The 54,968-nt window shown below is 67.8% G+C and carries 60 protein-coding genes (2 of these 60 running past the window's edge); 38 read left to right on the top strand and 22 right to left on the bottom strand.

From position 1 onward, the window contains the following. The 5 genes in view from ACKY0X_RS13765 to ACKY0X_RS13745 are tightly spaced (at most 50 nt apart) and all read left to right on the top strand, a layout consistent with a single transcriptional unit that may run on beyond the window. Positions 1-640, top strand: partial view of a PDR/VanB family oxidoreductase gene (locus ACKY0X_RS13765; protein ID WP_409426484.1) — the 3' portion only. It extends 437 nt beyond the left edge of the window; 640 of the gene's 1,077 nt are visible here — the last part of the coding sequence; its start codon lies off the left edge, out of view; the stop codon is at positions 638-640. A 33-nt stretch (positions 641-673) separates the two neighbouring features. Beyond that, a complete protein-coding gene (locus ACKY0X_RS13760; protein ID WP_409426483.1) occupies positions 674-1,678 on the top strand; it encodes an alpha/beta hydrolase in 1,005 nt (334 codons plus the stop codon). 14 nt (positions 1,679-1,692) lie between these two features. Next, positions 1,693-2,430: a 4-hydroxy-tetrahydrodipicolinate reductase gene (gene dapB, locus ACKY0X_RS13755; RefSeq protein ID WP_409426482.1), complete on the top strand. Its 738-nt coding sequence runs from the start codon at positions 1,693-1,695 to the stop codon at positions 2,428-2,430. A 5-nt stretch (positions 2,431-2,435) separates the two neighbouring features. After that, positions 2,436-2,897 carry a hypothetical protein gene (locus ACKY0X_RS13750; protein WP_409426481.1) on the top strand — a complete coding sequence of 154 codons (462 nt, stop codon included), beginning with the start codon at positions 2,436-2,438 and terminating at the stop codon, positions 2,895-2,897. 50 nt (positions 2,898-2,947) lie between these two features. Next, complete coding sequence (locus ACKY0X_RS13745; RefSeq protein WP_308487074.1) at positions 2,948-3,349, top strand: flavodoxin family protein; 402 nt, start codon at positions 2,948-2,950, stop codon at positions 3,347-3,349. A gap of 6 nt (positions 3,350-3,355) precedes the next feature. Here ACKY0X_RS13745 and ACKY0X_RS13740 read toward each other — a convergent pair whose 3' ends face one another. Next, complete coding sequence (locus ACKY0X_RS13740) at positions 3,356-3,661, bottom strand: hypothetical protein (protein ID WP_409426480.1); 306 nt, start codon at positions 3,659-3,661, stop codon at positions 3,356-3,358. A gap of 123 nt (positions 3,662-3,784) precedes the next feature. On the opposite strand from ACKY0X_RS13740, the gene ACKY0X_RS13735 reads away from it, so the two are divergent. Further along, on the top strand, positions 3,785-4,006 hold the full coding sequence (locus ACKY0X_RS13735; protein WP_409426479.1) for a hypothetical protein: 222 nt from the start codon (positions 3,785-3,787) through the stop codon (positions 4,004-4,006). A 13-nt stretch (positions 4,007-4,019) separates the two neighbouring features. Here ACKY0X_RS13735 and ACKY0X_RS13730 read toward each other — a convergent pair whose 3' ends face one another. After that, positions 4,020-5,507 (bottom strand): DUF222 domain-containing protein, encoded by a 1,488-nt coding sequence (locus ACKY0X_RS13730; protein ID WP_409426478.1) that lies wholly within the window; start codon positions 5,505-5,507, stop codon positions 4,020-4,022. A gap of 58 nt (positions 5,508-5,565) precedes the next feature. Here ACKY0X_RS13730 and ACKY0X_RS13725 point away from each other — a divergent pair, with 58 nt between their 5' ends. From ACKY0X_RS13725 to ACKY0X_RS13680, 10 genes are read left to right on the top strand one after another with little or no spacing between them, the layout of a single operon-like run. Then, positions 5,566-5,994 carry a VOC family protein gene (locus ACKY0X_RS13725; RefSeq protein WP_409426477.1) on the top strand — a complete coding sequence of 143 codons (429 nt, stop codon included), beginning with the start codon at positions 5,566-5,568 and terminating at the stop codon, positions 5,992-5,994. A 45-nt stretch (positions 5,995-6,039) separates the two neighbouring features. Next, positions 6,040-6,489 carry a hypothetical protein gene (locus ACKY0X_RS13720; protein ID WP_409426476.1) on the top strand — a complete coding sequence of 150 codons (450 nt, stop codon included), beginning with the start codon at positions 6,040-6,042 and terminating at the stop codon, positions 6,487-6,489. A gap of 10 nt (positions 6,490-6,499) precedes the next feature. Further along, the gene (locus tag ACKY0X_RS13715) at positions 6,500-8,032 is read left to right on the top strand and encodes a class I adenylate-forming enzyme family protein (RefSeq protein WP_409426475.1); all 1,533 of its coding nucleotides are present in this window, start codon (positions 6,500-6,502) and stop codon (positions 8,030-8,032) included. Positions 8,033-8,069: 37 nt separating this feature from the next. After that, positions 8,070-9,317 carry a DNA recombination protein RmuC gene (locus tag ACKY0X_RS13710; RefSeq protein ID WP_409426474.1) on the top strand — a complete coding sequence of 416 codons (1,248 nt, stop codon included), beginning with the start codon at positions 8,070-8,072 and terminating at the stop codon, positions 9,315-9,317. A gap of 9 nt (positions 9,318-9,326) precedes the next feature. After that, positions 9,327-9,983, top strand: a complete 657-nt coding sequence (locus ACKY0X_RS13705; protein ID WP_409426473.1) for a TetR/AcrR family transcriptional regulator — start codon at positions 9,327-9,329, stop codon at positions 9,981-9,983. Between the two features lie 50 nt (positions 9,984-10,033). Next, positions 10,034-10,855, top strand: coding sequence for an SDR family oxidoreductase (locus ACKY0X_RS13700; RefSeq protein ID WP_409426472.1), 822 nt, complete (start codon positions 10,034-10,036; stop codon positions 10,853-10,855). A gap of 13 nt (positions 10,856-10,868) precedes the next feature. Then, a complete protein-coding gene (locus ACKY0X_RS13695; RefSeq protein ID WP_409426471.1) occupies positions 10,869-12,089 on the top strand; it encodes an acyl-CoA dehydrogenase family protein in 1,221 nt (406 codons plus the stop codon). Further along, the gene (locus tag ACKY0X_RS13690) at positions 12,086-12,871 is read left to right on the top strand and encodes an SDR family oxidoreductase (protein WP_409426470.1); all 786 of its coding nucleotides are present in this window, start codon (positions 12,086-12,088) and stop codon (positions 12,869-12,871) included. The genes ACKY0X_RS13695 and ACKY0X_RS13690 overlap by 4 nt, the downstream gene beginning before the upstream one ends. Positions 12,872-12,884: 13 nt before the next feature. Continuing rightward, a complete protein-coding gene (locus ACKY0X_RS13685) occupies positions 12,885-13,892 on the top strand; it encodes a phosphotransferase family protein (RefSeq protein ID WP_409429630.1) in 1,008 nt (335 codons plus the stop codon). Position 13,893: 1 nt separating this feature from the next. Beyond that, on the top strand, positions 13,894-15,264 hold the full coding sequence (locus ACKY0X_RS13680; protein WP_409426469.1) for an MFS transporter: 1,371 nt from the start codon (positions 13,894-13,896) through the stop codon (positions 15,262-15,264). Here the strand turns inward: ACKY0X_RS13680 and ACKY0X_RS13675 are convergent. Further along, entirely contained in the window at positions 15,261-16,004 is a 744-nt protein-coding gene (locus tag ACKY0X_RS13675; protein WP_409426468.1) for a dienelactone hydrolase family protein, read from the bottom strand. The two genes, ACKY0X_RS13680 and ACKY0X_RS13675, sit on opposite strands and share 4 nt — an antisense overlap. 153 nt (positions 16,005-16,157) lie before the next feature. On the opposite strand from ACKY0X_RS13675, the gene ACKY0X_RS13670 reads away from it, so the two are divergent. The 3 genes from ACKY0X_RS13670 to ACKY0X_RS13660 are packed head-to-tail and all read left to right on the top strand — an operon-like array spanning position 16,158 to position 18,654. After that, entirely contained in the window at positions 16,158-16,958 is an 801-nt protein-coding gene (locus ACKY0X_RS13670) for a thymidylate synthase (protein WP_409426467.1), read from the top strand. Further along, positions 16,955-17,449, top strand: coding sequence for a dihydrofolate reductase (locus ACKY0X_RS13665; protein ID WP_409426466.1), 495 nt, complete (start codon positions 16,955-16,957; stop codon positions 17,447-17,449). The genes ACKY0X_RS13670 and ACKY0X_RS13665 overlap by 4 nt, the downstream gene beginning before the upstream one ends. Further along, positions 17,437-18,654 (top strand): winged helix-turn-helix domain-containing protein, encoded by a 1,218-nt coding sequence (locus ACKY0X_RS13660; protein ID WP_409426465.1) that lies wholly within the window; start codon positions 17,437-17,439, stop codon positions 18,652-18,654. Before ACKY0X_RS13665 ends, ACKY0X_RS13660 begins: the two co-directional genes overlap by 13 nt. Positions 18,655-18,658: 4 nt before the next feature. Here the strand turns inward: ACKY0X_RS13660 and ACKY0X_RS13655 are convergent, their stop codons facing one another. Further along, a complete protein-coding gene (locus tag ACKY0X_RS13655; RefSeq protein ID WP_409426464.1) occupies positions 18,659-19,384 on the bottom strand; it encodes a DoxX family protein in 726 nt (241 codons plus the stop codon). Between the two features lie 227 nt (positions 19,385-19,611). On the opposite strand from ACKY0X_RS13655, the gene ACKY0X_RS13650 reads away from it, so the two are divergent. Continuing rightward, positions 19,612-20,310, top strand: coding sequence for a sensor domain-containing protein (locus ACKY0X_RS13650; protein ID WP_409426463.1), 699 nt, complete (start codon positions 19,612-19,614; stop codon positions 20,308-20,310). A 3-nt stretch (positions 20,311-20,313) separates the two neighbouring features. Here the strand turns inward: ACKY0X_RS13650 and ACKY0X_RS13645 are convergent, their stop codons facing one another. The 4 genes from ACKY0X_RS13645 to ACKY0X_RS13630 are packed head-to-tail and all read right to left on the bottom strand — an operon-like array spanning position 20,314 to position 27,456. Continuing rightward, positions 20,314-22,392, bottom strand: a complete 2,079-nt coding sequence (locus ACKY0X_RS13645) for an FAD-dependent oxidoreductase (RefSeq protein WP_409426462.1) — start codon at positions 22,390-22,392, stop codon at positions 20,314-20,316. Next, positions 22,389-25,565, bottom strand: coding sequence for an ATP-binding protein (locus ACKY0X_RS13640; RefSeq protein ID WP_409426461.1), 3,177 nt, complete (start codon positions 25,563-25,565; stop codon positions 22,389-22,391). The genes ACKY0X_RS13645 and ACKY0X_RS13640 overlap by 4 nt, the downstream gene beginning before the upstream one ends. 2 nt (positions 25,566-25,567) lie before the next feature. Further along, the gene (locus ACKY0X_RS13635; protein WP_409426460.1) at positions 25,568-26,077 is read right to left on the bottom strand and encodes a hypothetical protein; all 510 of its coding nucleotides are present in this window, start codon (positions 26,075-26,077) and stop codon (positions 25,568-25,570) included. After that, a complete protein-coding gene (locus tag ACKY0X_RS13630; protein WP_409426459.1) occupies positions 26,074-27,456 on the bottom strand; it encodes a hypothetical protein in 1,383 nt (460 codons plus the stop codon). Before ACKY0X_RS13630 ends, ACKY0X_RS13635 begins: the two co-directional genes overlap by 4 nt. Positions 27,457-27,588: 132 nt before the next feature. Between ACKY0X_RS13630 and ACKY0X_RS13625 the strand changes: the two genes are divergently transcribed. From ACKY0X_RS13625 to ACKY0X_RS13605, 5 genes are read left to right on the top strand one after another with little or no spacing between them, the layout of a single operon-like run. Then, on the top strand, positions 27,589-28,254 hold the full coding sequence (locus tag ACKY0X_RS13625) for a hypothetical protein (RefSeq protein ID WP_409426458.1): 666 nt from the start codon (positions 27,589-27,591) through the stop codon (positions 28,252-28,254). Further along, complete coding sequence (locus tag ACKY0X_RS13620) at positions 28,251-29,300, top strand: polyprenyl synthetase family protein (RefSeq protein WP_409426457.1); 1,050 nt, start codon at positions 28,251-28,253, stop codon at positions 29,298-29,300. The genes ACKY0X_RS13625 and ACKY0X_RS13620 overlap by 4 nt, the downstream gene beginning before the upstream one ends. Before the next feature lie 31 nt (positions 29,301-29,331). Continuing rightward, a complete protein-coding gene (thyX, locus tag ACKY0X_RS13615) occupies positions 29,332-30,096 on the top strand; it encodes an FAD-dependent thymidylate synthase (protein WP_409426456.1) in 765 nt (254 codons plus the stop codon). Between the two features lie 32 nt (positions 30,097-30,128). Further along, positions 30,129-31,031, top strand: coding sequence for a 4-hydroxy-tetrahydrodipicolinate synthase (dapA, locus tag ACKY0X_RS13610; RefSeq protein ID WP_409426455.1), 903 nt, complete (start codon positions 30,129-30,131; stop codon positions 31,029-31,031). Between the two features lie 7 nt (positions 31,032-31,038). After that, positions 31,039-32,715 carry a ribonuclease J gene (locus ACKY0X_RS13605; protein ID WP_409426454.1) on the top strand — a complete coding sequence of 559 codons (1,677 nt, stop codon included), beginning with the start codon at positions 31,039-31,041 and terminating at the stop codon, positions 32,713-32,715. Positions 32,716-32,725: 10 nt separating this feature from the next. Here the strand turns inward: ACKY0X_RS13605 and ACKY0X_RS13600 are convergent, their stop codons facing one another. From ACKY0X_RS13600 to ACKY0X_RS13590, 3 genes are read right to left on the bottom strand one after another with little or no spacing between them, the layout of a single operon-like run. Further along, the gene (locus tag ACKY0X_RS13600) at positions 32,726-33,604 is read right to left on the bottom strand and encodes an SAM-dependent methyltransferase (RefSeq protein ID WP_409426453.1); all 879 of its coding nucleotides are present in this window, start codon (positions 33,602-33,604) and stop codon (positions 32,726-32,728) included. 4 nt (positions 33,605-33,608) lie between these two features. Then, positions 33,609-34,442: a mycofactocin-coupled SDR family oxidoreductase gene (locus ACKY0X_RS13595; protein WP_409426452.1), complete on the bottom strand. Its 834-nt coding sequence runs from the start codon at positions 34,440-34,442 to the stop codon at positions 33,609-33,611. Next, the gene (locus tag ACKY0X_RS13590) at positions 34,439-34,765 is read right to left on the bottom strand and encodes a putative quinol monooxygenase (RefSeq protein ID WP_409426451.1); all 327 of its coding nucleotides are present in this window, start codon (positions 34,763-34,765) and stop codon (positions 34,439-34,441) included. The genes ACKY0X_RS13595 and ACKY0X_RS13590 overlap by 4 nt, the downstream gene beginning before the upstream one ends. Before the next feature lie 133 nt (positions 34,766-34,898). Here ACKY0X_RS13590 and ACKY0X_RS13585 point away from each other — a divergent pair, with 133 nt between their 5' ends. After that, the gene (locus ACKY0X_RS13585; RefSeq protein ID WP_409426450.1) at positions 34,899-37,490 is read left to right on the top strand and encodes a DNA translocase FtsK; all 2,592 of its coding nucleotides are present in this window, start codon (positions 34,899-34,901) and stop codon (positions 37,488-37,490) included. A gap of 6 nt (positions 37,491-37,496) precedes the next feature. Here ACKY0X_RS13585 and ACKY0X_RS13580 read toward each other — a convergent pair whose 3' ends face one another. Then, complete coding sequence (locus ACKY0X_RS13580) at positions 37,497-38,846, bottom strand: wax ester/triacylglycerol synthase family O-acyltransferase (RefSeq protein WP_409426449.1); 1,350 nt, start codon at positions 38,844-38,846, stop codon at positions 37,497-37,499. Positions 38,847-39,027: 181 nt separating this feature from the next. Here ACKY0X_RS13580 and ACKY0X_RS13575 point away from each other — a divergent pair, with 181 nt between their 5' ends. Next, on the top strand, positions 39,028-39,537 hold the full coding sequence (locus ACKY0X_RS13575) for a DUF421 domain-containing protein (protein WP_409426448.1): 510 nt from the start codon (positions 39,028-39,030) through the stop codon (positions 39,535-39,537). A 15-nt stretch (positions 39,538-39,552) separates the two neighbouring features. Here ACKY0X_RS13575 and ACKY0X_RS13570 read toward each other — a convergent pair whose 3' ends face one another. Next, complete coding sequence (locus ACKY0X_RS13570; protein ID WP_409426447.1) at positions 39,553-40,101, bottom strand: amino-acid N-acetyltransferase; 549 nt, start codon at positions 40,099-40,101, stop codon at positions 39,553-39,555. Between the two features lie 31 nt (positions 40,102-40,132). On the opposite strand from ACKY0X_RS13570, the gene pgsA reads away from it, so the two are divergent. From pgsA to pspM, 4 genes are all read left to right on the top strand, one after another. Continuing rightward, entirely contained in the window at positions 40,133-40,729 is a 597-nt protein-coding gene (pgsA, locus tag ACKY0X_RS13565) for a CDP-diacylglycerol--glycerol-3-phosphate 3-phosphatidyltransferase (protein ID WP_409426446.1), read from the top strand. Positions 40,730-40,854: 125 nt separating this feature from the next. Next, positions 40,855-41,205: a transcriptional regulator ClgR gene (clgR, locus tag ACKY0X_RS13560; RefSeq protein ID WP_409426445.1), complete on the top strand. Its 351-nt coding sequence runs from the start codon at positions 40,855-40,857 to the stop codon at positions 41,203-41,205. Positions 41,206-41,311: 106 nt separating this feature from the next. Next, the gene (pspA, locus tag ACKY0X_RS13555; RefSeq protein WP_409426444.1) at positions 41,312-42,136 is read left to right on the top strand and encodes a phage shock protein PspA; all 825 of its coding nucleotides are present in this window, start codon (positions 41,312-41,314) and stop codon (positions 42,134-42,136) included. A gap of 4 nt (positions 42,137-42,140) precedes the next feature. Next, positions 42,141-42,977 (top strand): phage shock envelope stress response protein PspM, encoded by an 837-nt coding sequence (gene pspM / locus ACKY0X_RS13550; RefSeq protein WP_409426443.1) that lies wholly within the window; start codon positions 42,141-42,143, stop codon positions 42,975-42,977. Here the strand turns inward: pspM and ACKY0X_RS13545 are convergent. Together ACKY0X_RS13545 and ACKY0X_RS13540 are read right to left on the bottom strand one after the other, a co-directional pair. After that, entirely contained in the window at positions 42,974-43,396 is a 423-nt protein-coding gene (locus ACKY0X_RS13545) for a DUF5313 domain-containing protein (RefSeq protein WP_409426442.1), read from the bottom strand. The two genes, pspM and ACKY0X_RS13545, sit on opposite strands and share 4 nt — an antisense overlap. A gap of 10 nt (positions 43,397-43,406) precedes the next feature. Then, the gene (locus tag ACKY0X_RS13540) at positions 43,407-43,853 is read right to left on the bottom strand and encodes a limonene-1,2-epoxide hydrolase family protein (RefSeq protein WP_409426441.1); all 447 of its coding nucleotides are present in this window, start codon (positions 43,851-43,853) and stop codon (positions 43,407-43,409) included. A 42-nt stretch (positions 43,854-43,895) separates the two neighbouring features. On the opposite strand from ACKY0X_RS13540, the gene ACKY0X_RS13535 reads away from it, so the two are divergent. Further along, positions 43,896-45,068, top strand: a complete 1,173-nt coding sequence (locus ACKY0X_RS13535; protein ID WP_409426440.1) for a glycosyltransferase — start codon at positions 43,896-43,898, stop codon at positions 45,066-45,068. A gap of 9 nt (positions 45,069-45,077) precedes the next feature. After that, positions 45,078-45,272 (top strand): DUF3046 domain-containing protein, encoded by a 195-nt coding sequence (locus ACKY0X_RS13530; protein ID WP_024441206.1) that lies wholly within the window; start codon positions 45,078-45,080, stop codon positions 45,270-45,272. On the opposite strand, the gene ACKY0X_RS13525 is transcribed toward ACKY0X_RS13530, so the two are convergent. Next, complete coding sequence (locus ACKY0X_RS13525; protein ID WP_046283554.1) at positions 45,263-45,913, bottom strand: TetR/AcrR family transcriptional regulator; 651 nt, start codon at positions 45,911-45,913, stop codon at positions 45,263-45,265. The two genes, ACKY0X_RS13530 and ACKY0X_RS13525, sit on opposite strands and share 10 nt — an antisense overlap. Before the next feature lie 72 nt (positions 45,914-45,985). On the opposite strand from ACKY0X_RS13525, the gene ACKY0X_RS13520 reads away from it, so the two are divergent. The 3 genes from ACKY0X_RS13520 to recX all read left to right on the top strand — a co-directional run bounded on the left by ACKY0X_RS13520 (position 45,986) and on the right by recX (position 48,938). Continuing rightward, positions 45,986-47,206: an oxygenase MpaB family protein gene (locus ACKY0X_RS13520; protein WP_409426439.1), complete on the top strand. Its 1,221-nt coding sequence runs from the start codon at positions 45,986-45,988 to the stop codon at positions 47,204-47,206. A 174-nt stretch (positions 47,207-47,380) separates the two neighbouring features. After that, entirely contained in the window at positions 47,381-48,433 is a 1,053-nt protein-coding gene (recA, locus tag ACKY0X_RS13515; RefSeq protein ID WP_174549742.1) for a recombinase RecA, read from the top strand. Beyond that, the gene (gene recX, locus ACKY0X_RS13510; protein ID WP_409426438.1) at positions 48,402-48,938 is read left to right on the top strand and encodes a recombination regulator RecX; all 537 of its coding nucleotides are present in this window, start codon (positions 48,402-48,404) and stop codon (positions 48,936-48,938) included. Before recA ends, recX begins: the two co-directional genes overlap by 32 nt. 9 nt (positions 48,939-48,947) lie before the next feature. Here recX and ACKY0X_RS13505 read toward each other — a convergent pair whose 3' ends face one another. From ACKY0X_RS13505 to ACKY0X_RS13485, 5 genes are all read right to left on the bottom strand, one after another. Next, positions 48,948-49,178 carry a hypothetical protein gene (locus ACKY0X_RS13505; RefSeq protein WP_065038642.1) on the bottom strand — a complete coding sequence of 77 codons (231 nt, stop codon included), beginning with the start codon at positions 49,176-49,178 and terminating at the stop codon, positions 48,948-48,950. A gap of 63 nt (positions 49,179-49,241) precedes the next feature. Further along, positions 49,242-50,126 (bottom strand): amino acid ABC transporter permease, encoded by an 885-nt coding sequence (locus ACKY0X_RS13500; RefSeq protein ID WP_409426437.1) that lies wholly within the window; start codon positions 50,124-50,126, stop codon positions 49,242-49,244. After that, positions 50,123-50,800, bottom strand: a complete 678-nt coding sequence (locus ACKY0X_RS13495) for an amino acid ABC transporter permease (protein WP_409426436.1) — start codon at positions 50,798-50,800, stop codon at positions 50,123-50,125. Before ACKY0X_RS13495 ends, ACKY0X_RS13500 begins: the two co-directional genes overlap by 4 nt. Next, positions 50,797-51,618, bottom strand: coding sequence for a glutamate ABC transporter substrate-binding protein (locus tag ACKY0X_RS13490; RefSeq protein WP_409426435.1), 822 nt, complete (start codon positions 51,616-51,618; stop codon positions 50,797-50,799). Before ACKY0X_RS13490 ends, ACKY0X_RS13495 begins: the two co-directional genes overlap by 4 nt. Next, positions 51,618-52,376 carry an amino acid ABC transporter ATP-binding protein gene (locus ACKY0X_RS13485; protein WP_409426434.1) on the bottom strand — a complete coding sequence of 253 codons (759 nt, stop codon included), beginning with the start codon at positions 52,374-52,376 and terminating at the stop codon, positions 51,618-51,620. The genes ACKY0X_RS13490 and ACKY0X_RS13485 overlap by 1 nt, the downstream gene beginning before the upstream one ends. 116 nt (positions 52,377-52,492) lie before the next feature. Between ACKY0X_RS13485 and miaB the strand changes: the two genes are divergently transcribed. Continuing rightward, positions 52,493-53,932 (top strand): tRNA (N6-isopentenyl adenosine(37)-C2)-methylthiotransferase MiaB, encoded by a 1,440-nt coding sequence (gene miaB / locus ACKY0X_RS13480; RefSeq protein ID WP_409429629.1) that lies wholly within the window; start codon positions 52,493-52,495, stop codon positions 53,930-53,932. Continuing rightward, positions 53,929-54,525 carry a hypothetical protein gene (locus tag ACKY0X_RS13475; protein ID WP_409426433.1) on the top strand — a complete coding sequence of 199 codons (597 nt, stop codon included), beginning with the start codon at positions 53,929-53,931 and terminating at the stop codon, positions 54,523-54,525. Before miaB ends, ACKY0X_RS13475 begins: the two co-directional genes overlap by 4 nt. Positions 54,526-54,568: 43 nt before the next feature. Here the strand turns inward: ACKY0X_RS13475 and ACKY0X_RS13470 are convergent, their stop codons facing one another. Continuing rightward, on the bottom strand, positions 54,569-54,968 hold the 3' portion of the coding sequence (locus ACKY0X_RS13470) for an SRPBCC family protein (RefSeq protein ID WP_409426432.1). 56 nt of this gene lie beyond the right edge of the window; only the last 400 of its 456 coding nucleotides appear in the window; the start codon falls outside the window, past its right edge; its stop codon occupies positions 54,569-54,571.

Genomic DNA, 54,968 nt, shown 5'->3' with positions numbered 1-54,968 from the left:
GCGCAACGCGTTCTATCTGGGCACCGGTGAGAGCGAGGTGCTGTTCGTGATCGGCGGGATCGGCGTGACCCCGATGCTGCCGATGCTGCGTGAGGCCGCCCAGCGCGGAATCGATTGGCGCGCTGTGTATGCCGGCCGCAGCCGGGCTGACATGCCGTTGCTCGACGAGGTGCTGGCCACCGATCCCGAGCGGGTCACGGTGTGGGCCGACGACGAGCACGGGCGCTTCGCGGGCACCGAGGAGCTGTTGGCCGGTGCCGGACCGCAGACCGCGGTGTACGTATGCGGCCCCAGTGCGATGCTCGAAGCGGTCCGTGTCACCCGCGACCACCTCGCTGACGCTCCGCTGCACTATGAGCGGTTCAGCCCGCCGCCGGTGGTCGACGGGGCGCCGTTTGAGCTGGAGCTGGCCCGATCGCGTCGGGTATTGGCGATTCCCGCGGACCGCTCGGCGCTGGACGTGATGCTCGACGCCGATCCGACCACCGCATACTCGTGCCGGCAGGGATTCTGCGGCACCTGCAAGGTCAAGGTGGTCTCCGGGGACGTCGACCGGCGTGGACGCACCGCGGAGGGCAGCGACGAGATGCTGGTCTGCGTCTCGCGGGCCGACGGGGGACGGATCGTGGTCGACGCCTGACTCGAGCCGTATCGGTGCAGATAGGATGCTCGGATGTCTGGTGATGCTGAGATTCATCGTGGGAGTTTGCGGGCCAGAATCATCTACGCGGTCTTTGCGGCGGTAATGCCGCGGTTGGTGCGGTGGGTCAGCCGCCGCGGCGGCCCCGAGGCCATGCCCGGGTTGTTGGCGCAGTTGGGCCGCCGGACCAACACCGTCGCCCGCCTGCAGCGGCTGCGACCGTATTTCCGGATCCGCTTCGCCCGCGAGTTCGCCGCAACGGTTCCGGTCGAGATTGTGCGCCGAGCAGATTGCGTCGCCCCGCTGGGCGACGGCGCCATCTTGTACTTTCACGGCGGCGGGTTCTTCACCGGCGGTCTCGACACCCACCTGCACGTCGTGGCGACCTTGGCCCGGCGCACCCGGCTGCCGGTCGTGCACGTCGACTATCGGCAATTCCCCGACGTAAGCGTGGACGGCTCGGTGGAGGACTGTGTCGGCGCCTACCGCTGGCTGCTCGAGCAGGGGGCCGACCCGGCCAAGACGGTGATCGCCGGAGACTCCGCAGGGGGTTTTCTCACGTTCGCCACCGCGCTACGCGCCCAGCAGGAGGGGTTGCCGGCGCCCGCCGGAGTCATCGGGATTTCGGCGCTGCTGGAGCTCGACGGAACGGCCCGCAGCACTCACTCGAACATGGGCACCGACGCATTCGGCATCGCGGACGCGCTGCCGGACCTCGTCGAGCATGTGTGCCCGTCGGTGCCGATGCGTCACGACCTTTCGCCGATCAACGGCCGGCTGGAGACCATGCCGCCGGCGCTGCTGATCGCGGCCGACTCTGAGATCCTGCGCTGCGACAACGAACGGCTGCACGCGGCGCTGCTGGATCACGGCCGGTCCAGCCGGCTTGAGCTGTGGGACCACCAGGTGCACGCGTTCCCGGCACTGTTCCCATTCCTACCGGACAGCCGGGCGGCGTTTGACCTGATGACCCGCTTCGTGGCCGACCGACTGGCCGATGCCGACCGGCCCGACGAGACTCGCCGGGAAGTGTCGTAAGTAGGGTGGCAGCCATGCGGGTAGCAGTGCTGGGCGCCAAGGGCAAAGTCGGCGCGACGATGGTTGCGGCGGTGCAGGCCGCCGAAGATCTGACCCTGTCCGCCGAGGTCGACGCCGGTGACGAACTGAGCCTGTTGACCGACGGCGGCACCGAGGTGGTGATCGACTTCACCCACCCCGACGTCGTGATGGACAACCTGAAATTCTTGATCGACAACGGGATCCACGCGGTGGTGGGCACCACCGGGTTCACCGAGGAGCGCCTGGCCCAGGTGCGTTCGTGGATCGAGGCCAAGCCCGGTTCGGCGGTGCTGATCGCACCCAACTTCGCCATCGGCGCGGTGCTGTCGATGCATTTCGCGACCCAGGCCGCAAAGTACTTCGAATCGGTGGAGGTCATCGAGCTGCACCACCCGCACAAGGCCGATGCGCCGTCGGGTACCGCCACTCGCACCGCCGCGCTGATCGCCGAAGCGCGAAAGGGACTGCCGCCCAACCCGGACGCCACCAGCACCGGCCTGCCCGGAGCCCGCGGCGCGGACGTGGATGGTGTGCCGGTGCATTCGATCCGGCTGGCCGGCCTGGTCGCCCACCAAGAGGTGCTGTTCGGGACCATGGGGGAGACGCTGACCATCCGCCACGACAGCATCGACCGGACCTCATTCGTTCCCGGGGTCCTGCTGGCGGTGCGCCGGGTCGCCGAATACCCCGGGCTCACGATCGGCATCGAACCCCTCCTCGACCTGAAGTAGTCGTGATGAAGGTGTCGCCGGCCAACCGGGTGAAGGTGCTCATCGTCTTCATGTGCCTGGCGCTGCTGATGTATCTGGCGTTTCTGGGCCGGATCGCGGTGCTGCTGATCGCCTCCGGTTCGGTGGCGGCGATCGGGATGGGGCTGGCGCTGCTGATCATGCCGTTCCTCGGACTGTGGGCGATGGTCGCCACCCTGCGGGACGGGTTCGCCCACCAGCGGCTGTCGCGGCTGATCGCCGAGGACGGCATGGAACTCGACGCCGGCGCCCTGCCGCGGCGGCCGTCCGGGCGCATCGAACGCGACGCCGCCGACGCCCTGTTCCACACGGTTCGCGCCGAACTCGATGCCGACCCCGAGAACTGGCGGCGCTGGTACCGGCTGGCTCGGGCCTACGAGTTCGCCGGCGACCGCCGCCGCGCGCGGGAGGCGATGAAGACCGCGGTCGCGCTGCAGGCGCAGCAGTGAGCAAGACCCTGCTGGTGGTGCACCACACGCCCTCGCCGTTCTGCCAGGCCATGTTCGAGGCGGTGCTGTCCGGGGCGACGGACCCGCAGATCGAGGGTGTCGACGTGGTGCGCCGCGCCGCGCTCGAGGTGTCGCCGAGCGACATGCTGGCCGCCGACGGCTACCTGCTGGGCAGCCCGGCCAACCTGGGCTATATCAGCGGCGCGCTCAAGCACGCCTTCGACGTCTGCTACTACCCGATCCTGGATTCGACCCGCGGCAGGCCGTTCGGCCTCTACCTGCACGGCAACGAAGGAACCGAGGGCGCCGAACGGGCCGTCGACTCCATCACGACGGGCCTGGGATGGGTCAAAGCGGCCGACTACGTGGTGGTGTCGGGCAAGCCCGGCAAGCCCGAGCTGGAAGCGTGCTGGGAGCTTGGCGCGACGGTGGCCGCGCAGCTGATGGACTGAGCCCCGTTACGGGTCGATGTGGTTTTCCGGCATGTAGAACGAGTGCAGCGGGTAATCCCGGCCGGGCCCCATCGAGTGGCAATCCTGCTGCGACGGCGGTGATTTCGGCGGCTCGTAGTAGTAGATGACGCAGCGCTGCCAGCTGCCGTCGGGCTGAATCGGACCGTCGCACTTTTGGGCGGTGGAGAAGAACAGCAGCGGGTTGTCCTGACAGCCCGCCTGGGCCGCTGGCGCCGCGGCGATCAGCCACCCGGCCGCCAGCCCGGTGGCCACCAAAGCGGTGGTCAGGCCCCCGGTGAGGTAGCGCTTCACGGTCGACCCCTTCTCATTGCGTCGTGTTGTCGAGTGACTATGCCGGACGCGGCCGATGTTTGTCGCAGATTATGCCCGCGGTTCTCCCGCAGTTCCTATCGTGAGGCGATAGGCTGCGATGCCGTGACCCATGCAAACGACACTGCGACCACGACGGAGTCCACCACGGACCTGCTTGCGCGCACGCTGGAGTCTGCGCGCGTCGCCTACGAGAACATCGCGGAGCTGGCACAACAACAGGACGGCATCTACGCCGTGGCCCAGACCGCGAGGGGCACCGCGCTAATCCACGACCTGCGCAAGCAACTCGACCAGCTCAACAAGATCCTGCCGTTCAAGAGCTAGGTGCCCACCCTCGTCAGGGTGGCGCCTTGTTGAGAGCGCGTTCGCTGTTGATGCGGTGGGCGCGGTCTTGTATTCGGGTGTTCTTGCGCGTGGGCATCATCAGGGTGCGGTCGCCGGTTGATGTCGGTGGTGACGGTGATGACGGTGGTGCGGTGGTGGCTAGGCACAGGGCGGGGAATAGCAGCATGCTGCCGGGTTGTGTGGTGTAGGTGTGGCCGGTGGGGCTGGTCCATTCGATGGTGCCGTTGGGGTGCTGGCGGTCGCTCCAGCCGCCGCGGCCGGTCCAGAAGGTCTTGAGTAGGTGGTGTTTTCGGCAGAGGCAGCGCAGGTTGGCTGGGTGGGTGGCTCCCTGCGGGTGGGCCACGGCGTGGTCGATGTCGCAGTAGGTGGCGGGCTGGTCGCAGCCGGGGAATCGGCAGGTGAGGTCGCGGGCCCGGACGAAGGCGGCCAACGCTGTCGAGGGCCGGTAGTGCGGTTCGGCCGGCAGGTCGGCCGGCTGCCGCAGCGGTTTGACGGTGGCGCCGTTGTTGACGAGCTGGGCCAGCAGCGGTGCGGGCACCGTACCGCCGCCGATGATCTGCCCGGAGGGCGCCGGGCGTGTCGAGGGTTTGCCAGCGGGGATGGTTGACGGCTCTTGGCCATTCCCGAATCGCGGATCGGCTTCGGTGTTCAGTGTGGTTTGGTCGGCGAGGACGTAGACGGTGACGTTGGCCGCGCGGGCGTCGTCTGCCCCGGCGGCCGGGCAGTCGCTGTTGCCGCAGGCGCAGGCCAGGGACTCCGCTCCGGCGGCCAGGGCGCCGAGGGCATCGGCGCGGCGTTGGGCCAGGGTGCGGGGATCGTCGTCGCAGACGGTGCGGGCCAGTTGGGTCAGGCGCCGTTGGAGTGCGGTGGCATCGGTGGCAAACAGCCGGCCCCACAGGCCGGTGGTGCCGTTTTCGCTGTTGCGGGTGTCGACGACAATTTCGCGGCCGCGGGCGTCGCGCTCCTGGCGCCGGACGGCGTCGGGGTCATGCCGCTCGATCAGGGCGTCGATGGCCGCCGCGGTCTTGGCCGCCGACAGGGGCCCCAGGCCGGTGGCGATCGCGGCGAGTTCGGTGTCGACGGCGTTCAGTAGGTACGGGTTGGTGATCAACGTGGTGCGCCAGACGATCGTGGCCACCAGCCGGCTGTTGATCGCTCCGTCGAGAAACAGTGCGGCCACCTTCGGTAGCCGTTCCCGCAGCGCCGTGGCCAGATACATCTGCGAGGACGCCATCCCGTGGCTGATCTGCTCGGCAGCGCCGACCTCGCAGGCCGCGGCGTCCCAGTAATCGCAGGACCAGCGCGACCGGTTCACCGCATCGGACCCGCGGGTACGCCGAGCCACCAACTCGCCGATCGCAGCCAGCCGGCGCGCAGCGGCCGCGGCCTCCATCCGGGCCCACTCCGAGATGGCCGCCACCAGGGCCTTGTCGTCGGCCCCCGCCAACGACCCCGGCCCCAACCCGTCCATATCGAACATAGGTGCGATTCTAGTGAGGGGGTCTGACACAATGCTGCGCCGTTCTAGGCTCGGCCGCATGGAGCAACAGGTGCACTTCGTCACCGTCGCGGCCACCGATCTGGACGCGACCCGGAACTTCTACGGGGCGCTGGGCTGGCAGTCCCTGCTAGACGTCGAGGGCGAGATCGTCTTCTATCAGGCGGCGCCGGGCCAGGTGCTGGGCTTCTTCGATGCCGACAAGTTCAACCAAGACCTGGCGCTGCTCGGCGATCATTCCCGGGTCTCCGGGGTCACCGTGGCGCACAACGTCGACAGCCCCGACGCCGTCATCGCGCTGGCCGACGCCATGGCCGCCGCGGGTGGCATCGTGATCAAGCCTCCGCAACCCGGCCAGTTCGGTGGCGTGTTCCACGCCCACGTCCAAGATCCCAACGGGCTGATCTGGGAGATCGCCCACAACCCGGGTTGGCGGATCGCGCCCGATGGCACGGTAAGTCTCGGTTGAGGTCGTAGGGTGGCCGAGAAGTAACGGGAAAGGAACGGCACGACGATGCCCTCACTGCTGAGTGCGGCGCTGGGCGCGGCACCGATCTTCGGTGGAGCCCTGCTGACGGCGGCGGCCGGGCAGCTCAAAGGTCCGGATGTTCGCGCGCTGATCAAACAGGACCTTGACCTGCTCGATCGGCTGCCCGCCGAGCAGACGCAGCGGCGAGCGGATTTGCAGCGCACCATCGACGAGCGCATCGACGACTTGGTCGCGGCCTCCGATCGCACCCGAGCGCTACGCGAGGCGGCGCTGTCCTACAAGGGCAACTGGCGCGACGTGGTTTTCTTCGTCTCCTCGGTGCTGTTCACCTACGTCTGGTGGCACATCAACCATGACCGCGGCAATTGGCTGCCGATGTTCGTCGTGCTGATCCTCGCGTGCATCGTGTCCGCGGCCTACGCGCTGCGCGGGACGGTCCGGGTGGTGACGCACAGCCTGCACCGTAGGCGATGACGGACTGCTCATGACGCACGTCGTCGAAATAGCGCGGCACCACAACCCTTTTCCAGCATCCGGGGTGATCCGCGACCGTGATGGTGTCCCGCACTACGACCAGCTTCCGGCGACCCTGCTCGAGGTGTTGGCCGAGCAGGCGGAGCAGCGGCCCGACGGTGAAGCCGTGGTGGAGCTCGGGGGCGACCGGCTGACCTACCGGCAGCTGTGGCGGCGGGCCGCGCGGGTGGCCGGCGGGCTGCGGGCCGACGGTCTGGCCCGCGGTGACAGGGTCGCGCTGCGCTACCCGGCGGGACTGGACTGGGTGCTGGGATTCTGGGGAACTCTGATGGCCGGTGGCATACCGGTTGCCGTCAATACCCGTTCGGCCGCACCGGAAGTCGACTTCGTGCTCACCGATGCCGGCGTGCGGGCGGACCTGGCGCCCGGTACCGCCCTGCCCGATGGCCAACCGTATGTGGTGGACGGGCTTGAAGCAGGCGACACCGCCGCGCTGTTCTACACCTCCGGCACCACCGGCAGCCCCAAGGGAGTGCCCACCACCCACGAGGCGTTTGTGACCAACGCCGAGAACATGATGCGCACCTTGGGTCGGACCCGGGACTTGGGCGAGGACTACCGAACGCTGATCTCGGTCCCGCTGTTTCATGTGACCGGCTGCAACTCCCAACTGCTGGTCGCCACCTACACCGGCGGCACAGCGATCATCATGCCGTCGCTGAATCTTCCCGATTTGATCGCAACGCTTCCCGCGCAACGTATCTCATCGATGGTGACGGTGCCGGCCATCTATTCGCTGCTGCTGCGGGACCCAGCCTTCGCCGCGGTCGACGTGAGCGGGGTGCGGTGGGTCGGCTACGGCGGTGCGCCGACGGCACCTGCGCTGGTGCGCTCACTGCGCGAGGCATTCGGTGCGGCAACGGTGTTCAACGGCTACGGCATGACCGAGACCGCCTCGCTCATGACGGTGCTGCCGGACTCCGACGCGGTGGCGCACGCGGACTCTGTCGGCTATGCCGTGCCGTCGGGAGACATCGGTGTGGTTCCACTCGGTGACGATCCGGGCACCGGCGAACTGGTGGTGCGAGGCGCGAATGTCATGCGGGGCTACTGGAACCGGCCCGAGGCGACCGCCGCCACCATCATCGACGGCTGGCTGCACACCGGCGATGTGGTGCGCGTCGACGACGCCGGCCGGGTCCACATCATCGACCGGCTCAAGGACATCATCAACCGCGGCGGCGAGAACGTCTCCAGCGTCGAGGTGGAAGCCGCCCTGCTGTCGGCCCCCGGCGTGGCCGACGCGTGTGTGCTCGCAGTGCCCGACGAGGTGATGGGGGAGAAGGTCGGCGCGGTGCTGCTCGGCGACCAGCAGGAGGTCGACGTGGCCGCGGTTCTGGAGTACTGCCGAGGCCAGTTGGCGGACTTCAAGGTGCCGCAGTACATCACCGTGGTGAGCGAGCCGCTGCCACGCACCGCCAGCGGCAAACTGCTCAAGGCACAGCTGCGCGATCGGGTGCGGTGGGGCTCGCCGCTGCGGTAACTCCGGAGTTGTCGGTGGGTCGCGTTACCTTGCCGGCATGGACACGGCACTGCTGATCCTCCTCACCTCACTGGCGCTGCTGGCGGTGATCCTCCAAGTGGTGGTGCTTGTGCGCCCCGCCGGCGGGGCGATCTCGCCCGCGCAGCTCGCCGCGTTGCGCGGCGACAGTGAACGGGTGGAGCGGACCCTGCGTGAAGAGCAGCATGCCGGGCGGGCCGAACTCGCCCAGGCGTTTCACCAGTGGCAGCTGACCCTGCACCGCTTCGGATCGACCCTGCAGGGAACCCAGGACAAACTGGGTGCCACGCTGGATCGGCAGCTGCGGAGCCTACAAACCGAGAACACCGCGCAACTGGAGAAGATGCGCGCCACGGTGGACGAGAAGCTGCAGGCCACCTTGGAAACCCGCCTGGCGCAATCGTTCACCCAGATCTCCGAGCGCCTGGAGGCGGTGCAGAGGGGTTTGGGGGAGATGCAGACGCTGGCTACCGGGGTGGGTGATCTCAAGCGGGTGCTGACCAACGTCAAAACCCGCGGCATCTTCGGCGAGACGCAGTTGGCCGCCTTGCTGGCCGAGACGCTGACGCCCGAGCAGTACGCCACCAACGTCATCACGGTGCCGGGTTCCAACGCCCGGGTGGAATTCGCGATCCGATTACCCGGCGCCACCGGTGCCCGCGAGGTGTTACTGCCGATCGACGCCAAGTTCCCGCGTGAGGACTTCGAGCGACTGCTCGACGCGCAGGAACACGCCGACAGCGTGGGGGAGGCGGCCGCGCGCCAGGCGCTGATCCGGCGGATCGAATCCGAGGCCTGCGATATCCACGACAAGTACCTCGAGCCGCCGCACACCACCGACTTCGCGATCCTGTTCCTGGCCACCGAGAGCCTTTACGCCGAGGTGCTGCGCCAGCCGGGGCTGTTCGAGCAGATTCAGGCCAAGTACAACGTCACCCTGGCCGGCCCGACCACGCTGGCTGCGCTGCTCAACAGCCTGCGCATGGGTTTTCGCACCCTGGCGATCGAACAGCGCAGCAGCGAGGTCTGGCAGGTACTGGGCGCGGTCAAGACCGAGTTCGGAAAGTTCGCCGCGGTACTGGAGAAGACCCGCAAGCAACTCGACACCGCCCGCAACACCATCGACACCGCCGGCGTCCGCACCCGCGCCATCGAACGCAAGCTGCGCGGGGTGGAATCGCTGCCCGAATCGGAGGCCGACGCCATGCTCGGCGAGCTCGGCGCCGGTGCCGAAGAAGTCAGTGAAGTTGACATCGAATTCAGTTAGGCTGCCCGGATGGATGCCGTCCCGGCCGCCCCGGCCCGCCAGTTGCCGGCGACGGTGCGCGGGGCGCGCACCCGGGCGGGCCTGGTCGCCGCGGCCCGCAAGGTCTTCGAACGCGACGGCTACCTCGACGCCAAGCTAACCGACATCACCAAGGCCGCCGGGTGTGCGACCGGGTCGTTCTACACCTACTTCGCGAACAAAGAGGAGATCTTCGCCGCGGTTCTCGAACAGGCCCAGCAGGACATGATGCACCCGGGCATGGGGCGGGTGAGCGACTCCGACGACCCGTATGCGGTGCTGGAGGCGAGCAATCGCGCCTATTTGGAGGCGTATCGGCGCAACGCCCAGTTGATGGGGCTGCTCGAACAGGTGGCCCAGATCGATCCGAAATTCCGTGCTTTCCGCACACGACGAGCCGACGCGTTCGTGCAACGCAATGCCGCCGGCATCGCCGATCTGCAGGCGCGGGGCATCGCCGGCGCCGACGTCGATCCGCTGCTGGCGTCGCGGGCGCTGTCGGGGATGGTCAGCAGGCTCGCCTACGGCACCTTCGTCGGCGAGGAGGCGGCGCACGGCTCGGGTGCCGACTTCGAGACTCTGGTCGCCACGGTCACCCGGTTGTGGGCCAACGCCTTGCAATTCCGCACCGTCAGCAATCGAATATGAGATCGGATTCAACTAATGTCACTGCGCACTGAAGAACGGGGACGTTGCTTATGAAGGTTGCCGAGCGGGTCGCGATCGTCACCGGTGGCGGTGGCGGCATCGGTGGAGCACTGGCCGCGGCGCTGGTCGAGGCGGGAGCCAAAGTGGTGGTGGCCGACCTCGACGCGGACGCCGCGGCGGCGGTAGCCGATCAGATCAACACCGCGCATCCCGGCGCCGCGGTCGGTCGCGGCGGCGATGTTTCGGACACCGAGACCATCCGGGAACTGATCGCGTTGGCTCAGGAGCGCTACGGCCCGGTCGACTTCTACTTCGCCAACGCCGGGATCACCGGCGCCCCCGGCTTGCCCAGCGAAGCCGACTGGGACCAGGCCATCGACGTCAATCTGCGCTCGCACATCCGCGCCGCGCAGCTGCTGATCCCCGACTGGGTGCGCCGCGGCGAAGGATATTTCGTCTCCACCGCATCCGCCGCCGGACTGCTCACTCAACTCGGCGCCGCCACCTACTCGGTGACCAAGCACGCGGCCGTCGGATTCGCCGAATGGCTCAACATCACCTACGGCGATCAGGGTGTACGGGTCAGCTGCCTGTGCCCGATGGGCGTCAACACCAAGTTGCTCTATGCCGGTGAACAATCCGGCGATCCGCTGGGCGATCTGGCCACCCGCGCGGTCACCACCGCCGGTGAGGTGCTGGAACCCGCCGACGTCGCCGCGGAGGTGCTGGCCGCCATCGACGACGAACGTTTCCTGATCCTGCCGCACCCGGCGGTGCTGGAGATGTACCGGCACAAGGCAGGCGATTACGACCGCTGGTTGCGCGGCATGCGCCGCTATCAGCGCGGCCTGCTCGACTCTGAAGTTTCCTAGGTGAGGAGCCTGTATGTCCCTGTTTGAAATATCCGATCGCGCAAAGAAATACCAGACCGATCTGCTGGCGTTCATGGACGAGTGCGTCTACCCGGCCGAGGCGGTCTACGAGACGCAGATGGTCGAATCCGGCAACCCGCACTTTCAGCCCCCGATCATCGAGGAGCTCAAGGCAGAGGCGCGTAAACGCGGCCTGTGGAACCTGTTTCATCCCCATCCGGAATGGGGGCCCGGCCTGACCAACCTCGAATACGCGCCGCTGGCCGAGATCATGGGCCGCAGCCCGCATCTGGCCCCGGAAGCGACCAACTGCAACGCCCCCGACACCGGCAACATGGAGGTGTTCACGCTGTTCGGCAGCGACGAACACAAGGAGAAATACCTCAAGCCGCTGCTGGAGGGCACCATCCGGTCGGCCTTCGCGATGACCGAGCCGCAGGTGGCCAGCTCGGACGCCACCAACGTCCAGCTCTCGATGGTGCGCGACGGCGACGGCTATGTACTCAACGGCCGCAAGTGGTTCGCCTCCAACGCCTTGCATCAGAACTGCACGGTGATGATCGTGATGGGCAAGACCGACCCCAACACCGCTACCCACCGCCAGCAGTCGATGATGGTGGTCCCCATCGACGCCCCGGGTGTCACCGTGATGCGCGGGCTGCCGGTCTTCGGCTACCAGGACCGCGAGGGCCACGCCGAGATCGACTTCAAAGACGTCCGCGTGCCCGCCAAGGACGTGCTCAAGGGCGAGGGTGAGGGGTTCGCGATCGCCCAGGCCCGGCTCGGCCCCGGCCGGATCCATCACTGCATGCGGGCCATCGGCATGGCCGAGCGGGCCCTGGAGCTGCTGTGCAAGCGGGCCCAGTCCCGGGTCGCCTTCGGCCGGCCGGTCTCGGACAACGCCAACATCCGCGACTGGATCGCTGAGGCGCGCATCGACATCGAGATGATCCGGTTGCTGACGCTCAAGACCGCGTACCTGATGGACACCGTCGGCAACAAGGCGGCGCAGGTCGAGATCGCAGCGATCAAGGTCGCAGCGCCCAACATCGCGCTCACGATCGTCGACCGGGCCATCCAGGTGCACGGCGCCGGCGGAGTCACCGAAGACTTCCCGCTGGCCGGCTTCTGGGCCCACCTGCGCACCCTGCGGCTCGCCGACGGACCCGACGAGGTGCACAAGCGTGCCATCGCCCGCCAGGAACTGCGTAAGTACCGCGAGGACGCCCGATGACGACACAGGATTTCACCGGGCGCACCGCGATCATCACCGGCGGGTCGCGGGGGATCGGGCTGGCGATCGGGCAACGGCTGGCTGAGGCGGGCGCCAATGTGGTCCTGACCTCACGCGATCAGGAGAGTGCCGACGCGGCGGCGGCCCAGGTCAATGGCAATGCGCTGGGCGTCGCCGCGCACGTCGCCGACGACGACGCCGCACAGCGCTGCATCGACGCCACCCTGGAACGGTTCGGCAGCATCGACATCCTCGTCAACAACGCCGGCACCAATCCGGCGTTCGGGCCCCTGATCGACCAGGACCACGCCCGGTTCGCCAAGATCTTCGATATCAACCTGTGGGGGCCGCTGCTGTGGACGTCCCGCGCGGTAAAGGCCGGGCTGGGGGAACGAGATGGGCACAGCGGGGTAGTGGTGAACACGGCGTCCATCGGCGGGATGAGTTTCGCGCCGATGATGGGCCTGTACAACGCCACCAAGGCGGCGCTGATCCATGTCACCAAACAGCTTGCGCTGGAACTGTCCCCGGGGATCCGGGTCAACGCCATCTGCCCGGGCGTGGTGCGCACCAAGCTGGCCGAGGTGCTGTGGAAGGAACACGAGCAGGGATTGTCGACCGGCATACCGCTGGGCCGGATCGGCGAGCCGGTCGACGTGGCCGACGCGGTGTTGTTCCTGGCGTCCGATGCGGCGAGCTGGATCACCGGGCAGACCCTGGTCATGGACGGCGGCCAGATCCTCGGCGACGCAACGGGATTCCGGGGAGGTCTCGGTGGCTGAGGAGCCACTGGGCATCGACCCGGCGGCCGCGACCGCGTGGATTACCGAACTGGGCCTGCCGGTGCAGGGGGCGCTGAACTTTGAGCGGATCGGGATCGGACAGTCCAACCTGACCTACCGGGTGTCCGACACCGCCGGTCATAGCTGGGTCCTGCGCCGGCCGCCGTTGGGAACATTGCTGGCCTCGGCCCACGATGTGGCCCGGGAAGCGCGGATCCTCGCGGCGCTGGGCGACACCGACGTCCCCACCCCGAAGGTGTACGGGCTGACCCGCGACGCGCATGGCGTCCCGTTGTTGCTGATGGAGTTCGTCGACGGCGTGGTCGCCGACCGGATGTCGGTGGCACAGGCGCTCTCTCCCGAGCGGCGCCGACAGATCGGGCTGTCGATGCCCAAGACCCTGGCCAAGATTCATGCTGTCGACATCACCTCGGTCGGCCTGGGTGATCTGGCCAGCCACAAGCCGTACGCCCAACGTCAGCTCAAACGCTGGGCCGGACAGTGGGAGAAGTCCAAGACGCGCGAGCTGCCGGCACTCGATGACCTGACTCGGCGTCTGGCCGCCGCCGTGCCGCCGCAGCAGGAGCTGACCCTGGTGCACGGGGACTTCCACCTGCGCAATGTGATCACCTCACCGGAGAGCGGCGCGGTGATCGCGGTGCTGGACTGGGAGTTGTCCACGCTTGGCGACCCGCTGGCCGACATGGGCAGCCTGCTGGCGTATTGGCCGCAGGTCGGCGAAGAGCACATCGCCGGGGAGTTCGTCATCAGCACCTTGGACGGTTTCCCGGACCGGGCGGAGCTGGCCCGGGTGTATCTGGAAGAGACCGGGCGCGACGCGGCGTCGCTGCAGTACTGGCATGCGCTCGGGCTGTGGAAGGTCGCGATCATCGCCGAGGGCATCGTGCGGCGGGTGCTGGACAACCCGGCGAACAAGGCCGCTGCCGGCACTCCGATCACCGCGTGGATCGACGCCTTGGTGGACAAGGCGCGTGAGGTCGCTGGCGAGGCGGGGATCTGAGATGAGCACGTCGTATCGCGCCGGCGCTGCCGTCGGCGGGGCCGACCTCGTCGACGGTGTCCCGCGCCGGAGGATCGCGGTGGCGGCGATGGTCGGCACCACGATCGAGTTCTACGACTTCTACGTCTATGCGGCCGCCGCGGTCACCGTGTTCCCGCACCTGTTCTTCCCGACGGGCAACCCCACTGCGGCGCTGTTGGCTTCGTTGGCGACGTTCGGCTTGGCGTTCGTGGCCAGGCCGGTGGGGTCGATCCTGTTCGGTCACTTCGGTGATCGGCTGGGCCGCAAATCCACCCTGGTCGCCTCCTTGCTACTCATGGGAGTCGCCACGTTCCTGATCGGCGTGCTGCCCACCTACCACCACATCGGCCTGCTCGCCCCCGTGCTGTTGGCCGCCCTGCGGTTCTGCCAGGGTTTGGCGCTCGGCGGCGAATGGAGCGGTGCTGCGCTGCTGGCTACCGAAACCGCCAAACCGGGCCGCCGGGCGACGGCGGGAATCTGGCCGCAACTGGGTGCGCCCCTGGGTTATCTACTGGCCACCACGATCTTCCTGGTCCTGTTCACGTGGTTGGGACAGTCCACCGCCGGTGCGGACGGGACCGGGCCGTTTCTCACCTGGGGCTGGCGCATTCCGTTCCTGCTGAGTGCCGTCATGGTGGCCGTCGGCCTGTATGTCCGGCTGCGCCTGTCCGAAACCCCGGTGTTCGCGCAGGCGAAGGCCACCGGTGCACCGGTGAACGCTCCGATCGCAGCGCTGCTGCGGGGCAGCTGGCGCCGGCTGGTCATCGGCACGCTGGTGATGGTGGTGCCCTACACGCTCTTCTACACCGTGACGACCTGGAGCCTGAGTTACGGCACGGCGAAGCGTCCCCCCGAGGGCGTCGGGCTGGGTTATGGCTACGCCGAGTTCCTCGGCCTGCAGCTGATCGCCGTGCTGTTCTTCGTCGCGGTGCTACCGATCGTCGGCAGACTGGCCGACCATTTCGGCCGACGCCCGCTGCTGCTGTTCTTCACCGCCGGAATCATGGTGTACGGAACCACCTTCGGCGTATTTCTGAAGCCAACCACCTCCGTCGGCGTGACGCTGGCTTTCCTGATCATCGGGATGACGCTGATGGGCCTGGCGTTCGGGCCGATGAGTGCGGTGCTGCCCGAGTTGTTCCCGACCAATGTCCGCTACACCGGCTCGGGCGTCGCCTACAACGCGGCGAGCATTCTGGGGGCGGCGGTGGCGCCGTTCATCACCACCTGGCTGGCCACCAGCTACGGCGTGGCCTGGGTGGGCGGCTATCTGTCCATTGCGGCCGCGTGCTCCTTCATGGCGCTGCTGGCGATGCAGGAGACCCGCGACGCCGAGCTCGTGGACGTCTAACCGGCTGGGAGTGCGCCGCCGAACACGTCGCGCATCGCCGCCCAGTGCCGGGCCGCGGCGTCGGCGTCATAGGGCGCGTTGTCGGGCACCGCGAAGCCGTGTGCGGCCGGATAGAACTCGACGGTGTGTGTGACGCCCGCGGCGCTGAGCGCCTCGCCCAGGGTTGCGGCATGCGCCTTCGTGAACGACGCGTCGTTCTCGGCGCCGGCCACATAGACGGTGGCCGTCATCTGATTGGCCAGTAGGTGGGGGCTGTCCGCGGAGTCGGTGACCAGACCGCCGCCGTGGAATGACGCCGCCGCTGCCACCCGGCCGGGCACGCGTCCGGCGACGATCACCGAGGTACGTCCACCCATGCAGTACCCGCACACGCCGAACTTCTCTCCGCGGACTTCGGGCCGGCCGGCCAGATAGTCGAAGAACGCCTGCGCGTCGGTGGTCATCCGGTCCGGGGTCACGTCGCCGATCATCGAGAACAGCCGGCCGCGCTCCTTGGCGTCGGCGAACACGGTCGCCATGTCGAACGGTGCCCAGCCTGCGTGCCGGTAGTAGACATCGGGAAGCAGCACGGCGTAGCCGTAGCCGGCCAGTTCAGCGGCCATCTCGTCGAAGGTCGCCCGAACTCCGCCGGCGTCGGGATACATGACCACGCCGGGCCAGGGCCCGGAGCCCTCCGGAGTGAACAGGCGAACGGGGCAGTCCCCGTCGGGCGTGGTGATGGTGTCGGCGATCGTGGGCATGGCTTCCGTTGTACTCCGACCGATCGCGGCTGTGTTGATTGCGGCGACCCGCGGCGCGTGGCTTCGCCGCGCTTGCGATCGTCGCTGTGTTGATTGCGGCGACCCGCGGCGCGTGGCTTCGCCGCGCTTGCGATCGTCGCTAAGCTGGGCGGCGTGCCGATTCCCACGCCCTACGAGGACCTGTTGCGGCTGGTTCTGGCAGAGGGAACCCCGAAGGCGGACCGCACCGGCACCGGCACCCGCAGCCTGTTCGGCCATCAGTTGCGCTTTGACCTGGCCGCCGGATTCCCACTGATCACCACCAAGAAGGTGCACCTCAAGTCGGTGATCTACGAATTGCTGTGGTTTCTGCGCGGTGACTCCAACATCGCTTGGCTCAACGAACACGGTGTCACGATTTGGGATGAATGGGCCTCTGAGACAGGAGATCTCGGTCCTGTCTACGGAGTGCAGTGGCGGTCCTGGCCGACGCCGGCGGGCGAGCACGTAGACCAGATCTCTGCTGCGCTGCACCTGCTGCGAACCGACCCGGATTCGCGCCGGATCATCGTTTCGGCATGGAACGTCGGCGAGATCGGCGAGATGGCGCTGGCCCCCTGTCACGCGCTGTTCCAGTTCTACGTCGCCGACGGCAAGCTGTCCTGTCAGCTCTATCAGCGCAGCGCCGATCTGTTCCTCGGCGTGCCGTTCAACATCGCCAGCTATGCGCTGCTGACCCACATGATGGCCGCGCAGGCCGGGTTGGGCGTCGGGGATTTCATCTGGACTGGCGGCGACTGCCACATCTACGACAATCACGTCGATCAGGTCACCGAACAACTGAGTCGTGATCCGCGTCCGTATCCGCAATTGGTCCTGGCGCCGCGTGACTCGATCTTCGACTACACCTACGAGGACGTCGAGATCCGGGGCTACGATCCGCACCCGGCGATCAAGGCGCCTGTGGCGGTATGACGATCAGTCTGATCTGGGCTCAGTCGAAGTCCGGGGTGATCGGGCGCGCCGGCGGTATTCCCTGGCGGGTGCCCGAAGATCAGGCCCGCTACAAGCAGCTCACCATCGGCCACACCGTGGTGATGGGAAGGCTGACCTGGGAATCGCTGCCCGCCAGAGTCCGGCCGCTGCCGGACCGGCGCAATGTCGTGCTCACCCGGGACTCGGAGTATGTCGCCGACGGCGCCATCGTTGTGCCGACCCTGGATCAGGCGCTGGAGGGCGACGACATCTGGGTGGTCGGCGGCGCGGAGATCTACGCGCTGACGCTGCCGCTGGCCAGCCGCTGCGAAGTGACCGAGGTCGATATCGACCTGCCGGTGCAGGCCGGTGACGCCGTGGCGCCGGCGCTTGACCAGTCCTGGCAGGCCAGCACGGGGGATTGGCTGACCAGCCGAACCGGTCTGCGCTACCGCTATCTGACTTACCACCGGACTTCGTGCCAGTCCTGACCGTCGCGCAGGCGCGCAGGATCGCCGTTGCCGCACAGGGATTCACGGATTCCAAACCCTCTGCCGCGGTCACCAGGGCACACCTGAAACGGCTGATCTCCCGCATCCAAGTACTGCAGCTCGATTCGGTGTCGGTGGCGGTACGCGCCCACTATGCGCCGGTGTTCAGCCGGCTCGGGCCTTATGACCGGACCGTGCTGGATCGAGCCGCGTGGAGCCACAGCGCCCGCTCGCCGCGGTTGTTGGTCGAGTACTGGGCGCACGAGGCGGCGCTGATGGCCGTCGAGGACTGGCCGCTGTTGCGCTGGCGGATGCGGCAGTATTCCCACGGTCGGTGGGGCAACGTTGCACCCAATCCCCGGCTGGCCGACGACATCGCCGCCGCCGTCGCCGAGCTCGGGCCGGCCACCGCCGGGCAGATCGAGTCGTATCTGGCCGCCGGGCCCAAGCGCGGCAAGGGAACCTGGTGGAACCGCAGCGACACCAAGTGGGTGGCCGAGGCGTTGTTCGCCTCGGGGGTGCTGACCACCGCCACCCGGGTCGGGTTCGCCCGGCATTACGACCTGGTGGAGAACGTACTGCCACCGCAGGTGCTGGCTGTCGAGGTCGACGACGACGCCGCGATCCGCGAGCTGGTCCGCCGGGCCGCCGGCGCCGTGGGCATTGCTACCGAGGCCGACCTGCGTGACTACTTCCGGCTGTCGGCCGCCCAGGTCAAACCGGCGATCGCGAACTTGGTGGCAGCCGGCGAATTGGAACCGGTGGCCGTCGACGGCTGGGACGCCCCGGCCTATCTGCGTGCGGGGCAGTCGATTCCGCGAACCGATCGCGGCACCGCACTGCTGTGCCCGTTCGATCCACTGATCTTTTTCCGGCCGCGGGTGCAACGGTTGTTCGACTTCTTTTATCGCATCGAGATCTATACCCCAGCGCCCAAACGCCAGTACGGCTACTACGTGTGGCCGTTCCTGCTGGACGGGGAGCTGGTCGCCCGGGTGGACCTCAAGGCCGACCGGCAGGCCGACGTGCTGCATGTCGTCGGGGCGTTCGCCGAAGAGGGACAGGCGCGCGAACGGGTGGCCCGCGCACTGGCCACCGAACTGTGGTCGATGGCGTCCTGGCTCGGACTGAGTCAGGTCAGGGTGGGGCAGCGCGGGGATCTGGTGGCCGAGCTGCGCCGACGGGTGCTCTCCGGCCCCGCGTGATGGCCTACCAGTGGTGTTGACGAATACGGCGGCGGGCGCTGTCCGCGAGTGTGGTCGCGCCCTCGCGGGCCGCCTGCGCCAGTTCGGTTCCGCGGTCGGCGGCGACTTCCGCGAGCTGAGCTCCCCGTTCGCCGGCCGACTCCAGTAACGGTCCGGCCTTTTCACTCACCAGCTCGGCGAGTTCGCGGCCGTGCTCCACGCTGGCCTGCAAGCCCGCGCTGACCTTTTCGCCGACCGTCTCCAGCGCGGCATCACCGGACGCGGTGGGCAACGCGTCGGCAGCACGACGGTAGGCACGACGGGCCCGCCAGCCCAGTGAAGGTCTTCCCTCGGTATCGGCGGCCGCGATCATCAATCCACCGACCAGGCTGACGTCGGTCAAAAACGCTTTGCGTTGTTCAGCCCTGCGTTGCGGGTCGGGCTCTGTCCAGAACATGTGCGCCCCGGCGCTGCCTGGGATGACCGTGCACGCCAGTACCGCGGCCGCAAGGCGTGGCAGCTTGCCGGTTGCCAGCAAGACGCCACCGCCGATCTGCGCCAGCGCGTTGGCCTTGGCGAACGTTTCGACGTCGGACGGCACCTTGGCCGCGATCTCGCCGGGCAGCTGCTTGAGTCCGTCGAACGCCGGACGGGCCGCCTGCCCGGCTTGCTGCGGTCGGCGCAACGCCTCCACGCCTTGACCGATAAACGCCGCCGCGAGCAGTGGACGTGCGATCTTCCGTAGCAACACTGGGCCCCCTATCGCCGGTGGGATCACTAGTCGGCCCGCTCGCGTGCCTCCTGCGCAGCGGCCTTGACGCGGGATACCCGTCGGGGCTTACGACGTAAACGTCGAGAGCCGGCGGACGGCCGCCACCGGCGAAGCTTCCGGGACGGCGCTAGGGTGGCGACCGGGAGCTGATCGGCAGCGTTGATGACTGGCGTACCGATCCGGGTCGGGGATGTCGGGGTGATCGTATGCGGGTTTCTGCTGCATGGGCGCTTGTTGTCGCGGGCGCTGCGCTGGCTGCCGGTTGTGGGAGTCACGAGCTGAAGGTCCTGCCGAACCCCACATCGACGGTGCCCACCACCACCATGACGGCCGTGCCCATCGCCGAGGATGGCCTGCGCGCTCTGTTACTCACCCCCGAGCAGGTCAACGCGATCATGGAGGCGACCGATATGGCCGTCACCCGCACCCACACCGCCTTGTCGGACGACAGCGCCACCATGCAACCTCAAGAATGCCTGGCCATCGACGGCGCGGCTCAGGAGCCGGTATACGCCGGCAGCGGCTACTCCGGCGTGCGGGAGCAAGCGCTCAGCGAGGGCGACGATTTCGAGCATTTCGCCGAACAGGCGGTCGTCGCCTTCCCCTCGGCCAAGCAGGCCGCGGCGTTCTTCGCCGCGGCCGCCCGGCAATGGCCGGCCTGCCACGAGTACAGCCATCTGCAAAGCGGCACCATCTGGACCGCCGGTCCGATTGTCAACGCCGACGGCATGCTGAGTACCGTCGCGACCCAAGACAACGCGGGCAACGACGTGAGCTGGGCCTGCGGGCGGGCGCTGACGGTGGCCAACAACGTCGTGATCGACGTCAACACCTGCAGTGCGGATCCCAAGGACACCGCGGTGGTCATCGCTGGGCAGATCGCCGCGAAAGTGCCGAACGGCTGACAGTCAGGGCAGATACCAGCCGCCGATGCGATGGAATCGGTGGCGCCCCGCCACGGCGTTCGCGGCCTGCAGCCCTGACATGACGGCCGCCTCGATACACCCGGCGTTGATTCCTGAATCGATCCAATCGCCGGCCAAGACCAGGTTGTCGTAACCGCTTTCGTCGGCGCGCAGTCGGTAACGGTCGGTGCCGGGAATGGACTGCACGTACCGGTCGGAGGGATCGACGTTGACGCTGACGTGTTGGGTGCTCAGCGCCGCACCGCCGCGTTCGCCGTTGACTCCACTGAGCAGGTGCCAGTCGAACCCCGCTTCGCTGACGGCGTTGGGAAAGAACCGATACAGGTGATGGTCGAGGTGGTCGACGGCCTGCCGCCGGACCCGCTGCTGATGGCGGTGCAGATAACCGGGGCCGGACTCGTCGGTCGGCCATGCCGCGTCCAGGGTGCCGCAGAAGTAGGCCACTGTGCCGGGGCGGTCGTGTTCGGGCCAGTCCTCGGCCCACAGCGTCTGTGGCATGGAGGCCCACGTCTCGAATGGGGGGACGTAGGCACTGAGCGTCACGCCTGGATCGTGCCAGCCCAGCGCCGGTTCATCCGGGCGCAACCAGATCTGGAAGGCCTGGGTGGCGACGGTACACACCTGGGTGGTCATTCGCCGCCACTCCGGCCGGTCTTGGATCAGCTCTGCGGCCACCTCCGGCAGCATGCCCAGGGATACGGCCAGGATGACGTGTTCGAAGTCGGCACCGCGGCGCAGCACCCGGGTCTCGACGTCGGTGTGGTCAGACCAGTGCGTTTCCAGCGCATGCCAACCGCCGCTTGGGATCTGATCGGGTGCGGACATTTGGGCGGTCAGCGGGCTGCCGGGAAAAACCGGCAGTCCGCGCACCGTGGTCAGCGGCTCATAGTGGGTGCGGTCGTCTGTGAGGCGCACCTGTCGGGCAAGCGTGATCGCATCGACCGCGTGCCGCCGGTCATCGAGGTGCAGCGCATCGAGGCGGTGGAAGAACTCGAACTCGACACCGCGTTGCCGTAACGCCTGATACAGCGGCGCTATGACGACATCGCCCATCCCGGCGGTCATCTTCCAGAAGATCGCGCCTTGGTGACTGAAGAGTGCCGAACCGGTCATGAGGACGGCGAGACCCGCCCCGAACGCCGGCCGCTGCGGGTCCGCGTCCGCATAGCCGAAGACAAGGTCGTACAGGCCTCGGACCAGTGCGAAATCCCCGACGTCGGGATGTGCCCCGTGCCGCAGCAGCCAGGCGATGAAGTCTTCGTCGTTGATCGACCGGAAACCCCGCGGATCGGTGACCAGATTGTCGGCCAGGACGCCGCGGATCACGGCGGTCATCATCGACAGCAGGAGCCAGTAACGCCTGTGGTCGGGCCGATGGTCGTAGTCGAGTGCCGCTCGCACCGCCAGCAGGGCATCGTCGATCAGCTGGGGAACCGTGAGATGCGCCGCCCGAGGTTCGGCCAGTACGGCCACGACAGCGAGGGCCGCGTCAACGATCGTCTCGCTCAATCTTGCGTTCCGTGGCGGATCGGGCAAGGTGGACAACGTAAATCCGACCGATGCGGTGCCGCGCTGGGACTGGGCGAAGTCACACACCAGTTGCACTGCCCGGCGGGTGAACTCGATCACCGTCATCTCGCGCCCGGTACTGCCCGGTTCCCCGGGCAGCCCGTCATTGGCGGTGAAGGTGGCCAGCCAGGTCAGCCAGTCGTCGCCGAACTTATCGGCGACCCCGACGTTGTCCGCCGGAATCAACGCCTGATCCCAGGTGGCCAGCGGCGCCATCGGATCGGTTGTGGCCCGGTCGAGTTCGGTGTAGCACTCGCGAAGCAGCCGGAAGGCGTTGTGGTAGCAGCCCAGCCAAACATGCAGTCCGTGCTCCTCCACACGTCCGTGCGGGCCTCGGCTGGACGCGGCCTTGCCGCCGAGTCGCCAGCCGCGCTGGTAGACGGTGATGGAGTCGAAGCGGTCACGCCAACCGGGTTCACTGAGCCGCCACGCGGCGCTCAATCCGGCCATGCCGCCGCCCAGGATGGCGACGCCGCCTGCGGTTCGGCTCACCTGAGCAGCGCCCGCGCCCGGCTGAGCTCCGGCCAGGCGCTGTCTGCCGGAAACCGGTTGATCGCGTCTTGCAGCGTTCCCGTTGCGGTTTCGCCGTGCAGTTCGACGTTATCCACCGCGGCACGCAATTCGAAGATCGTCGCGCCCTGCGCACGCGCCGTCGAGGTCGCCTCGCGCAGGTCCGCCTCGCGCGCGTCGGTATCGTCGAGAGTCTGCGCCCGTAACCGAAACAGTTCTGCGCGGTAGAAGTTCACGCCGGTGTCGTCGGCCGCCTGCAGCGCCGCGGCGAGGCGTTCGCGCGCCGGTTGCATCCGGCCCGCGGCGATCAGCAGCCGTGCCAGGACCGCGTGGTAGAAGCTGGCGAAGATGTTCCACTCGGTTTCGCCGAATTTGTCGACGATCCTTGACATCGCGTCGATGTGAGGTTGCAACGCCCCCTGGTGGCCTCCGCAGGCAGATAGCGCCGACATGGCGCGGATGGTGGCCCGCTGGATGGCAACCAACATCGCCGCGTACTCGAAGCCATGGCGTTCTACCTGCACCGCGGATTCGTCGGCGATGTCGGTGGCGAGGTCCAGTTGCCCGGTCTCGATGGCCATCCAGATCTGGTAAAACCGTTGGTAGCCAAGGCTGAAAGGGCCCTGCGGGAAACCGAGACGGGCCACCCGACGCACCGTCGCAGCCAATTGGTCTTCGGCGCCCGCGAGATCACCCTGGACGAAGCGGGTCAGCGCCAGATGAGTGTGCACCGAGGTGATCGGGTCGCAGGGAATGTAATACACCGATTCGTAGTCGATCTTGGTAGCGGCGAGCACGCCCGCGACCAGTTCCAGGGCCGAGCGTGCGTTGTTGAAGTCTCCGCCGAACAATGCGGCGGTGCCGTACGCGGACCGAAACCAGCTCTGTCCGGCCAATCGGCTCGACTTGGCGAGTTGCAGGCATCGGCGGAGGTCGCCTCGCGTCAGGTAGTAGGCCCAGAGGGTGGCCAGGGTCGCCGAACGGTCCTCCTCGCGCAGGCTGGTGTTGGCAAGCTGCAGGCAACGTTCGAGATCTGCGGAGACCTCGGGATACAGGGGTCCGTTCACCGCCGTGGTGAGAAACGCGCGCTCCAGGCGAAGGTTGGTCTCGCATCCGTCACGGACCGGGGCGGGTGTCGCCCGTTCGATCTGGATGATGGCGCGGGTCAGGTTGGCGCGGGCCTCGTTGATGGCGCCTCGAAGCCGGGCATCGGATGCTGCCCGTCGGTGGGCGTCGGCAGCTGCGTCGAAGCGTTGCGCGTGTTCGTAGTGCAGCGCCACCAGGTGCCAGTCGGGGTTGTCCGACGTGGCGACGATCGCGTCGGCGGCCCGGCCGTGCAGGGCGCGGCGCACGCTGGGCGGTGGCAGCTCGTAGGCGACTTCACGGAGCAACTCGTGACGAAAGCGCCAGCGGTCCTTGGCCGCCGGGAGAAAGACCCGCGCGGCCGCCAGGGCCTGGATGGCTTCGTCGAGGCCGGTCTCGGTCATCTCGACGACACTGCCCAGGATGGCCCGGTCAAATTCGCGGCCGATGGTGGCGGCGGCTTCGACGACCTGAATGGTGGTGTCGCTGGCCCGAAGCCGTGAGAACAGCGGCTCGTAGAGCGCGTCGGGTGCCCGCGCCCACCCGGCCGCATCGGTGGGCTGCTCGTGGAATTTGGCGACCACCTCCTCGATGTAAAGGGGCACACCGTCGCAGCGGCGCTGCACCTCGGCCCGCTCGTCACCGGACAAAGCCGGATCCAACGCGGCGATCAGCTGGTCGGTCTCTTGCGGGGTCAACGGTGCGAGGTCGAACACCTCGAGGCGCCCCGCTATGTCGCGAAGCGGGCGCGTGTCGCGCGCGGTGAGCACCACGAGCAGTCTGCCGGTGTTGGCCCCGAGTAGTGCCGCGATGACGTCGAGTGTCGACGCATCGAACCACTGCAGGTCTTCGGCCAGCACCACGGCCGGACCGGAACCGGCACAGGCCTGCAGGTACCCAACGATGGCCTCAATGATCTGCTGGTAGAGCTTGGTGCCCTCGGCCTGCACTGGTTGGTAACCGTGCTCGGCCGCGATGCCCAACACCGGCGCCAATAGCGGGACGGCGGCAGCCGCCTCAAAACCCAGCGCCCGCAACTCGTCTTCGAGTAGCCGCATCCGGGCGGCAGGGGCGGTCGTCCGCTCGATCCCGCACCGCTGCTCCAGCAAAGCGCGGATCGGGTAGAGACCCGCATCGGCCTGAAAGGGGGATCCGATCAGTGCGAGGGCCGGTCTGCCGGCCTGCTCGGCCAGATCCCCTGCGGCGGTAGCCAACCGGCTCTTGCCCATACCGGCCTCACCACTGAAGCAGACACCGGGAGTAGTCAGCGTGCCGTGTTGGGCCTGATTCCAGGCATCCTGCAGGTGTGCCAGCTCGAGGCCGCGGCCGACCAGAGGCCATAGCGGGGGCCGCGTCCGGCCGATGCGCTCCTCGATAACGCGATAATGTTCGACCGGTTCGTCGATGCCTTTGACCGGTTGGGCTGCCTGAGCATCGAGCTTGAAGTGCCCGGTCACCAGCGGTGCGATCGCCGCGGACACCACGACGCAACCCGGCGAAGCCAATCCGGCGACCCGGGCCGCCAGATTGGCGCCCAGCCCGTACACGTCGTCTTGGGCGACGTCGAGATAGACCAGACCTCGGTGCACGCCCACCCGTACCGAGATATCGAAGCCGAACCGTGATCGCACGCGCTCGCTGAGCGCAGCCACGTCCCGGGTGATGTCCAGGCCGGCCTGGACCGCGCGTCGTACGTCGTTCTCGTGCGCTTTGGGATGTCCGAACACCGCGAGCAGCCCGTCGCCCTTGGTGGAGGACACGTGGCCCTCGTAGCGGTCGACAACAGCGTTGACCTGCTGGCGATAGCGACCGATCACCGTGCGGTAGGTTTCCGGCTCAATCCGGGTGGACAGCGCGGTCGAGTCCACGACGTCGGCGAAAAGTATTGTCATCCGCCGAAGTACGTCGCCGCCTACCGCCGGTGAGGCGAGCAGGTCTTCGGCGTCTTGGTTGTCCCCGTCGATGGTGAGCACCTGCTCGGCCAGCGCACTGGCGGTCATGCGGTCGCCGGTGTTGATTGCTTGCACTGCGTGATCAAGCAATTCGTCGATCGTGTTCGGGGGCTCGGACATGGTCACAGGTCGACGGTGACGTCCATCTCGTGGCGCCGCGAAACCCCGTCCCGCACACTGGTGAGCCGGACGCTGCCCCGATACGTGCCGCTGTAATAGTTCTGCCCTTTGACACCGACCCGGAAACGGGCCGCGTGGACACGCAGGATCCCCGGCACGAATACCAGTGACTGCGCGCCGATCACATCGGATTCAGCGCCGAGCCGACGGAAGGGTTTGGTGACCGACAGCACCCGCTCGCAGTCGCTGTCGGGTTCGACTTCGATGAACTCGGACAGTTCCACTGCGTCGGTTGTCGGCGGGCTCCAGAACGAGAACACCGCCTGGGTCCACTCAAGGCTTGTGGTTATCGCCAGATTGAGAAGCTGGTTGGCCGTCTTGGCGACGTCTTCGGAACCGTACGTGCCGTTGCGGATCTGGTGGTCGACCTGCTGCATGAGCTCACCCGTCTCGTTCACGAGGCGCTGTGAGGTAGTGGCGTACTGGGTGATCCAGCCGGCGGCATCGGTCATCGTCCGCCTCCTAGGTCGGCGCGCAGGCGATCCAGATAGCGCCAGGGATCGCAGGCAAGCCGGGCCGCCAGATCGGTGGCGAAGGTTAGCGATTCTTCGAGGGGCATCGCACCGGTAGCCCACTTGGCGGCCAGGGCCGCGCTCCTGCCGGACATGTCGTCGATGCACTGGTTGGCCATCTCGACGGCCAGCTTCACGGCGCGCTGGGCGGTGTCGTCACTCGTTCCGGGCGAAGTCCGGGCCGCCGCGACGCCGGCGATCTTTTCCGGCGCCGACGGCTCCCAGTCCGTCCAGCCCTTTCCGCCGGCCTGGGCACGCTTGGCCACACCTCCGAGCAGCAGCTCCACGCCCTGATCGCCGTATCCCATCACGCAGCCGAAGATCGCCGCCGGAACCCAACCGAGGTCCCGGAACCCGGCGACCTTTCTGGTGCGCACCCGCACGCCGGGGCGGGCCGGATCGCCGGCGGTTGCGGTCATCCTGATGAAGCCCTCATCGATCAGCATCCGGCCGTCGCCGTGCTCACCGGTTGCCGGATCGTCGTCGAGTGCGAAATCGACGCACGCGGTCGGCTCCGATGGCTGGCCCTCGACGCCGGCGCTCTTCCAGTACTTCAGCGGCGTCACCAACTGCGGTGTCCCGGCGATCGGGCAGGTGGTGCTGCAATGTTCAAGTACCCGGCTCCAACCATCCGGGCGGGCAGGCCAGCCCTGCATGTAGCAGAAGAACGGCAGGCAGCGATGCCAGTTGAGTGGGTCGACGACGTTCTTCAATTCGTCGAGTGACACTGCGGTGCTGGTGAATTCGGTGTTGTACACGACGCACAGTCGGCCGCGGACGATCTTGGGTTTGGCTTGGCACAGCGGCACCGCGGCGACATCGGTGCGGATCAAGCCCGCACTGACAGCGATGTGCATGACGTCCGGCCAGTCGGAGCGATCGTGGAAGGCGCGTCGTAGCAGGCTGAGCAGATCACTACCGTGCGAGGCGCCAACGCTGGTCAAGGTCGCAGCGAATTGGTCATCCCACCGGTCGGGTGGGTAGTACTGCGGCAGGTGGCTCAGGGCCCCGATCGCGAAAACCAAGCGGGACAACTGCACCGCGGTCAGCGGCTGTGACTGTGCTTCTGTCGCAGATCCATTTCCGGTTTGCAGGGTGGTCAACGCCTGGCCCAGATCGGGAACCGCGGGAGCGTCCACCTCTCGGTGATCCAGACTGGCCAGGAAACCGAGCAATTCTTCATACCACCCGGCATTCACCCCGGTGCTGCCCGGAAGATAACGCTCGACGGTGGCTTCGATTTCCGGGTCTCCGGTGTTGGTGACCGCTTGATCGAGAGCGCCGTAAAGCGCCAACAGAGATTGAGACGCAGTTGCCATATCGGTCGCCACCATTGGGCCTCCGATCTCCCGAATAAGCAGGTAGTATACGGCGTTCGGGTCGTTTATCGGCAAGCTTGGCAAAGCGTATTTTTTGGCAGAGTAAGGCTGATTTCCTTAAGGAGGGAATCGGTGGCTGACAAAACGTTCGGCGACGGCACTATCGACGATTTACCGTGGGCGTCAATTTTTGATCCCGCGGCGAATGCGCGTGCCCTCAGTGCCATCCAGGCCGAAGGCTTCCGGGCGGCTCGCCGAATCATCGATCGATTCGCCCAAGCGGCCGAGATCTCGCCGGATCGCAGCTCTGGCAACGGCGGCAGCGGCGCCGATCCAACCGGGCTGCCGGAATGGGAACAGCTGACGCGGGCCTGGTGGTCGACGGCCGGGCAGTTCCTGCTTCGGTCGCTGCCGGCGCCGCCGACCGGCGAGGACGGGCCGGTGGCGCTGGACGTCAACAATCCGGCGTCCAAGGACGCCTTGGCGCTGTGTGTCACCGGCTCCGGCTCGGCTACCGGCGAGGTGTGGTTGCACAACCGGGAGAGCACCGACCGCGCGCAGGTCCGGCTGCGCTGCAGCGAGCTGCTCGGTCATGGCGGCCAGGTGATCGAGGCTGACGCCGTGCGGGTCGAGCCCGCCGCGGTGCCGATGCCGCGCCGGTCCAGCCGTGGCGTGCAGATCACCGTCGACGTCGGACCCCAGGTCTGCCCGGGCACCTATCGCGGCACCCTCCTGGCGGTCGGCTATCCCGAGCTGTGGCTGCCCGTGGTGCTCGTCGTCGCGGCGCAGGAACCGTGACTGATATCGCCGACCGCGAATCGGTGGTCGCGGTCGATGAGCGCTTGAGCGAGGTCGCCAGGATCGTCCGCCGCTCGATGCTCGACGCGCTGCCCGACGGTGAGCCCGCCAAGTGGCTGTATGCACCGCTGCGGGCGTACCCCCAGCGGCCGGGTAAGGCGCTGCGGCCCGCACTGTGCCTGTCGGCCGGCCGGGCCTTCGGCGCGGACACCGACGCGTTACTGGGTATAGCCGTGGCGATCGAGTTGCTGCACAACGCCTTCCTGGTACACGACGACATCGCCGATGGCAGTGAAATGCGCCGGGGGAGACCGACTTTGGGTGCCATGTACGGCATGGCGACGGCGATCAACGCCGGCGATGCGTTGGCGTTGGTCGCCGGCCAGGTACTGCGGCGGGCGACCCGGCAGCTGGACCGTGATCTGGCCGAATTGGTGTGGGCCGAATTCGACACCATGGCGCTACGGACCCTGGAGGGGCAGGCGATCGAAGTGGGCTGGCAGGCCGACAACATCGACGACCTGCGACCAGAGGACTACCTGAACCTGATCCTGCACAAGACCTGCTGGTACACCACCATCCATCCGCTGCGGGTGGGGGCGATGGTGGGATCGCGGGGTACCGCCGAGCTGGGGCCGCTGGTGCGATTCGGTTTTCATTTCGGCGCCGCGTTTCAGATCCGCGATGACCTGCTGAACCTGATCGGCGACGAACGGATCTACGGCAAGGAGATCCTGGGCGATCTCTACGAAGGCAAGCGGACGCTGCCGCTGGTTCACCTGTTGTCCGTGGCGCGGAGGCCCGACCGAGACCTGCTGGCGGACTACCTGCTCCGCAGTCGATCACAGCGCTCGGCGGCGCTGGTGCAGCAGGTGCGCAGTCTGATGGACGACTACGGCAGCATCGCGTTCACCCGCCAGTACGCCGAGGGCATTCTGCTGGCGGCCCAGGAGTACTTCGAGCGGGCCTTCGCCGACGCCCGCCCCGGCCCGGATCTGGAGTTCCTGCGGTCGCTGGTGCCCTACGTGTGGGCGCGGTGGCGCTGAGACCGGCCGGGCACGCCTTAAGGTGAGTGCCGTGGCCGAGACGGCGCCGCTGCGCGTGCAACTGATTGCCAAGACCGAGTTCAGTCCGCCGCCGGACGTACCGTGGAGCACCGACGCCGACGGCGGGCCGGCACTGGTCGAGTTCGCCGGCCGGGCCTGCTATCAGAGCTGGTCCAAACCCAACCCGCGAACCGCGACCAACGCCACCTACCTGAAGCACATCATCGACGTCGGGCACTTCTCGGTGCTCGAGCACGCCTCGGTGACCTTCTACATCACCGGCATCTCCCGGTCGGCCACCCACGAGCTCATCCGGCACCGGCACTTCTCGTTCTCCCAGCTGTCCCAGCGCTACGTGCCCGAACCGGACTCGCGGGTCGTAGTGCCGCCCGGCATGGAGGACGACCCGGAACTGCAGCAGATCCTGGCCGACGCCGCGGACGCCAGCCGCGCCGCCTACGTCGAGCTGCTGGCCCGGCTGGAGGCCAAATTCGGGGCGGGCCAGGCCGGCGGGACCGTGGGGGCGCTGCGGCGCAAGCAGGCCCGGCAGGCCGCCCGTGCCGTGCTGCCCAACGCCACCGAGACGCGCATCGTGGTGACGGGCAATTACCGGGCATGGCGGCACTTCATCGCGATGCGGGCCAGCGAGCACGCCGATGTCGAGATTCGCCGGCTGGCCGTCGAGTGCCTGCGGCAGCTCGCCGACGTGGCTCCGGCGGCGTTCGGGGACTTCCAGATCAGCACGCTGGCCGACGGCACCGAAGTCGCGACCAGTCCGCTCGCCACCGAGGTCTGAGCAACTGGAGAGGGCCAGGTAATCTTGGGGCCGTGAGCAGCAGCGGATTCGACGCCAAGGCGCAGTTCGGCACCGTGCTGACCGCCATGGTGACCCCCTTCGGCGCGGACGGCTCGGTGGACACCGACGCCGCCGTACGTCTGGCCAATCGCCTCATCGACGCCGGTTGCGACGGTTTGGTGATCTCGGGCACCACTGGTGAGTCGCCGACCACCGCGGACTACGAGAAGCTCACGCTGCTGCGTGCGGTGGTCGAGGCGGTCGGTGACCGGGCTCGCATCATCGCCGGCGCCGGCAGCAACGACACCGAGCACAGCGTGCGCCTTGCCGAGGCCTGCGCTGGGGTCGGCGCGCACGGCCTGCTGGTGGTGACGCCGTACTACTCGCGTCCGTCGCAGGCCGGCCTGTTGGCGCACTTCACCGCCGTCGCCGACGCCAGTGCGCTGCCGGTGATGCTCTACGACATCCCGGCCCGCTCGGTGGTGCCGATCGCGCCGGACACCATCTTCGAGCTCGCCGAACACCCCAACATCGTCGCGATCAAGGACGCCAAGGGGGACCTGCACGCCGGAGCGCAGATCATGGCCGAGACCGGATTGGCCTACTACTCCGGCGATGACGCCCTCAACCTGCCCTGGCTGGCCATGGGTGCCACCGGATTCGTCAGCGTGATCTCGCACTTCGCGGCCGCTCAGTTGCGCGACATGCTGGCCGCCTTCGCGGCCGGCGACGTCGCGACCGCCCGCAAGATCAACGTCTCGATCGCATCGCTGTCCAACGCGATGGGTCGCGTCGGCGGGGTGACCTTCGTCAAGGCCGGCCTGCGGTTGCAGGGTTTCGAAGCCGGTGACCCCCGGTTGCCGATGGTCCCGGCGTCCGCCGCCGAGGTCGACGAACTGGCCATCGACATGCGCGCCGCGTCCGTTCTCGGGTGAGGTGCGGGTGACTGAGGATCTCCTACCGCCGGGTCCGCTGACCGAAGGCGGGCTACGCGTCACCGCGCTCGGCGGTATCAGCGAAATCGGCCGCAATATGACCGTTTTCGAGCACCTCGGCCGGCTGCTGATCATCGACTGCGGTGTGCTGTTCCCGGGCCACGACGAGCCCGGCGTCGACCTGATCCTGCCGGACATCCGCCACATCCAAGACCGGCTCGACGACGTCGAGGCGCTGGTGCTGACCCACGCCCACGAGGACCACATCGGCGCCATTCCGTTCCTGCTCAAACTGCGGGCCGACATTCCGGTGGTCGGTTCGAAGTTCACCCTGGCCCTGGTCGCCGCCAAGTGCCGCGAACACCGCATCAAGCCGGTCTTCGTCCAGGTGGCCGAAGGTCAGCGCAGCACCCACGGGGTGTTCGAATGCGAGTACTTCGCGGTGAATCACTCCATTCCGGATGCGCTGGCGATCGCGGTGCACACGGGGGCGGGCACCGTGCTGCACACCGGCGACATCAAGCTCGACCAACTGCCCCCGGACGGGCGGCCCACCGACCTGCCCGGGATGTCCCGCCTGGGCGACAAGGGTGTGGACCTATTCCTGTGCGACTCGACCAATGCCGAGATTCCCGGTGTCGGCCCCAGCGAGAGCGAGGTCGGTCCCACCCTGCACCGGCTGATCCGTGGCGCCGAGGGCCGGGTGATCGTGGCCTGCTTCGCCTCGAACGTGGACCGGGTCCAGCAGATCGTCGACGCCGCGGTCGCCCTGGGTCGCCGGGTCGCGTTCGTCGGCCGCTCGATGGTCCGCAACATGGGTATCGCCAAGGATTTGGGCTTCCTGCGGGTGGCGGACTCGGACCTGGTCGACATCGGCGCCGCTGAGATGATGCCGCCGGAGAAGGTGGTGCTGGTCACCACCGGTACTCAGGGCGAACCGCTGTCGGCGCTGTCGCGGATGTCGCGCGGCGAGCACCGGTCCATCACGCTGACCGCCGGCGATCTGGTGGTGCTGTCGTCGTCGCTGATTCCCGGCAACGAGGAAGCCGTCTACGGGGTGATGGACGCACTGGCCAAGATCGGTGCCCGGGTGGTCACCAATGCCCAGGCGCGCGTTCACGTTTCCGGGCACGCCTACTCCGGCGAACTACTGTTCCTCTACAACGGAATTCGGCCCCGCAATGTGATGCCGGTACACGGCACCTGGCGGATGATGCGCGCCAACGCCGCGCTGGCCGTCCGTACTGGGGTGCCGGAGGAATCGATCCTGTTGGCCGAGAACGGAGTCAGTGTCGACCTGGTCGCCGGGCAGGCACGCATCGCAGGGGCGGTGCCGACCGGCAAGATGTTCGTCGACGGGCTCGTCGACGGCGATGTCGGCGATGCGACGCTGGGGGAGCGGTTGATCCTGTCCAGCGGATTCGTCGCGGTGACGGTGGTGGTGCGCCGGGGGACCGGCAAGCCGGTGGCCCCGCCGCACCTGCACTCGCGCGGTTTCTCCGAAGACCCCAAGGCCCTGGAGCCGGCGGCCCGCAAGGTCGAGGCGGAGCTGGAATCCCTTGCCGCAGAGCAGGTCACCGATCCGGCCCGGATCGCTCAGGCGGTACGCCGCACGGTGGGCAAATGGGTGGGCGAGGTCTACCGGCGTCAGCCGATGATTGTGCCGACGGTGATCGAGGTCTGAGCCGGCCGGCTCAGAGCTTTTCGGCGTACACCGACCACTCCAGGTCACTCGCGCCCAGACGGCGGCCGGTGGGCTCGACATAGCGCTGGAGGAACTGTTCGGGTCCGGCCTGCTCGATCAATCGCCAGCCGTATTCGGCAAGAAAATCCGCCACCTCCTCAGGCTGCAGGCCGAAATGCCAGAGCTTGTTGACCATCCTGCGATACAACGTCGGCGAGCCATAGAGGTTCGTACCGTCGATGAAGTCACGCTGGACGTAGGTGAACACCAGACGGCTGCCCGATGCCGCCGGGCGCAGCCCCTCGAGGGTGCTGCGGACGGCGCTCTCGCTCAGGTATTGGGTCACGCCTTCCCATACGAAGAACGTGCGGAACGCCGTTCGGTAACCGTGCTCGACGAGGGTGGTCAGCACGTCGTCGTGTGCGAAGTCCAGTGCCACCAGCCGTACCGACAGTGGCAGGCCGCCGAGTACCCGGCGCACGGTGGCGGCCTTGCGGGCGATGTTGACCGGCTGATCCACCTCGAACACCGGGATGGGGCTGCGCCGGGCGAGTCGGTAGGCGAGGGTGTCCAGGCCGGCGCCGAGGATCACCACGGCCTGGATTTTCGCGACGTGCTCGCCGACCGCCTCGTCGACGCGGTCGGCGATGAAACGCTTGCGGCAGGTCAGGTTGACCCACAGGCCCGGCCCGGAGCGCTCCGTCGCGGCGATGAACCACCGGCGCAGCGGCGCGGGCCGCGTGGCCGCCACCAGCCAGCGCATGCCGGCGGGCAAGAACGGTGTCGCCAGGTCGTCGTCGACCAGGCGTTGTCCGGGTGGCTCGTGGTGCTCGATGGCCGCCAACACCATCGGGCCGTAGGCCGTCTGAGCTACTCGGTTGCGTGCCACCGGGCTACCTCTTGTTGATGAACCCGGCGTCGACGGGCAAGGTGATGCCGGTGATGTAGCGGGCCGCATCGGACACCAGCCAGGCCACCGCATTGGCGATGTCCGCCGGTTCCAGCACCTGTACCGGCAGCGCATTGCCCATGTCCGGTGGCCGACCTGTCGCGGCGGTGAGCTCGGCCAGCCAACCCCGGACGTAATCGTTGTTGATCATCGGGGTGTCGACACCGGCCGGGTGCACCGAGTTCACTCGAATGCTGTGCTGCGCCAGCAGGTTCGCGTAGACCCGCATCAGCCCGACCAGCCCATGTTTGGCCGCGGCGTAACCGATGGCCCCGGCATCGTGGCTGCCTATGCCGGCCAGGCCGGCGGCCGAACTGATCAGCACGATCGACCCCCCGTTGCCTTGGTCGATCATCGTCGGGATCGCGGCCTCGATGGTGTGGTAGACACCGGTCAGATTGACGTCGATGACGTCGTGCCAGCCATCGGCCGCAGCCATCGGGGCGATACCGGCGTTGGCCACCACGATGTCCACCCGGCCCAGCTCGTCGAGGCCGGCCTGCAGGGCAGCGCCCAACGCCACCTGGTCACGCACATCGGCCTGGCGGGCCACGATGCGCGCACCGGTGTCTTCGACCAGCTTGACCGTGGCCGCCAAGTCCTCGGCGTCCGCCAGCGGATAGGGCACGCTGTCGATCTGCTCGCACAGGTCGACAGCGATGATGTCGGCTCCGTCGGCAGCTAGCCGCAGGGCGTGGGCGCGGCCCTGGCCGCGCGCCGCGCCGGTGATCAGCGCGACCTTGCCCTGCAGGCTTCCGCTCGACGGACGCGCCGTCACGGACGCAACTGGCCTTTGCCCGTGTCGCCGGCCGGAACCGGTTGCAGCATCTTGATGTCGGGTGCGCCGGCCAGGTGCTCGGTGAGGTTGCCGAACAGCTCGCCGACCGCAGGTGCCGTCGAGTGGGCTTTCAAGGCGTCGGCGTCGGCCCACTGCTCGATGAACACAAAAGCGCCGTCGGCTTCATGCAGGGAGTACAGCTGGCAGCCCGGCTCCTCGTGCACCTGTGCCACCGCCTTGGTGCAGATTTCGCGGACGGCCTCAACCGATTCCGGCTTGACGGTGAAGGTGGCGACGACCACTACTGGCGAGACCACGGGCATATTGCGGCTCCTTGGCTGATGGGGGATTCACGGTCACGATACCCAGCCTCGGGCCGGATGCACGGTGAACCGATCCGTCGGGGCCAGTGTGGCTTATGGTGCAGATGGGGTAATTGCGACTAGGCTTGCCGATATGGCTAGTAAGACCGCTGCTAGTAGGGCTCCCGCGCGTTCCGGTACCCGAACGACCAGGGCAAAAGCCGGTTCCAAGGCCGCACCCAAGGGTGGTTCGCGGGCCGCTCGGTCCCGCCCGGCGGCCAAGCCGCGCCGCGCCGCCCGTCAGCATTCGGGCCCGGTGGCGCTCGGGATGGCCTGCGGACGCCTCGCCCGCGCCACCTGGCTGATGGTCGCCAAGGGTGCTGGTGGCGCGGCGCGCTCGGTCGGCCGCGCGCACGACATCGACCCCGGCCACCGCCGCGACGGCATCGCACTGGCGCTGCTGGGATTTGCCGTGGTGACCGCCGCCAGCTGCTGGCTGGACGCCGCCCGGCCGGTCGGTGCGTGGATCGACACCGGATTGCGCACCGTGGTCGGCGGAGCGGTGGTGCTGCTTCCGCTGCTGGCCGCCGCCGGGGCAGTACTGCTGATGCGCACCGAGCCCGACCCGGAGAACCGGCCCCGGCTGATCCTCGGCTCGACCATGATCGGCCTGCCGATCCTGGGCCTGTGGCACCTGTGGTCGGGCTCGCCGCAGAGCCCCGACGGCCGTCTGCACGGCGCCGGCTTTGTGGGGTTCGCGATCGGTGGCCCGCTCGCCGACGGACTCACGGCGTGGATCGCGGCGCCATTGTTGTGCATCGGTGTGCTGTTCGGCGTGTTGTTGCTGACCGGTACCACCCTGCGTGAGGCACCCGAGACCTTGCGCACCATGTTCCGCGGCGACTACGACGATGACGACTACTACGACGATTACGACGACTACGACGACCAGGACTACGACCAGGACTACGGCGGCGCCGACGGCGACGATGGCGACGCCGCCTACGACACCGGCGTCGGCGCCCAGGCCGGCGGAACCAGCCGATTCGGCGCCCTTGAGCCCGACGCCCGGGACGACGACACCCCGGACTGGCAGTCGCGCACCCCGCTGGACAACTACCCGCTCGATGAAGAGCCCGCCGCGCCGCCGCCCCCGGTCAAGACCGTGCGCCGCAAGCCCCCGAAGGAACCCAAGGCGGCCAAACCCGCCGACAAGACCGTCGTCCTCGACCGGGTGGTGGAGGGCCCCTACACGCTGCCCGCACTGAGCCTGCTGGTCGCCGGGGACCCCCCGAAGACCCGCACCGCCGCCAACGACCAGATGGCCGACGCGATCACCTCGGTGCTGGAGCAGTTCAAGGTCGACGCCGCGGTCACCGGCTGCACCCGTGGTCCCACCGTCACCCGCTACGAGGTGGAGCTGGGCCCCGGCGTCAAGGTCGAGAAGATCACCGCCCTGCAACGCAACATCGCTTACGCGGTGGCCACCGAGAGTGTGCGGATGCTCGCCCCGATCCCGGGTAAGTCCGCCGTCGGTATCGAGGTGCCCAATACCGACCGCGAACTGGTGCGGCTGGCCGACGTGCTGACCGCGCCGTCCACCCGCGGCGACCACCACCCGCTGGTGATCGGACTGGGCAAGGACATCGAAGGCGACTTCATCTGCGCCAACCTGGCCAAGATGCCGCACCTGTTGGTGGCCGGTTCCACCGGCTCGGGCAAGTCCAGCTTCGTCAACTCGATGCTGGTCTCCCTGCTGGCGCGCGCCACCCCCGAAGAGGTCAGGATGATCCTGATCGACCCGAAGATGGTGGAACTCACGCCGTACGAAGGCATTCCGCACCTGATCACCCCGATCATCACCGAGCCGAAGAAGGCCGCCGCGGCGCTGGCCTGGCTGGTGGAGGAGATGGAGCAGCGCTACCAGGACATGAAATCGTCCCGGGTGCGCCACATCAACGACTTCAACGACAAGGTCCGCTCCGGGGAGATCAGCACCCCCCTGGGCAGCGAACGGGTCTACCGGCCCTACCCCTACATCCTCGCGGTCGTCGACGAGCTCGCCGACCTGATGATGACCGCGCCGCGTGACGTCGAGGACGCGATCGTGCGGATCACCCAGAAGGCCCGTGCCGCCGGCATCCACCTGGTGCTGGCCACCCAGCGGCCGTCGGTGGATGTCGTCACCGGTCTGATCAAGACCAACGTGCCGTCCCGGCTGGCGTTCGCCACGTCGTCGCTCACCGATTCCCGGGTCATCCTCGACCAGCCGGGCGCCGAGAAGCTGATCGGCATGGGCGACGGGCTGTTCCTGCCGATGGGCGCCAACAAGCCGATCCGGCTGCAGGGCGCGTTCATCTCCGACGAGGAGATCCAGGCCGTCGTCACCGCCTGCAAGGACCAGGCCGAGCCCGAGTACACCGAGGGCGTCACCGCCGTGAAGGCCAGTGGGGACCGCGCCGACGTCGACCCCGACATCGGCGACGACATGGACGTCTTCCTGCAGGCCGTCGAACTGGTGGTGTCCAGCCAATTCGGTTCCACCTCGATGCTGCAGCGAAAGCTGCGGGTCGGCTTCGCCAAGGCCGGCCGGCTGATGGACCTGATGGAGACCCGCGACATCGTCGGCCCCTCCGAGGGCTCCAAGGCCCGGCAGGTGCTGGTCAAACCCGATGAACTCGCCGCGACGCTGATGCTGATCCGTGGCGGCAGCGCCCCCGACGACGGCGGCGGCGACGAGTTCTAGCCGCGGTTACGCGCTGTGCACCAGGGCCAGACCATGCCAGTCGCGCAATGGCTTGCGTCGCTTGCTGCGTGCCACCAGCCGGGCCACCGCGGCCTCCAATCCGCGGGTCAGTTCGTCGACCGCAGCGAACTCGAAGTCGGCCAGTACCCCGATGAACAGGTCACCGGCGTAGCTCAGGACCGCCACGCCGGTGCGAAGCTGCATCGCGATCGGCGGCACCGGCAGCACCGCGACCACGTCGCACCCCATGATCTGCAACGGCTCGGACGGGCCGGGGACGTTGGTCGCCAACGCCACCACGCCGCGCTGGTGGACCTGTCCGAGCAACCGCGCCGCCCAGGCCGACCACGCGACGGGCAGCAGGCCCGCGGCCGACATGACCGCGCGTCCGGCGTGACGCTGCCCGCCGGCTTTGGCCTGCGCCAGACGCGAGCGCACGGCCAGCAATCGCTTCACCGGGTTTGACTCCTCGATCGGCAGCCGCGGCAACAGCAACGAACCCCTGCCGTCGAGGTTCCCCGGCGCATTCGCGGAGCTGGTCCATACCGGCACCAGGGTGCGTAGCGAATCGGGTTGGGGCACTTGGCCGCGACGGATCATGAAGTCGCGGTAGCTCTCGGTCAGGGCCGCCAACACCACATCATTGACGGTCACGTCGAAGACCCGACAGACCTGCTCGATGTCGCCGAGCGAAACCCGTGCCGCGCTGTAGCGACGGCGGCTGGTGATCGGACCGTTCAGCGACGACGCATTCTGTTGCAGCAAGCCGGTCGCGAGTTCCACGACGCCGCGCAGGTTGTACATCCAATGCACCGGGTTGAGATCCAACACCGGCCGACGGTGTGGCGGCTGCACCGCGCCGGCGTGGGCTGCCAACTGGGCGAATCCGTTGTCGGACAAGCCGGTCAGCATGTGGGTGGCCGCCGTGCCGTCGGCGAGGCAGTGGTGCACCTTCATCAGTAGGGCCCACCGGTCACCGCTGAGCCCGCTGATCACCCAGATCTCCCACAGCGGACGGTTGCGGTCGAGGCGCCACGACATCACGTCGGCGACCACCGCGTGCAGTTCGGCGTCTCCGCCGGGGGAGGGCACCGCGACCCGGCCGATGTGCTGGGCGAGGTCGAAGTGGGGATCGTTCACCCACTCGGGTGCGCTCAGATCCAAGGCATGGCGCACCAGCCGCTGCCCGAACCGCGGGCACCCGCGCAGGCGTTCGCTCAGCGTGGCCTGTAGCGAGGCATGGTCGGGAATTGGACCGTCGAGGACGGCCAAGGTCCCGGTGGCCATGCTGACGTTGTGGTCGGAATCCTCGACGCCCAGAAAGCCGGCGTCCAGAGGGGTCAGGTGCTCGGCCACGGCTACCTCCAGTTGTCTGCAACTGCCAGTACCACTATCTCGTGACCCGGCGGCGCGCGGCAGGGCCGGAAGTCCCAGGTTCGCCGACCGTGACACGCACCAGACACGCGCCGGACACGGACCGGATACGGACCGGACACCGACGGTTTTCCAAGGACGTGAGGGCGCGTAATCTCGCCACGTGGATTGGGCACGACTTTTCGCTTTCGATACCCCGCCCTCGGAGATCTTTATCCGTGGAACCGTCATCTACATCGCGATTTACGCGTTGCTGCGGGTGGTATTGAAACGCGAGGCGGGCACCAACGGCATCACCGATCTCATCGTCGTGGTGTTGATCGCCGACGCGGCGCAGAACGGGATGGCCGGCGGCTACCGATCGATCAGCGACGGCATCCTGCTCGTCGGGGTGATCATCGGCTGGTCCTACCTGCTGAACTGGATGGCGCACCGCTGGCCTTCGGTAGCGAGGCTCCTGCGGCCGGGACCGCTGCTGGTGATCTACGACGGCGCATTCCTCTACGCCAACATGCGCAAAGAGATGATCACCGAGGAACAGGTCCGCGAGCAGGCCCGCAAACAGGGAATCGCCGACCTGTCCGTCGTCCGTGAGGGTCGGATGGAATCCGACGGGCAGTTCAGCTTTCTCATCGGCGCCACGCGCCGGGAACGCGACCTGGTCGTCGACTAGGGGAGACTAGGGCGCTTAGAGAACCAGCAACATCCGGGTGTTGCCTAGGGTGTTTGGCTTGACGTAGCTCAGGTCCAGGAATTCGGCCACACCGACGTCATAGGAGCGTTGCATCTCCTCGAACACCTCCGCGGTCACCGGCGTGCCGTCGATCTCGGTGAAGCCGTGCCGGGCGAAGAACTCGGTCTCGAAGGTCAGCACGAACAGCCGCTGCAACTGCAGATCGCGGGCGACCTGCAGCAGACGGTCGACGATCGCGTGTCCGATACCGCGACCGGTCGAGGTGGGGTCCACCGCGATGGTGCGTACCTCGCCGAGGTCCGACCACAACACATGCAGGGCGCCGCAGCCCACCACCTGCTGATCGGCGTCCTCGGCGACCCAGAATTCCTGAACCGCCTCATACAGCGTCACCAGGTTCTTTTCCAGCAGGATCTTGCCGGCGTAGACGTCCACCAGCTGCTTGATCGCCGGGACGTCCGAGGTGCGCGCACGCCGGACCACGGGCTGCCCCGCCGGACGATCCGCCGCAAGATTCACAGCTGCACAGTATCGGTTTCTCATTTCAGGCTGGGCAACAGATATTCTGACCTTCGTGTCGGGACAGCCAAAAACCGGTCCAGCGGTGACGCATGTCCCCGTGGTCAACCTTGCGAACGCGTTGACCGTCATGCGGATGGGGCTGGTCCCGGTCTTCCTGCTGGCGCTGTTCGCTGAGGACGGCCACGATCCGAAGACCCGTATCGCGGCGTTCGTCATCTTTGCCGTCGCCATCATCACCGACCGAGTGGACGGCACCCTGGCGCGCAACTACGGCATGGTCACCGAGTTCGGCACGCTGGCCGACCCGATCGCCGACAAGGCGCTGATCGGCGCGGCGCTGATCGGTCTGTCGATGCTCGGCGACCTGTGGTGGTGGGTGACGGTGGTGATTCTGGTCCGCGAGATCGGGATCACCGTGCTCAGGTTCGCAGTGCTGCACCGCGGTGTGATCCCGGCCAGCCGTGGCGGCAAACTCAAGACCCTGGTGCAGGCGATCGGTATCGGGCTGCTCGTCTTGCCGCTGTCAGGCCCCTGGCTGGTGACGGCGTGGACGGTGATGACCGCGGCGGTGGTCCTGACGGTACTGACCGGCCTGGACTACGTCGTTTCGGCGGTGGCAGACCTGCGCGGCGGGCCAGTCAGAAGCTGACCCGCCGGTGGGGTCCAAGACCGCCGCATGAATCTGTCGAATCCGGGAACCCAATCGGGAGTCGCGCGCGTTGACCTTGGTGACTGTCGATTTTCCAAGGTTTACCCGTAGAGGGGGAGTGCACGATGACGACATTGCTGCGGGAGTCGGTCGGCGAGGTGCTGCGTCAAGCCCGGACCGCGCAGGGCCGCACGCTGCGTGAGGTGTCGGACGCGGCGCGGGTGAGCCTCGGCTACCTCTCGGAGGTCGAGCGGGGCCGCAAGGAAGCGTCCAGCGAGCTGCTCAACGCGATCTGCGCGGCGCTGCGGATCCCGTTGTCGACGGTGCTCTTCGACGCCGGAACCCGGCTGGCGCAGGCCGAGCGGGCCGAACTGGCAGTGCACAACGCCCGCGGCGGCGCAGTGACCCGCATCGACGCCGGCACCAAGGTCGTCATCCCGCCGATTCGGACGCTGGCATCGGTAGCGTCGGCGTGACGCGCCCGGGCTGAACGCTCACCCGATAACCGCCGACCCGATAAATTGATCACCGGTACCGGCGGTAGAGCGACAACACTGGAAAACAAGCAGACGGAGCTGACTGATGGCCAACCCGTTCGTCAAGGCGTGGAAGTACTTGATGGCGCTGTTCAACTCGAAGATCGACGAGCACGCCGATCCCAAGGTGCAGATCCAGCAGGCGATCGAAGAGGCGCAGCGTCAGCACCAGGCCCTGACCCAGCAGGCCGCGCAGGTGATCGGTAACCAGCGGCAGTTGGAGATGCGCCTGAACCGCCAACTGGCCGACATTGAGAAACTTCAGGTCAACGTGCGCCAGGCCCTGACCCTGGCCGACCAGGCCACTGCCGCCGGGGACGCCGCGAAGGCCACCGAGTACAACAACGCCGCGGAGGCGTTCGCGGCCCAGCTGGTCACCGCCGAACAGAGCGTGGAAGACCTCAAGGCGCTGCACGACCAGGCGCTGTCGGCGGCGATGCAGGCCAAGAAGGCCGTCGAGCAGAACGCCATGGTGCTGCAGCAGAAGATCGCCGAGCGGACCAAACTGCTCAGCCAGCTCGAGCAGGCCAAGATGCAGGAGCAGGTCAGCGCCTCGCTGCGTTCGATGAGCGAGATCGCCGCCCCCGGAACCACTCCCAGCCTCGACGAGGTCCGCGACAAGATCGAACGGCGCTACGCCAATGCGATCGGCGCCGCTGAGTTGGCGCAGGGTTCGGTGCAGGGCCGGATGCTCGAGGTCGAGCAGGCCGGTGTGCAGATGGCCGGCCACTCCCGGCTGGAGCAGATCCGGGCGTCCATGCGGGGCGAGTCGCTGCCCGCGGGTGGTTCCGCCACCGCCCCTGGCCAGGCCACCCCGGCAACCCCGCCGTCTGGCGCCAACCCCACCCCCGAGAACCCGCTGGGACGGTAGTCAGGTGGCCGCGACTCTCGGAGGCAGCGCACGGCATCCATTGCTGCAGCGTGCTGTGGACCGAGCCAGTGAGGCCGCCGATCTGCTCGCCGACAAGCTGGGGGCGATCGCCGACCCGAGGGCCAGGATGCTGCGCAAGCGCCGGTGGGCGCTGCGGCTGGGTCTGTTCTTCACTGCCACATGCGGATTCTGGACGTTGGTGACCGCCGTACTGGCGTCGTGGTCGACGCCGGTGTGGGTGCTGCTGATCACCGGACTGGTGGCGGCGGGCGCGGCCGCCCCGGCGACGCTGTTGCTGCTGCGCTATCGCTGGCTGCGCGCGGCGCCACTGCCCGCCGCACGCCCCACCGCCGGGCGGCGCTTGCCGCCGCCCGGGTCGGCGGCACGACCGGCGATGTACGCGCTGGGCGCCTCCGAGCGGGGGATGGTCTCGCTGCTCGGCGTGCTCGAACGCGGTCGGCTGTTGCCCGCCGATGAGATCACCGAATTGACGGCCGCGGTCAACCGCGCCGCATCCACCATGGCGGCCACCGCGGCTGAGGTGGTGTCCATGGAGCGCGCCGTACAGCACAGCGCCCAGTCACGTCAGTACCTGGTGCCGACGATCAACGCGTTCACCGCGCAGCTCAGTGCCGGTGTTCGCCAGTACAACGAGATGGTCACCGCCGCAGCGCAACTGGTGGCCTCGGCCAATGACGGCTCGATCACATCTGCGGGCGATCCGGCGAATTCCCCGATGTCGCAGCGGCGCTACCGCGAGGAGCTGGTCGGTGCCACCGAGAAGATGCTGGGCTGGGCGCAGGCCTTCGACGAACTGGCCGAGCTGCCCCGGGTCGTCTAGATGTCGTCGCTGCGCTGATCGACCGATTCCGGCCGCGGACCGTAGCGTTCCTCGTAGGACCGGTGAATGTGGGCGTCGCGCTCGCGTTTACGTGCGTTGGCGAGCTCCGGGTCCAGGCCGTGCATCCGCAGCATGTGGGTGCGCCACACCTTGTTGAGCGCGTGTGCGAACAGAATCACCATGAACCAGATCGGAAACGTCATGCTGAACCGCGTCATGAAATCCGTCGGGAAAAACCAGAACGGGATCAGGATCAGCGTCGTCGGCACGGCGGCACGCAGGATCATCCGGACGGTGGCACCCGGGCCGGCCAGGTCGTTGCGGACCCAGTCCCGCAGTTCTGGGGGCAGCGGGCGTCCGTAGCAGTACCGGAGGTATTGGATCGGGCTTGGGCGCTGAGGCTTGGGATTTTGACGCACAGAGCCGACCCTAGAACGTCGGTCGCAGCGCCGGGAACACGGTGGCCGCCACCGCCCGCAGCGTCGCCTTGAACATGTCCAGGAAGTCGAAGTAGTCGCGCCACAACGTGATACGGCCGTGGTGCACCTCGAAAACTCCGCACACCCAGAACTGCAGCCGCAACGGCCCCAGCGTCAGCGCGTCGGTGCGCTCGGTGAGGACCGACGAGCCGTCGGCGGCGATGCGGTGGATCTTCACGTCGAAGCCTGCCCGGCCGGCCATCCGCCCGAACACCCCGATCGTGGCACTGCGGCCGTAGATGGTCGGCAGGCCGACGTTCTGGTACACCACGTCCTCGGCGAGTGCCGCCGCCGCGGTGTCGAGGTCCTCGTCGCGCAGGGCGTCGAGGAAGGCCTCCACGGTGCGGATGTTGGCGGCGGCCTCGACAGCACTCGGCTGGCCAGTCAGTTCGGTCATGCCTGCCACCCTAAGCCTGTGGGGCTGTGGCACGGTAGGCCGATGCGAGTCGTAGTGGTTGCCGGCCCAGATCCCGGTCATGCGTTCCCGGCGATCGCCTTGTGCAAGCGCTTCGCGGCGGCCGGGGACACCCCGACGCTGCTGACCGGGGTGCAGTGGCTCGACACCGCCCGTGCCGCCGGGGTGGACGCCGCGGAGCTGCTGGGACTCGATCCCACGGCGGGCGATGACGACGCCGACGACGGGGCCAAGCTGCACCACCGTGCGGCGCGGATGGCGGCCCAGAACCGTGATCAGCTGCGGGCTCTGGCGCCGGATCTGGTGGTCTCCGACGTCATCACGGCCTGTGGGGGATTGGCCGCGGAGTTGCTCGGCATCGGGTGGGTCGAACTCAGTCCGCACCCGCTGTACCTGCCGTCGAAGGGGCTGCCGCCGATCGGCAGTGGGCTGGCGCCGGGCACCGGGGTACGCGGCCGGCTGCGGGACGCGGTGATGCGCTCGCTGACGGCACGGTCGGTGCGCGGCGGACTGCGCCAGCGCGCCGAGGCGCGGGTGGGGATCGGTCTGCCGGCCGACGATCCCGGGCCGCTGCGGCGCCTGATCGCCACGCTGCCCGCACTCGAGGTGCCCCGACCGGACTGGCCCGCCGAGGCCGTCGTCGTCGGGCCGCTGCACTTTGAGCCGACCGGGCAGGTGCTGGCCGTGCCGCCGGGGTCGGGCCCGCTGGTGGTGGTGGCGCCGTCGACCGCCGCCACCGGAGCCGCCGGTCTGGCCGAGCTCGCCCTGGAGCATCTGGTGCCTGGGGCCGGACTGCCCGATGGCGCCCGGCTGGCGGTGTCGCGGCTGGGCGGTGCGCCCCTGGAGCTGCCGTCGTGGGCCGTCGCCGGGTTGGGGCGCCAGGACGAACTGTTGACGCACGCCGACGTGGTGGTCTGCGGCGGCGGGCACGGCATGGTGGCCAAGACGCTGCTGAGCGCGGTGCCGCTGGTGGTGGTGCCCGGTGGCGGTGATCAGTGGGAGATCGCCAATCGTGTGGTGCGCCAGGGCAGTGGGCGGCTGATCCGGCCGTTGACCGGGCCGGCATTGGCCGAGGCGGTGAGCGCCGTCTTGGCGTCGCCGAGCTACCGCGACGCCGCGCGGCGGGCCGCAAACACTGCCACCGACGTCGCGGATCCGGTACGGGTGTGCCACGAGGCGCTGTCGGGCACTGGGTAGGTTGGGTGGGTGCGCCTGACCGAATTCCACGAACGGGTCGCGATGCGTTTCGGTACCGCCTATGGCGCCTCGGTGCTGGCAGATCATGTGCTGGCCGCGGTGGGTGGGCGGACCGCGGCGCAGGCCATCGAGGACGGCGTGGAGCCGCGTGACGTGTGGTGGGCGCTGTGCTCGGACTTCGACGTGCCGCGCGATCAGTGGTGAGGTTGGTCGCTGCGCGCCACGATGCTGCGCACTAGGGCGACGGAAAGGTCCGAGCAGATCGCGGCCAGTTCGGTGGTGCTCTCGACCGGGTTGGCAAGCCAGGTTTCGATGATCTGGTTGACCCCGCCGACGATGAACAGTGCGCCGCGGCGTAGTTCTTCGGGTGCGAGGTCCTGACCGTCGAGAACGCCCGGGGCGTGTTCGACGACCGCGTCGGTGATCAGGTCGAGAATCCCTGCGCGGTGCTCGTTGAGCCCGGGAATCGCCGACAGGTCGCTGGTGGCGATGCGGTGGATGCAGGGGTCGGCGGCGATCAGGTCGAGAAACGCGGTCAGCGCGGACCGGAGCTTGTCCGACAGTGTGCCGGGGTCGCCGATGCCGGCGGTGACCATCGCTTCGAGCAGCTGGTCGCGGACGTCGTCGGAGACCGCGAAGAACAGCGCGTCGCGGTTGGGGAACTGCTCGTAGAAATAGCGCGGGGTGAGGCCCGCGGCGGTGCAGACGCCGCGGACGGTGACCTCGCCGATGCCCGATTCGCCCCAGATCTGGCGGCCGGCGGCCAGCAGCTTGCTACGGCGCTCGGCGCGGCGGTCCACCGCGCTGATTCCGCCGTAATCACGCACCACCTCAGGGCGTTTCATTGACATCACCCTACTAGCGACCGTAAATTCGGAATACGGATGTTGTCCAAATTATCCGATGGAGGTCGCCCGATGAACGCGCCCGCACTGACCGTCCCCGCTCGTCACCCGGCTGGACCGGGCGCCGTTCCGGTCAGCATTCGGGCGCTGGCGACGGTGTTGGCGATCGCCAAACCCACGCCCGAGCGGTGGCGCCAGATCGGCGAAGACCTGACAGCCGGCGACGAACCGATGGCGCGGCTGGTCGAGTGGATGTCGCAGGCTCAGGACGCCCGCCCGCTGTTCGAACAGATACTGGCCCACGGGCTCACGAGCGTGCCGGACGCACCCGCGCCGCTGCGGGAGTTCTTCGGGGAGTTCGAGCCCATCCCGGACTGGGTCGATCTGGCTCGGGTGCGCCGGGGCCAGCGAGCTTTGCGTCGTGGCGGTGCCGATGGCACCTACATCGCCCGGGACGTGTCGTTCCTCGGCGGCTACCAGTTCTCCTCGTTCAACAAGACGCTGTTGCGCACCGGTGTGCTGGAAAAAGGCTCGAACAAGCGCTTTGCCGAGACCCTGCAATGGGCGCTGGACGTCAGCGCCGAAGGGGGACTGGAGCCACTCGGCGTCGGCTATCAGGCCACCATCCGGGTCCGGCTGATCCATGAATACGTTCGCCGGCACGTGGCCGCGCTGCCGGACTGGCGCAGTGACGAATGGGGTCTGCCGGTCAATCAGACCGACATGGCCGCCACCCTGGTCGGAGCGCTGATCGCGCCACCGGCCGGCGGCCTGGCGCTGGGCATCGTGATGTCTCCGGCCGAGCTGGAGGACATCGCGCACCTGACCCGCTATGTCGGCTGGCTGATGGGGGTCCGCGACGACTGGCTGCCCAGCAGCTTCCGGGACGGCATTCGCATCCTCTATCAGACCCTCGGTGCGCTTTCGGCGCCCGACGAGACCACCAAGCAGCTGGCGGCCCCGATGGCCGATGATCCGCTGGAATGGCAGTTCGCCGCCATGACCGGTGCGCGGCGCCGTATCGCCCGCGCCCAGCATCTCTCGCTGACCAGCAGTTTTCTCGGTCCGCGCACGATGCGAAAGCTGGGCCTGCCGGTTTTCGTGCTGCCCTGGTACCCGCTGCTGCGGATACCGGTGAACCTGGCCCGCAGCGCCGCGGCGCTGGCCCTGCCCGGCGGCCTGGAGCGCGCGGCGCGGCGGGGGCGGCGCGAGCAGGAGGCATTCATGCGCACCATGATGGGGGCCGGCGACGCCACGATCGGGGCGTCCGCGCATGTCGTGGCGGTGGCTTAGCCAGGTGTAAAGAGTCGACACGCCGACACGCCGCGTGTCGGACTTGATTCGAACATTCGTTCGCCTACTGTGGAGGCAGTTCGTTCGGCCTGACGGGTTTGTCAGACCCCGTCGCTAGCGTCACGGCCAACCGACCAAGAACCGGTCACCGAACTACCGAACCACAGGAGAGGCATCATGGCGCAAGCGCCCGATCGCGAAAAAGCACTCGAACTGGCAATGGCCCAGATCGACAAGAACTTCGGCAAAGGCTCGGTGATGCGCCTCGGGGACGAGGTGCGTCAGCCGATCTCGGTCATCCCGACCGGCTCGATCGCCCTGGACGTGGCGCTGGGCATCGGCGGCCTGCCCCGGGGGCGGGTCGTCGAGATCTATGGCCCAGAGTCCTCCGGTAAGACCACCGTGGCGCTGCACGCCGTGGCCAACGCCCAGGCCGCCGGGGGGATCGCGGCGTTCATCGACGCCGAGCACGCCCTGGACCCCGAGTACGCCAAGAAGCTTGGCGTGGACACCGATTCGCTGCTGGTGTCCCAGCCCGACACCGGAGAGCAGGCGCTGGAGATCGCCGACACGCTGATCCGCTCCGGCGCGCTGGACATCCTGGTCATCGACTCGGTGGCCGCCCTGGTGCCGCGCGCGGAGATCGAGGGCGAGATGGGGGACAGTCACGTCGGCCTGCAGGCCCGGCTGATGAGCCAGGCGCTGCGGAAGATGACCGGCGCGCTGAACAATTCGGGTACCACCGCCATCTTCATCAACCAGCTGCGGGAGAAGATCGGGGTGATGTTCGGCAGTCCCGAAACCACCACGGGTGGAAAGGCTTTGAAGTTCTACGCCTCGGTGCGCCTGGACGTTCGGCGGATCGAGACCCTCAAGGACGGTACCGACGCGGTCGGCAACCGCACCCGGGTCAAGGTGGTCAAAAACAAGGTGTCGCCGCCGTTCAAGCAGGCCGAGTTCGACATCCTCTATGGCCGGGGCATCAGCCGTGAGGGCTCGCTGATCGACATGGGCGTGGACCAGGGCTTCATCCGCAAGTCCGGTTCCTGGTTCACCTACGACGGCGAACAGCTGGGGCAGGGCAAGGAGAACGCCCGCAACTACCTGCTGACCAACGTGGACGTGGCCAACGAGATCGAGAAGAAGATCAAGGAGAAGCTCGGTATCGGCGCCGTGCTGACCGATGAGCTGGCCGATGATGTTCTGCCCGCCCCCGTCGACTTCTGAGTCGGTCGAGGCGGCAGAGCCCAAGCGCGAGGAGCAGGCGAAGACACTGTGCCTTCGCCTGCTCACTGCCCGGGCCCGCACCCGCGCCGAGCTCGCCGGCCAGCTGGCCAAGCGGGGCTACCCCGACGACGTCAGTGACCGGGTGCTGGCGCGGTTGACCACCGCTGGCCTGATCGACGACGCCGACTTCGCCCAGCAGTGGGTGCGGTCCCGGCGAGAGCACGCCGGGAAGGGCCGCAAGGCACTGGCCGCCGAGCTACGCACCAAAGGCGTCGACGAGGACGTGATCGCCGGCGCGCTGGAGGGCATCGACGCCGCCGCCGAGCGCGACCGCGCCGAACAACTGGTGCATGCCAAGCTTCGCCGGGAGACACTAGGAGCCGACGATGTGAAGATCACCCGTCGGCTGGTGGCGATGCTCGCTCGGCGCGGCTACAACCCGTCGATGGCCTATGACGTGGTCAGCACCGAATTGGCCGCCGAACGAGAACGCCGGCGGGTGTGAGGGATCAGGTCAGACCTCTTCGGAGTCCTCGGCCTCGTCCGTGCTGGTGAAGACTTCCTTGGTCCGTTCGACGGCGTGAGTGGCGATCTCGATGGAGTCCTGGACGATGGCGCTGACGCCGCCGGAGATGTCTCCGCGAATGATGTCGCCGGCGTCCTCGACGATGTCCGAGGCCTTCTCGACGGCGTGTGCGGCGATGTCACGCGCAGCGTTGAATGCGTCCTTGGGGGTGATGGCCATCCGAGTCTCCTGTCATTAGCTGTCGAGTCCGACTCTAGACGGCCGAAACCGTGCGCGCAGTCCCTAAACGACCCGGGCGCCTGGGGTGCCCTCCGGCTCAATTGTGGCGGCCCCCAAGGGGGAGTGGCGCGCCCGACGCAGACGCCGCTCCAGCCTGATTGCCCCGGCCGAGAGCACCAGATTTCCGGTGATCATCAGCGCCGCGATCACCAGCAGTGCGGGCAGGTAGTTGCTGTACTGAGAGCCGACGACGGTGCCTTGGCGCACCATCTCCACGAACGTGATTTGGTAGCCGATTGCGGTGTCCTTGAGCACCACCACCAGTTGTGACACCAGCACCGGCAGCATCGCGGTGACCGCCTGCGGAAGCAGGACCAGCCGCATCGAGGCGCCCCAGTCCAGCCCCAATGCGGCGGCCGCCTCGGATTGCCCGCCGGGCAGGGCTTTTACGCCCGCCCGCACGATCTCGGCGATGACGGCCCCGTTGTAGAGGGTCAGCCCGGTGACCACTCCGGCCAGCGCAATCTGTTGCGGCGGGAAGACGTTGAGTAGCCCGTAGATGAAATAGGCGAAGATCATCATGATCAGCACCGGAATCGCCCGGAAGAACTCCACGATCACCGCGCAACTCCAGCGCACCGGTTTGATCTGCGACAGTCGGCCGACACCGAGCGATACCCCCAGGATCAGCGCGAGCCCGATGGACCAGGCTGCCGCGGTCAAGGTGCCCATCACCCCGGGCAGCACGTAGGTGCGCCACAGGTCCGCGGTCAGAAACGGTGTCCACTTCTCCGCGGTGAGCTGGCCCTTGGCTGACAGTCGCGAATAGATCACCCATCCCAGCAGCCCGGCGACCAACACCGTCGCCACCGACATTGCGTGGTAGCGGGCGCGGGCTCGGGGCCCAGGGGTGTCGAACAGCACCGTCGCGCGCGGCGCGGACCTCATCGCGACACCGTCCAGCGCCGGTCCAGATATCCGAAGAACAAACCCAGCGGCAGAGTAAGCACAACGAAGCCGGCGGCGAACACCGCGCCCACTGCGAGCAGCGCCGCGGTGTTCTCGGTCATCGACTTCATCAACAGCGCCGCTTCGGCGACCCCGATCGCCGAGGCCAAGGTGGTGTTTTTCGTCAGCGCGATCAGCACCGAGCCCAGCGGAATGATCACGGCCCGAAAAGCCTGGGGAAGCAAGATGATCCGAAGATTCTGGGTGAAGCTCAGTCCCAGGGAGCGAGCGGCCTCGGCCTGGCCGATGCCCACGGTGTTGACGCCCGAGCGCACTGCCTCGCAGACGAATGACGCCGTGTACACACCCAGGCCCAGCACGGCCAGACGAAAGTTGCTGTCGTCGATCGACGTTGGCGACTGCGGATCGGTCAGTGAGACTCCCAGCGTCTGGGCCAGGCCGAACGAGCACAGCAACAACAGCAGTGTCAGTGGGGTATTGCGCACCAGATGGACATAGCCGCCGCCGATCCACCGCAGCACCGGTACCGGGGCCAGCCGCATCGCGGCCAGCCCGGTGCCCAAGATCAGCGCGAGCGTGCCGGACAACACTGCCAACTCGACGGTGACGGTGAAGGATTGGAGGATCTGTCCCCGGTACTCGGCGAACATCATCGTTCGATCGGCGGCGGTTGGGGCACGGCGAACCCGGCGGGACCGAAGTTGTCCACGAACGCGGCTCGCCACGATCCGTCGCGTTCCATCTCCTCGAGGGCCTCGTTGATCCGCTGGCGCAAGCCGTCGTTGCCCTTTCGCACGCCAATACCGTAGAGCTCTTGCGAGAATCGTTCGCCGACCAGTTTGAAGGCGCCGGGGCTCTGTGCGGCGTAGCCGGCCAGAATGACGTCGTCGGTGGTGACCGCGTCGATCGCGCCATTGCGCAGCGCCTCCACGCACGCCGAGTAGGTGTCGTAGCGCTGCAGCTGCACGCCCGGGTAGCGGTCCTTGATTCGTTGGGCCGGCGTGGAGCCCGACACCGAACACAGCTTCTTGTGCCGTTGCAGTGACGCGGTGCCGGTGATGTCGGTGTTGTCGGCGCGCACCAACAGCGACTGCCCGGTGAGCAGGTAGGGGCCGGCGAAGTCGACCTTCTGGCGCCGGGAATCGGTGATCGAGTAGGTGGCCACCAGGTAATCGACCTGGCCGTTGCGCAGCAGCATCTCGCGCTGGCCGGACGGAGCCTCGATCCAGGCGATGCGGTCGGGCGGGTAGCCCAGCCGGGCCGCCACATAGCGGGCCACGTCGACATCGAATCCGCCGAGCGTGCCGTCAGGCTTCTTGACGCTCAAGCCGGGTTGGTCGAACTTGACACCGACCGTGATCTTGCCGCTGTCGTGAGCGGTACAGGCCGTGCAGAGCATGGCCAATGCGAACACCGCGGCCAGGACTGCCCAGGACCGTGCCAGCACCTGCGGGGTTCGCGGCGTCCGCATCAGTGGTCGAGAACCTTGGCGAGAAAATCTTGGGCCCGTGCCGATTTCGGGGCCCCGAAGAACTCTGCGGGCGCGGATTCCTCGACGATGGCGCCGTCGGCCATGAACACCACCCGGTCGGCGGCGCGGCGGGCGAAGCCCATCTCGTGGGTGACCACCACCATGGTCATCCCGTCGTCGGCCAGCGTGGTCATCACATCGAGTACCTCGCTGATCATCTCCGGGTCCAAGGCACTGGTCGGCTCGTCGAACAGCATCACTTTCGGATTCATCGCCAGCGACCGTGCGATCGCCACCCGCTGCTGCTGTCCGCCGGACAACTGTGCGGGGTGTTTGTGGGCCTGATCGGCCACTCCGACCCGCTCCAGCAGTGCCATTGCCTGGCGCTGCGCCTGCGCTCGGGGCGTCTTGTGCACCTTCATCGGTGCCAGTGTGACGTTGTCCACGATGGTCTTGTGCGGAAACAGGTTGAACGATTGGAACACCATGCCGACCTGGGCCCGCAGCCTGGCCAGCGCCGCGCCTTCGGCCGGCAGCGGCTGGCCGTCGACGGCTATAACACCGGAGTCGATGACTTCAAGCCGGTTGATGGTCCGGCACAGGGTGGACTTGCCCGAGCCCGAGGGGCCCAGGATCGCCACCACCTCGCCACGAGCGACCTCGAGGTTGACGTCTTTGAGCACATGCAGGCCACCGAAGTACTTGTTGACGTGGTGGATGGCGATCATCGGCACCAGATCCGGCCCGCCGCTGGTCATGGGATCTGACCCTACCCAGGAAGGCTTCCCGCGGGCGCCGCTATCGGCCTGGTCACTCTGATCGACTCAGCCGCCGTACCATAGTCCGGGTGAGTTTGCCGGTGATTTCCGAACAGATGCGCACCTACGAGGTGCGTACCTACGGCTGTCAGATGAATGTTCACGACTCCGAACGCATTGCCGGCATGCTCGAGCAGGCCGGTTACCGGCGGGCACCCGACGACGCCGACGCCGACCTGGTGGTGTTCAACACCTGCGCGGTTCGGGAGAACGCCGACAACAAGCTCTACGGCAACCTGAGCCACCTGGCCCCCAACAAGCGCAGCAACCCCGACATGCAGATCGCCGTCGGTGGCTGCCTGGCGCAAAAGGACAAAGACAGCGTGCTGAGCCGCGCGCCCTGGGTGGATGTCGTCTTCGGCACCCACAACCTGGGGTCGTTGCCGGCGCTGTTGGAGCGCGCCCGGCACAACCGCAGCGCCCAGGTGGAGATCGTCGAATCGCTGCGAGAGTTCCCGTCGTCGCTGCCCGCCGCACGGGACTCGGCCTATTCGGCCTGGGTGTCCATCTCCGTCGGCTGTAACAACAGCTGCACCTTCTGCATCGTGCCATCGCTGCGTGGCCGCGAAGTGGACCGCAGCCCTGAGGACATCCTCGCCGAGGTGCGGGCGCTGGCCGCCGAAGGCGTTCTCGAGGTGACCCTGCTGGGCCAGAACGTCAACGCCTACGGTGTGTCCTTCGCTGACCGGGAACTGCCGCGCGACCGCGGTGCATTCGCGTCGCTGCTGCGGGCCTGCGGGGACATCGACGGTCTGGAGCGGGTCCGCTTCACCTCACCGCATCCAGCCGAATTCACCGACGACGTCATCGAGGCGATGGCGCAGACCCCGAACGTGTGTCCCACACTGCACATGCCGCTGCAGTCCGGCTCGGACCGGGTTCTGCGGGCGATGCGTCGCTCCTACCGCGCCGAGCGCTACCTGGGCATCCTCGACCGGGTTCGGGCCGCCATTCCGGACGCAGCCATCACCACCGACCTGATCGTCGGTTTCCCGGGGGAGACCGAGCAGGACTTCGACGAGACCCTTGAGGTCGTGGCGGCCGCGCGATTCTCGGCCGCATTCACCTTTCAGTACTCCAAGCGGCCCGGAACACCGGCCGCCGAACTTCCCGATCAACTGCCCAAAGAGGTTGTCCAGCAACGCTACGACCGGCTGATCGAGCTGCAGGAACAGATCTCCTGGGACGAGAACAAGGCCCAGATCGGGCGCACCGTCGAACTGCTGGTGGCAGTCGGGGAGGGTCGCAAAGATGCCCAGACGGCGCGAATGAGCGGCCGAGCGCGCGACGGTCGGCTGGTGCACTTCGCTCCCGGGACCGCGCAGGTGCGTCCCGGCGACGTGGTGACCACGACGGTCACCGGTGCGGCGCCGCACCACCTGCTGGCCGACGGGGCGCTGCTGAGCCACCGGCGTACCAGGGCCGGTGACAGCCATGCCGAACCAGCGCCCGGTGTCGGACTGGGCATGCCGAAGATGCCGGGGGTGACGCGATGAGCGGCAACGGGGACAACCAGCACAACTTCGAGGCCTACCGCGCCGACATCGAGGCCGCCGAGCGGCGCGTCGCCGGGGAAATCGACCCCGGCGGCCGGGGACTGGTCGTCGCGATCTGCGTCTTCGTGCTGCTCGGGTCGTTCCTGTTGCCGCACACCGGTTCCGTCCGCGGTTGGGATGTCCTATTCCCCGGCGAGGGCACCGACGAGGCCCTGGTGACGCTGCCGTCGCAGCTGTTCATGTGGCTGGCGTTGGTATTCGGGGTGGGGTTCTCGCTGCTGGCCTTGATGACTCGGCGCTGGACGGTGGCCTGGGTGGCACTGGCGGGCTCGGCGGTAGCCGCCGCCGTCGGACTCCTGGCCGTGTGGTCGCGGCAGACCGCGGTGCCGGGCGACCCGGGTCCGGGCGTCGGGCTGATCCTGGCGTGGATCACGCTGATCGTGCTGACCTTTCACTGGGCCCGCGTGGTGTGGTCACGCACCGCCCTACAGCTCGCCGCCGAGGCCGAGCGCCGGCAGAGCACCGCGCAGCTGCAGTCACGAAACCTGTTGGACGATCTCAGCCGTCCCGAGGACCCGCCAGCGGGCGAGTAGCCCCGGTCGCGGCGCGGCCTTCGCCGCTTCCTGGCCGGGTCGATCATCGTCGCGGCACGTCTCCTCGCCAGGCGCCGGTTTCGGTGGGCTGGTTCTCGATGAAGTCCTTGAACCGCTTGAGATCCGCATGGACCCGGTGGTCGAGGATGTTGAGCTTGTCGGCGACGTTTTCCAGAACACCATCGGGGTCGATGTCCATCTGCGTGGTCACTCGGGTAGTGCCGTCGTCGATCTTGTGGAACGTGACCACACCGCCGTGGTTTGGGCCGGTGTCTGAACGCCACGCCACCCGTTCTTCCGGGTGTTGCTCGGTGATGGTCGCGTCGAACTCACGCGACGCGGGGCCCACCTTGATCTTCCAGTGCAGGTGGGTGGCATCGCGTTGCTGTACCTGTTCGACGCCCTCCATGAATTTCGGGAACGACTCGAACTGGGTCCATTGG

The organism is Mycobacterium sp. SMC-11 (genome assembly GCF_046250095.1).
Classification (GTDB): domain Bacteria; phylum Actinomycetota; class Actinomycetes; order Mycobacteriales; family Mycobacteriaceae; genus Mycobacterium; species Mycobacterium heraklionense_A.
Note: the sequence above shows the minus strand (reverse complement) of the source record. Positions and strands in the feature narration are given on the sequence as shown.

Coding starts and splice junctions, on each gene's coding strand:
- ACKY0X_RS13760 (WP_409426483.1), top strand. CDS start 674: ATGTCTGGTGATGCTGAGATTCATCGTGGGAGTTTGCGGGCCAGAATC.
- dapB (WP_409426482.1), top strand. CDS start 1,693: ATGCGGGTAGCAGTGCTGGGCGCCAAGGGCAAAGTCGGCGCGACGATG.
- ACKY0X_RS13750 (WP_409426481.1), top strand. CDS start 2,436: ATGAAGGTGTCGCCGGCCAACCGGGTGAAGGTGCTCATCGTCTTCATG.
- ACKY0X_RS13745 (WP_308487074.1), top strand. CDS start 2,948: ATGTTCGAGGCGGTGCTGTCCGGGGCGACGGACCCGCAGATCGAGGGT.
- ACKY0X_RS13730 (WP_409426478.1), bottom strand. CDS start 5,507: ATGTTCGATATGGACGGGTTGGGGCCGGGGTCGTTGGCGGGGGCCGAC.
- ACKY0X_RS13725 (WP_409426477.1), top strand. CDS start 5,566: ATGGAGCAACAGGTGCACTTCGTCACCGTCGCGGCCACCGATCTGGAC.
- ACKY0X_RS13720 (WP_409426476.1), top strand. CDS start 6,040: ATGCCCTCACTGCTGAGTGCGGCGCTGGGCGCGGCACCGATCTTCGGT.
- ACKY0X_RS13715 (WP_409426475.1), top strand. CDS start 6,500: ATGACGCACGTCGTCGAAATAGCGCGGCACCACAACCCTTTTCCAGCA.
- ACKY0X_RS13710 (WP_409426474.1), top strand. CDS start 8,070: ATGGACACGGCACTGCTGATCCTCCTCACCTCACTGGCGCTGCTGGCG.
- ACKY0X_RS13705 (WP_409426473.1), top strand. CDS start 9,327: ATGGATGCCGTCCCGGCCGCCCCGGCCCGCCAGTTGCCGGCGACGGTG.
- ACKY0X_RS13700 (WP_409426472.1), top strand. CDS start 10,034: ATGAAGGTTGCCGAGCGGGTCGCGATCGTCACCGGTGGCGGTGGCGGC.
- ACKY0X_RS13695 (WP_409426471.1), top strand. CDS start 10,869: ATGTCCCTGTTTGAAATATCCGATCGCGCAAAGAAATACCAGACCGAT.
- ACKY0X_RS13690 (WP_409426470.1), top strand. CDS start 12,086: ATGACGACACAGGATTTCACCGGGCGCACCGCGATCATCACCGGCGGG.
- ACKY0X_RS13680 (WP_409426469.1), top strand. CDS start 13,894: ATGAGCACGTCGTATCGCGCCGGCGCTGCCGTCGGCGGGGCCGACCTC.
- ACKY0X_RS13675 (WP_409426468.1), bottom strand. CDS start 16,004: ATGCCCACGATCGCCGACACCATCACCACGCCCGACGGGGACTGCCCC.
- ACKY0X_RS13665 (WP_409426466.1), top strand. CDS start 16,955: ATGACGATCAGTCTGATCTGGGCTCAGTCGAAGTCCGGGGTGATCGGG.
- ACKY0X_RS13650 (WP_409426463.1), top strand. CDS start 19,612: ATGCGGGTTTCTGCTGCATGGGCGCTTGTTGTCGCGGGCGCTGCGCTG.
- ACKY0X_RS13640 (WP_409426461.1), bottom strand. CDS start 25,565: ATGTCCGAGCCCCCGAACACGATCGACGAATTGCTTGATCACGCAGTG.
- ACKY0X_RS13635 (WP_409426460.1), bottom strand. CDS start 26,077: ATGACCGATGCCGCCGGCTGGATCACCCAGTACGCCACTACCTCACAG.
- ACKY0X_RS13630 (WP_409426459.1), bottom strand. CDS start 27,456: ATGGCAACTGCGTCTCAATCTCTGTTGGCGCTTTACGGCGCTCTCGAT.
- ACKY0X_RS13590 (WP_409426451.1), bottom strand. CDS start 34,765: ATGCCCGTGGTCTCGCCAGTAGTGGTCGTCGCCACCTTCACCGTCAAG.
- ACKY0X_RS13585 (WP_409426450.1), top strand. CDS start 34,899: ATGGCTAGTAAGACCGCTGCTAGTAGGGCTCCCGCGCGTTCCGGTACC.
- ACKY0X_RS13570 (WP_409426447.1), bottom strand. CDS start 40,101: ATGAGAAACCGATACTGTGCAGCTGTGAATCTTGCGGCGGATCGTCCG.
- clgR (WP_409426445.1), top strand. CDS start 40,855: ATGACGACATTGCTGCGGGAGTCGGTCGGCGAGGTGCTGCGTCAAGCC.
- pspA (WP_409426444.1), top strand. CDS start 41,312: ATGGCCAACCCGTTCGTCAAGGCGTGGAAGTACTTGATGGCGCTGTTC.
- ACKY0X_RS13540 (WP_409426441.1), bottom strand. CDS start 43,853: ATGACCGAACTGACTGGCCAGCCGAGTGCTGTCGAGGCCGCCGCCAAC.
- ACKY0X_RS13535 (WP_409426440.1), top strand. CDS start 43,896: ATGCGAGTCGTAGTGGTTGCCGGCCCAGATCCCGGTCATGCGTTCCCG.
- ACKY0X_RS13525 (WP_046283554.1), bottom strand. CDS start 45,913: ATGAAACGCCCTGAGGTGGTGCGTGATTACGGCGGAATCAGCGCGGTG.
- ACKY0X_RS13520 (WP_409426439.1), top strand. CDS start 45,986: ATGAACGCGCCCGCACTGACCGTCCCCGCTCGTCACCCGGCTGGACCG.
- recX (WP_409426438.1), top strand. CDS start 48,402: ATGATGTTCTGCCCGCCCCCGTCGACTTCTGAGTCGGTCGAGGCGGCA.
- ACKY0X_RS13505 (WP_065038642.1), bottom strand. CDS start 49,178: ATGGCCATCACCCCCAAGGACGCATTCAACGCTGCGCGTGACATCGCC.
- ACKY0X_RS13500 (WP_409426437.1), bottom strand. CDS start 50,126: ATGAGGTCCGCGCCGCGCGCGACGGTGCTGTTCGACACCCCTGGGCCC.
- ACKY0X_RS13495 (WP_409426436.1), bottom strand. CDS start 50,800: ATGATGTTCGCCGAGTACCGGGGACAGATCCTCCAATCCTTCACCGTC.
- ACKY0X_RS13490 (WP_409426435.1), bottom strand. CDS start 51,618: ATGCGGACGCCGCGAACCCCGCAGGTGCTGGCACGGTCCTGGGCAGTC.
- ACKY0X_RS13485 (WP_409426434.1), bottom strand. CDS start 52,376: ATGACCAGCGGCGGGCCGGATCTGGTGCCGATGATCGCCATCCACCAC.
- miaB (WP_409429629.1), top strand. CDS start 52,493: ATGCGCACCTACGAGGTGCGTACCTACGGCTGTCAGATGAATGTTCAC.
- ACKY0X_RS13475 (WP_409426433.1), top strand. CDS start 53,929: ATGAGCGGCAACGGGGACAACCAGCACAACTTCGAGGCCTACCGCGCC.